We start from the raw sequence: 57,671 nt of genomic DNA, 5'->3' as shown, positions 1-57,671 counted from the left end.
CACGTTTTTAGAAAATGACGCGACATTTTCAATCGGGCCGACCATTTGCTGATACACCTGATCATTTGTCGTCAGCGCGTAGGTTTTATCATCTATAGATGTTTTTTTCGCAGCCGCAACGAATGAGTCAATATATTTGGCATCATCCATATAATAAACGGCTGAGCTGATTTTGTTTTTGTTATCAGACCCTTTTAACGCCGCCGCGGCGGTGTAAGGCGTATAGATTTTATTGTCAGGATTTAAGAATAAAAAATGCTGTGCCTGATCGTCTCCTGATGATGTTGTTTTATAGATTCCCACAATTTTAAGCTTCGTTTTCACAGAATCATCCGCTGCTGAGGAAACGGTAATGGAGCCGCCGACCTTCAGCTTGTTTTGATCTGCCAGCGTTTCATTAATCACGGCGACTTTTGCGTCCGCATCTGTTTTTGTGATGGCGCGGCCGTCAGTGATTTTTGAGCTCCCGCCTGTGAAATCATCAAGCAATGCCGTAGAGAGCACGCCTTCGATCGAGATATCAGCTGAAATCATCTGTCTTCCGCCGCCTTGAAAACGGCCGGCGCCGGAACTGTTATCGGCTGATTCGCCTGAGCTTTTTATCGCATCAAAGCTTTCTGCATTTGCTGACGCTGTCGTGAGGAAGTTGTAATTTTTAACATGCTGTAAAGATGTAAGCTTCTTGGCATCTGAGACGGAAATCGGCGTTGATTCAAACGTCCTCTTTTCACCGTCTTTTTGCTGCTGCGCCATTTGCTTTTGGCGGTCAGCCTGGAGTGTGACGCTCCCGCCGAGCTGCTGCCTTGCCAGTTCGCTTGATTTCTTTGCCGCTGACTGGATCGTAAGACCGGACAGGACAAAAATGCAAATCACTGAAAACACAACCAGCTGCAAAAATGTTTTTCCCTTTTTTGCCTTCATGCTCCAAAAGGCTCTTTTTATAAAGTTCATGTCTGTTCCTCCGTGTGGGTGTCAGATCTTGTAAAACCGGCCTTCTTTAGCACCGGCCATCCGATATGTATATAGTAGGAGAAATGTATGAAAAAAATATGAACAAACTATTTCCGGGTGATGAAATAAAAACTAACAATTGTGAAACCCGAAAACACCCGGGTAAAATGGTGCTATTATAAGAAAAAGCGTGAAGATAAGCGGAGGAACCAATGAAGATATTAATGATAGAAGACAATATAAGCGTATGCACCATGACGGAAATGTTCTTTTTTAAAGAAGGATTTGAAGCCGAATTTGTCCATGACGGAGTGGAAGGCTATCAGCGTTTCACGAAAGAGGACTGGGATTTGGTCATTCTGGACATTATGCTTCCATCCATGGACGGAGTGACGATCTGCCGGAAAATAAGAGAGACGAGCAGTGTGCCGATTATTATGCTGACCGCAAAGGACACGGAGTCTGATCAGGTGATCGGGTTTGAAATGGGGGCGGACGACTATGTCACCAAGCCGTTCAGCCCGCTGACGCTAGTAGCGCGGATTAAAGCGGTGATCAGAAGATACCGGGCGACGGGGCAGGCCGTTAAAAGCGACGACTTGATCGAAACGGCGTGTTTTTCAATCAATAAGAAGACGCGGGAAGTGTTTCTGCACGGAAAACCTGTCGAGAATCTGACGCCGAAGGAATTCGATCTGCTCTTTTATCTCGCACAAAACCCGCGCCAGGTTTTTTCGAGAGAGCAGCTGCTTGAGCAGGTGTGGGGCTATCAATTTTACGGCGATGAACGTACGGTTGATGTTCATATTAAACGGCTGCGCAAAAAACTGTCCAGTGAGGAAAAACCGTTTTTATACACGGTGTGGGGGGTAGGATACAAATTTGATGAGGATTAAATACTTATATCAGCTGCTGTTAAGTCATGTCAGCATTTTGATTTTGGCCTTTTTCATCATCATTTCCCTGTTTTCGCACTTTGTGAAAGATTTTGCGTATCAAAATAAAGTGGATGAGCTGTCATCTTACGCCCAGCAGATCACAAGTGAGCTGAACGGCCGCGATCTTGATCTGCGCCGCCTGTATCCGTATCAGGACATGTTAAAAACGCGCGAGACCAGGTTTATTATTTTCGATGAACATCAGCGGCCTTACTTTTTTCCTGACGATATGCCGCCGCGCGAGAAGCTGAAAAGTAAAGAGTGGCACATGCTGAAGCAAGGGAAAACCGTTCAGATCAGAGCGGAGATGAACCGTTTTAATACAGAAGGTTTAGAAGTATCGCTTGTCGCAAAGCCGCTTTTTATCAACGATCAATTTAAAGGCGCGGTGCTGCTCGTGTCTCCCGTCAGAGGGGTCGAGCAGATGATCAGCCAGGTCAACCGCTATATGTTTTACGCGATCATCAGCACCCTTATCATCACGATTCTGCTGAGCTGGCTTTTATCTAAATTTCACGTCAAGCGGATTCAGACATTGCGGGATGCGACCGGAAAAGTGGCATCCGGTGATTATGATATTTCTCTTAAAAACAGCGGCGGCGATGAAATCGGCATGCTGGCGTCCGATTTCAACATCATGGCCAAAAATCTGAAGCAATCGAGAGAGCAGATTGACCGCCTTGAAAAACGGAGGCGCCAATTTATCGCCGATGTCTCCCATGAGCTGAGAACGCCTTTGACGACCATTAACGGACTTGTGGAGGGGCTTAACAGCAACACCATCCCGGAAAAAGATAAAGAGAAATGCTTCTCGCTGATCAGCGAAGAAACGAAGCGGATGCTCAGGCTCGTGAAAGAAAACCTGGATTATGAAAAAATCAGATCCCAGCAAATCAAACTGGACAAGCTCAGTCTGCCGCTCATCGAGGTGTTTGAAATTATTAAAGAGCATCTCAATCAGCAGGCGGAGGAAAAGCAAAATCAGCTGCGGATTCAAGTGGAGGACGGCGTCAAAGTATTCGCCGATTATGACAGGCTGATCCAGATTCTCGTCAACATCACGAAAAACAGCATTCAATTTACGCAAAAGGGAGACATCACGCTGCGCGGGTATGAAGGCTATAAAGAAACGGTGATTGAAATCGAAGACACCGGGATCGGCATCTCCAAAGAAGAAATTGAGCATATATGGGAGCGGTTTTATAAGGCGGACGTGTCCCGGACGAATACGGCATACGGCGAATACGGACTCGGCCTGTCCATCGTCAGGCAGCTCGTCGAAATGCACAAGGGCACGATAGATATTGACAGCGAAAAAGGAAAAGGCACGACCTTTACAATCCGCCTTCCGCTGAATACGAAAAATGAATCATCTTGAAACCGGCGGTCCCGTCTGGCCGCCGCCTGTTTTAACTCCACTCGGAAAATTGCGCTCTGCCGAAACAAAGTTTGCGTGTTTTTCGGGATGGAAAGAGACGGAAACGTGATAAAATAACTGGTAAACAGGTCTTGGATGGGGAGGGTGAAGGAATGAAGAGCGGGTTAATTCCTTCTTCAGCAGTCGGGCAGAAAATTAACGAGTGGTATCGATACATCAGAACATTCAGCGTGCCGGATGCGGAGATCTTGAAGGCCGAGATCAAACAAGAGCTTGACCATATGGAGCCTGATTCGAACTTAGTGCTTTATTATTCCCTCATGGAATTTCGCCATCAGCTGATGCTGGACTACTTGGAGCCGCTGGAAAAACTGAAGATAGAAGACCAGCCGACCCTGTCGGAAATTCTTGATAACATTGATAACAGCCAGGCCGGCCTCAAAGGGCTTCTCGATTATTACGTCAACTTTTTCAAAGGCATGTTTGAATTTGATAAAAGAGAATTTATCTCAGCGATTACATATTATAAACAAGCTGAGAAAAAACTGGCCTTCGTATCGGACCACGTGGAACGGGCGGAGTTTTATTTTAAAGTGGCCGAAGCTTATTATCATATGAAACAAACGTATTTTTCTTTGATACATATAAAAAACGCTTATGAAATTTACGTAGAGCAGGACACATATAACGTCCGGATCATTCAATGCCATTTTGTATTCGGCGTCAATTTAATGGATGAAAGGCGCTTTGAACAGGCGGCCAAACATTTTCAGCACGCTCTGCAAATGGCCGAAAAAGAACAAAAAGCGCAGCTTGTCGGGAGGGCGCTGTATAACCTCGGACTGTGCTACTACAATCAGGACCGCATCGGCGAAGCGATTCCGTACTTTGAACGGGCGGTCGATACATTTGAATCACAAAGAATCGTCAATTCTCTTCCTCAAGCATATTTTCTAATCACACTCATTTACTTTAAACTCGGAAAAAAAGAAAAAGCGTCGGAATATCACAAGCGGGGATATGAATATGCTAAAGAAACAGACGATCCCGTTTATACGGTAAAATTCGAATGGCTGCAGGCTCTGTATCAGGCGAAACCGGATGAGGAAACAATCAGCGCGTGTTTCCGTTACCTGGAAGATAAAAATTTATACGCCGATATAGAGGATTTAGCACTAGAAGCAGCTAAATATTACTATGAACAAAATTGCTTTAAAATTTCTTCTGACTATTTTCTGAAAGTCGAAGAGGCAAGGAAACAAATACAAAGGAGTGAGGGTTTGTATGAAATTGAAATCTAAATGGTTTGTTATTTGTTTAGCAGCCGCCGCGATTTTTACAGTGACAGGTGCAGGCCAGACAGATCAGGCTGAATTCCATGTAGCTGAAAGAGGAATGACGTGAGGAGAAAATAACCAGAACAAAGGAAAAGACTGCCCGAGAATGTTCTCGGCAGTCTTTTTTGCGCGGCCGGACTTGGACAGCGGCGGAAAACAAAAGAAAACGCCGCAGGTCAAAACCCGCAGCGTCCTCATATAGACGGAGTGATGTTTAGAAACCGCCAACGAAGGCAGTACCTACAATAATCAACAGGATAAATAAAACAACGATCAAAGCGAAAGAGCTGACTCCAGAATATCCTGACATGAGCTTCACCTCCATATTGTCTATACCATACAATATGTAAAAGAAGCTGCTTTGTAAGGGATATTAGTGGACAAGAGAAAAAAGAGGCGGTGTCCTATGAGAGTAAGACTCCGGCGAAAAATTCATCATACAGTGCCCGCACCGCGTGTTTTTCCTGTTCTTCTTTCACTCCGAACATCATGCTGACTTCCGATGACCCTTGATTAATCATCTCGATGTTGACGCCGGCTTCCGACAGTGCTTTGGATGCCCTGGCGGTTGTGCCGACATTATGGCGCATCGCTTCCCCGACGACCATAATCAGCGCCAGATTGTGCCTGACTGTGACTTCATCTGCTTGAAGTTCCTGCTTCAGACGGGTGACGAGCCTGTGTTCCAGTTCTGAGTCCATCTGATTGTGCCGAAGGATGATCGTGATGTCGTCAATGCCGGATGGAACGTGTTCATACGTCAATCCTTCTTCCTCCAAAATGTGAAGGGCTTTGCGGCCGAAACCGATTTCCCGGTTCATTAAATATTTGCTTATGTAAATGCTGCAAAAGCCCGTGTCGCTTGCGATGCCGATGACTGGCCCGTTCGTATTGTCACGGCTGCTGACGACGCGTGTTCCTTTCGCATCCGGATTATTCGTATTCTTAATCTGAACGGGGATGCCGGCCCGAAATGCGGGAATCAGCGCTTCATCATGAAAAACGGAAAATCCGGCATAGGAGAGCTCACGCATTTCCCGATACGTCAGTTCGTTAATTTCTTTCGGATGCCGCACGATTGACGGGTTGACGGAATAGACGGCGTCCACATCAGTAAAGTTTTCGTACAGGTCGGCTTTTAAGCCGCTGGCGAGAATGGAGCCGGTAATATCAGAACCGCTCCGGGAAAACGTCACAATCTCATGCTCCTTCGTGTAACCGAAAAATCCCGGAAAAATGATCAAGCCTTCACGGTTTCTCAGACGGTACAAATGACCATAAGACTCGGGGAGCACCTGCGCGCTTCCGGGTTCATTCGTCACAAACAGCCCCGCTTCTTTCGGACTTACGTATTCCGCTTTCACGCCCTGCCGTCGGAAGTAGGCTGCGATCAGCTTCGCGTTGTTGTCCTCGCCGCTCGCCTTCACCGCATCCATATATTGTTCGGGATTGGTTTTACAGCTGTTTAAAAGAGCGAATAGGTCACTGCGGATTCTTTCTATAATAGAGAAATCCAGGTTCAGCTCACGCGCGATGGCGGCGTACCGTTCAATGACCGTTTCGGCAAGCTCGGGCGCTGCACCTTTTTGCAAATAATGCTCCGCACAGCGGATTAACAGATCCGTCACCTTTGTATCGTCCGAGAAGCGTTTTCCCGGTGCCGATACGACGACGGCTTTCCGCGCGGGATCAGCCGTCACGATTTGAAACACTTTCTCAAGCTGGGCTCCTGACGCAAGAGAGCTGCCTCCGAATTTTACAACTTTCATGATTTACATCCCCTAATATTTAAATTTTCTCACAAATTTAATTTTTATTATCTCTCTTTCAAACATGTAAATCAAGGATTTTTTCTACGTGGGGAGAACATTTGTATTTTCATGGAGGAATTTTGCCGCTGTTTGTCAGATTTGTTTCCCTCAAGCGTGTCATCATGTGCAAAAAATGATAAGCAGCCAAATGTAGGTTATAGAAAATCCTGCAAATTCTTGATAGACTGATTGTAAGACAATTTAGTGTACGGCCCGCGGATGACCGCTTTTGAAAGCAAAACTGTATTGACTGCGCTTGGAAAGATGATAAGATTATAATTGTCGTTGATAATGATAATCATTACGAGTGGGATATATGGGAGTTGTTTGGCAATCAGTCATACCGTTTGTGATGGGTGCAGGGAGGCAGCATGAAGCTACGTTACTTACTTTTGCTACTGGCGGTTTTGGCGTGTACTTCTATATTTATCGGTGTAGAAGATTTGTCGCCGCTGGATATTTTTCATTTAAATAAAGAACAGGCAGGTACATTGTTTGACAGCCGGCTGCCGCGTTTGGTGAGCATTATCATCGCCGGCATGAGCCTGAGCATCTGCGGATTAATCATGCAGCAGATCAGCCGGAATAAATTTGTATCGCCGACGACTGCGGGAACGATGGACTGGGCAAGGCTCGGAATTTTGATTTCATTAATGCTTTTTACGTCAGCGAGTCCGCTTGTGAAAATGTCTATCGCTTTCGTTTTCGCGTTGGCGGGGAATTTCCTTTTCATGAAAATCCTCGAGAGAATCAAGTTCAATGATGCGATTTTTATTCCTCTCGTCGGTTTAATGCTTGGGAATATTGTCAGCTCAATCGCCACGTTTATCGCATATAAATACGATCTGATCCAAAACCTGTCATCATGGCTGCAGGGAGATTTCTCACTGGTCGTCAAAGGCCGGTATGAGCTTTTATATCTGAGTATCCCGCTGGTGATCATCGCTTATGTGTATGCGGATAAATTTACGGTGGCGGGAATGGGAGAGAGCTTTTCCGTCAATCTCGGCCTGAAATACAAACGCGTCGTTAATATCGGTCTGATTATCGTGTCGCTCATCGCTTCACTGGTGATCCTGACCGTCGGGATGCTGCCGTTTCTCGGTTTGATCATTCCCAATATGGTGTCGATTTACAAAGGGGACAACCTGAGGAGCAGCCTGCCTCACACCGCTCTGCTGGGCGCTGTTTTTGTGCTGTTTTGCGACATTTTGGGAAGAGTGATTATCTTCCCGTACGAAATTTCCATCGGCCTGATGGTCGGTGTTATCGGCAGCGGCATCTTCCTGTATATGCTGTTAAGGAGAAAAGCATATGAGTCATAATAAAAAAATTACGCTGCTGGCGGCGCTCGCCATGATATGTATCGGATTCTTCCTGTTCTACGGACTGGGCAATTGGGAATACTCCCTGCCGAGACGATGCTTCAAAGTGCTTGCCATGATGCTCACCGGAGGAGCGATCGCGTTTTCGACGGTCATCTTCCAGACGATTACAAATAACCGCATACTGACACCGGGCATTTTAGGCCTCGATTCCCTGTATATGCTCATTCAGACCGTCATCGTGTTCCTGTTCGGTTCAATGAATATCGTCATGATGAACAAAAATCTTAATTTCGTCATCTCCGTCGGGCTGATGGTGCTCTTGTCACTCGTTTTGTATCAGCTCATGTTTAAAGGCGAGGGGCGGAACGTGTTTTTCCTTCTGCTTGTCGGCGTCGTGTTCGGCACGCTGTTCAACAGTCTGTCATCCTTTATGCAGATGCTGATTGATCCGAATGAGTTCCAGGTTGTTCAGGACAAAATGTTTGCCAGCTTTAACAATATCAACACCGATCTTTTATGGTTTGCCGGTGCTGTCTTTCTTCTGACGGGCATTTATGTCTGGCGGTTCACGCGGTTTTTTGACGTGCTGTCGCTCGGCAGGGAGCACGCCGTCAACCTGGGGATTGATTACGATAAGCTTGTGAAACAGATGCTCATTGTCGTCGCCATTCTTGTGTCTGTCTCTACGGCTCTTGTCGGACCGATTATGTTTTTAGGACTGCTTGTCGTCAATCTGGCGAGAGAGTTTTTAAAAACCTACAGGCACACGTATTTAATCGCAGGTTCTGTCCTGATCAGCATCGTCGCGCTCGTCGGGGGCCAGTTCGTCGTGGAGAAAGTGTTCACGTTTTCCACGACGCTGAGCGTCATCATTAATTTTGCCGGCGGGATTTATTTTATCTATCTGCTGTTAAAGGAGAATAAATCATGGTAGAGGTCAAAAATGTAAGCAAACAATACGGAGGGAAAACCGTCCTTGAGAAAACGTCTCTATCCATTCAAAAGGGCAGGCTCACCTCATTTATCGGTCCGAACGGCGCGGGAAAAAGCACGCTGCTGTCTATCATGAGCCGGCTGATTAAGACGGATTCCGGGGAAATCACGGTCGACGGGCAAGAGATCGGGGCCTGTAAAAGCAACGATCTGGCAAAAAAAATCAGCATCCTGAAGCAGACGAACCAAATCAATATCAGGCTGACGATTAAAGACCTGGTCAGCTTCGGCAGATTTCCGTATTCCCAGGGGAAACTGACGGATGAAGATTGGGTGCATATCAACCAGGCACTCAGTTATATGAAGCTGGATGACTTAAAGGATAAATATCTCGATCAGCTCAGCGGGGGCCAGTGCCAGAGGGCGTTTATCGCGATGATCATCGCTCAGGATACGGACTATATTTTTCTCGATGAGCCGCTGAACAATTTAGATATGAAGCATTCCGTTGAAATGATGAAGCTGTTGAAGCGGCTTGTGGAAGACTTCGGAAAAACGGTCGTCGTAGTGATTCACGATATCAACTTCGCATCCGTATATTCAGACCATATCGTCGCACTGAAAAACGGCCGGATCGTCAAAGAAGGGCCTGCGGAGGAGATCATTGAAACCTCCGTGCTTGAAGATATTTATGATATGACCATCCCGATTCAAGAGATTGACAGTCAGCGGATCGGTGTGTACTTTTCTTAAAAACCAGATGAGGTGAAAATTATGAAAAAATTCGCGCTGCTATTCATCGCGCTCGTTACGATTTTTGTTGTTTCTGCATGCGGAAACGGGGACAAAACATCAGGCAAATCAAAAGAAACAATCACAATCAAAGATGACCTGAACAAAGAAGGCGTCAAAGTGCCGAAGAATCCGAAAAAAGTCGTCGTATTCAACTTCGGAATGCTGGACACGATGGATGAACTCGGTTTACAGGATCATGTGGCGGGACTTCCGAAACAAAACCTTCCAAAATACTTATCTTCATATAAAAGTGATAAATACGCCAATACAGGCGGTTTAAAAGAACCGGATTTTGAAAAAGTCGCGGATATTGATCCGGATTTAATCATTATCGCCCACAGACAATCTGATTCTTTTAAAGAGTTCTCAAAAATCGCGCCGACGATTTATCTTGATGATGACTATACAAACTACGTTGACAGATTCAAGCACAACACCGAAGTGATCGGCAAAATCTTTAACAAAGAAAATGAAGTGAAAGATAAGCTTGCGAAAATTGACAAATCCATTGCGGATCTGAAGAAAAAGACAAGCAGCACGGATAAAAACGGGTTAGTGGTGATGGCGAACGACGGCAAAATCAGCGCGTTCGGATCTAAATCAAGATACGGCTTCATTCATGATGTGTTCGGCGTCAAACCGGCTGACAAAAACATCGAAGCCTCATTGCACGGACAAAGCATTTCCTATGAATATATCGCCAAAACAAACCCTGATTACATGTTTGTCGTTGACCGCGGAACAGCGATCGGCACAAAATCTTCAACAAAACAAGTGGTTGAAAATGATTATGTAAAATCGGTGAAAGCCGTGAAGAACAACCATGTTGTCTACCTTGATTCAGCTACATGGTATTTATCAGGAGGCGGCCTGGAATCCATGGCGCAAATGGTGAAAGAAGTTAAAGACGGAATCGAGAAGTAAAAAAAGAACCCGGTCACATACGTGATCGGGTTCTTTTTGGTTTACCGCGTAACGGCCTGCTGCTGCTCGGGCTGACGCGGTTTTTTCTTCAATATAAAAGATAGGAGGAAGCCGGCCAGCGCGATGCAGGCGGCTACGACAAATGCCGCATTCATGCCGTGCAGGGCGGCGTTTGCCGGAGTTGTCGCATTTGCGTGCGCGGCCTGGCTGCTCATCACGGAAACTAGCAGCGCCGTACCGATAGAACCGCCGACTTGGCGGACGGTATTGTTCATGGCTGTGCCGTGCGGAATTAAGTGGCGCGGCAGGGCGTTGATACCCGCTGTCGTCACCGGCATCATAATCATGGCTGTTCCCAAAAGCCGCGCGGTATAAACGACGACAATCCAAATGAGAGACGTCGAGTCCGTCAGATTCATAAACGGCAGGGACGTGAGCAGGATGATGAAGAATCCGGTCATCGCAAGGCCCTTTCCGCCGATTTTGTCAAACACCCGGCCGATAAACGGAGACATCATCCCCATCACAATCGCGCCCGGCAAAAGCATTAATCCGGTATCAAACGCGGATACGCCCCGGACTTTTTGCGTGTAAAGCGGGAGAATGGTTTCCGTTCCGATCAGCAGCGCGAAAACAAGCGTTCCGAGCAGGGTGGTCAGGCTGAAAATCCCGAAAGAAAACACGCGGAATTCCAGCATCGGTTTTTTGAGCTTCATCTGTCTTGCGATAAAGAAAATCAGCGCGACCGCTCCGACAAGCAGCGAAGTCAGCACTTCAGCACTGGCCCACCCTGATGAACCGGCGCTTGAGAAGCCGTAAAGCAGACCGCCGAATCCGAGGGTCGATAAGACCACGGATAAAATATCAATCTGTGTTTCTCGTAATGTCGTGACGTTTTTCATCAGAATAATCGCTAAAAGCAAATCGATGACTGCGATCGGGAAGATGATATAAAACAAAGACCGCCAAGAGAATGCTTCGACCGCCCATCCGGAAAGCGTCGGGCCGATCGCCGGCGCGAACGAAATAACCAAGCCGACCATACCCATGGCGCGGCCGCGCTTTTCCATCGGGAAAATCGTGAGAAATACCGTCTGCATGAGCGGCAGCATAATTCCGGCACCGGCCGCCTGGATAATCCGGGCCGTCAAGAGCACCGGAAAGTTCGGTGCGAATGCGCCGACAATGGTGCCCGCCGTGAAAATACTCATGGCGGAAATCAAGAGGGTGCGGCTTGTGAATTTCTCTATTAAAAACGCGGTAATCGGAATCAAAATCCCGTTCGTCAGCATAAACGATGTTGTCAGCCATTGCGCTTTGTTGGCGTCTATATTGAAGTCATTCATAATGTGCGGCAGCGCCGTGATGAGCAGTGTCTGGTTCAAAATGGCGACGAACGCTCCCGCCAAAAGAATCCCGACAATGACAGAGCGGTTGTATGGTGCAGTTTCAATACTCTTATTCAAGCTGATTCCTTCTTTCTTTATAGTTTGAGCAATGTTTTAACGGCTGCAAGCGGCTGGTGCAGCGGTCCGGCCTGCTCCAAATAACCGATGAGCGCTTTGATGAGAAAATCCCGCGGCTGTTTGTCCGCTGATTCTTTCTCCAGCATAGCCGCCGCGGAAGCGAGTCCTGCGGCGTCATATTTTTCCTCCGGAAGGGCTGAGACCGCTTCTTTCAGTTCCTTCAGGCTTTCAGCCAGCAATACGGTTTTGTCTTTCGGCTCAAATGAGGAAGCGGAGGCGATATAAAGGTCAATCATCTCCTGAGGCAATGCGGTTTCGGTTGTCCTGTTTTCGACGATGAGATTGAGATGGCGGATGATAAACTCCGTGAGCGGCTCCAGGGCGAGCGGTTCTTTTTCCAGCTTAATCAGCGTGATGCATTCTCTCAGGAGCCCCTGCAGGACGATCACCAGCTCCCATACATAAGGAATAATGTCTTCGCCGTACGTCTGAATCAGTGAATCGCGATGCCAGCAGATAAAGGTGGAGCGGGCCCTGTGAATATGCCGTTTTACCCGCTCATTAATGGAAGAGGGGCTTCCGTACATCAGCATATTAAAAAACTGCTGATTGCGCCTGAAGCCTTCAAGCTCAGCCATCAGTTTTTTGGCAAACCGTTCCTCAGGGGAGAGGCTTGTTTCTTCATTCAATAATGAAGCGGCGGCTACCATCTGTTTCTGGTTAAAGTCGAGCAGCTCCAACAGCAGGTCTTCCTTTGATTCAAACAGCTTATATAAAGATGCTTTGGAGACTTTGCACTCCTCTGCGATCGCCTGCATCGAAACCGACGAAAAGCTTTTCCTGGAAAAAAGCTTTCTTGCCGCCAGCAGAATATCCGTTTTCTTATCATTCATAAGCCCAGATTCCTTCTTTCGTCACAATAGAAAACCCATCGGTTCACAGAAAACCAATGAGTATATGATGAAAATATTAACAAAAATTTTTACACAGTGTCAACGCTTTTGTTTGAGAAATAGAAAAAACCTGCCGGAGTGTTCCGGCAGGCTGATCCGCTTATTTATCCGTCTTAAACCCTTGTTTTTCAAGCATTTCACGAATGTGAGGATAATAAAGCTGCTTATAGTAGGAGGTGATGCCTTGTGACCAGTTTCTCGTTTCCTGTCCGTCGGTGCGTTTTTTCATGTATTCGGACATCTGCTTGTCATAGGCCTCGATATGTGTTCTTAAATCTTCTTCTTGATACGTTTCATGATGCAGAACGGCTGCTTGCGGCAGACGAGGTTTTTTCGCGGAGCGGTCTGCCGGATGGCCGATGACGAGACCGGAAACCGGGAAAACGTATTTCGGAAGTTTCAGCAATTCAATGAGTTCGTCCGGCTTGCCGCGCACGGCGCCGATCGGCACAGTGCCGAGTCCCATTGATTCAGCCGCAGCCGTTGCCGTACCCAGCGCAATCCCGACATCTACGGCTCCGACTAAGACGGACTCTAAACCGTTCGTGATCTCAAGCGGTGTATCATTATACTCTTCAAGCGCAATTTTGGCGCGGTTAAAATCAGCGCAGAATAAAAGGAAAACCGGCGCTTGCTCAATCCACGGCTGGCCGCCAGCCAATTCGGATATTTTTTTCTTCCGCTCCTTATCTTTCACCGCAATAACGGTAAATTGCTGGCCGTTAATGGAAGTCGGCGCTGCCTGAGCGGCTTGGATGATAAGATCCAGCTGTTCATCCGATACAGGTTCATCTGTGTAGCTGCGGATGGAACGGTGGTCTGTTAATAATTGAAGGACTTCGTTCATGTCATTCATCCTTTCGTTACTCTGACAGTTCTGTGCGGACGACGTCAAGCGGCGCACTCAGCACTTCTTTTGCTTTTGCCACGAATCCTTGGAAATGGTCAGTTGCGTTGTGGAATTTCATCGCTTCTTCATCTTTCCATTGCTCAAGCATAACGAATGTATTTTCCTCACCGACTTTTTCGAAAAGATCGTATTGCACATTTCCTTCTTCCGCGCGTGAATGCTGAACAAGTGATTGTGCTTCTCCTAAAAATTCCTCGCGTTTATCCGCTTTTACTTTCATGTAAGCCTGTAAGACGATCATTGTTATTCCTCCTGATTGGGTTTATTTGTTATAGTTCGAATATCATCGAACTAACTGTAACATGTTTCGCTGCGAATGGTAAAGGAAAAACCCTCACCGCCTAAATTGTCACCCGCCGATGATCTGTGTTACATTTGACTCATGAACATTCCAAACCATCCTGAAACCGAACGCTTACAGCTGACAAAGGTTCTTCATGCTCTGAGTGATCCGCTCCGCTTAGAGCTGGTCAAACAATTGGCGGAAACAACAGAAAAAACGTGCGGAACCTGCGCTGATGTCCGGGTCGCTAAATCAACGCTGTCCCATCACTTCAAAGTGCTGCGGGAAGCGGGGGTCGCCCAAGTACGTATAGACGGGAAGCACCGTTATTATTCCCTGCGCAAAGATGATTTACAAGCGGCGTTTCCCGGCCTGCTGGAGGCGATTTTGCAGACAGAGCCGGACCGCTGGTAAATAAGTCCCCGAATTCCGGGGGTTTTTTTATGCGCCGAAAACCGCCCGGTAAAGCCTGAGGACGCCTTCTTGAATATCGCTCTCCTTCAGGCGGGCGAACCCCAGAATGAGCTGCGGCTTATTTGAATCGCCTCCCGCTTTCAGACGGAACCGGCTCATCGCAAACAGATCGAGCTGTTCTGCATCCGCCCGTGCCAAAATCTCTTTTTCTGAACAGGCGCAGTCAAACTCAGTGACAAAATGAAGCCCCGCATTGGCGCCCTTTACACTGATTCTTCCTCCGAATGTTTCTTCCAAAGCCGAAATGAGGCATTCCCGCATGTTCTTATAATGCTGCTTCATCTTTTTAATATGTTTCTGATATTCACCTGATTCGATAAATTCTTTCAGCGCCAGCTGGGCAAGCGTGCTGCACGTATGCAGGTCATACGTTCTCTCTTTGAACGTCCGCAAAAGCCCGGGCGGCAGAACCATATAGCTGATGCGCAGACCTGGGAAAAGGGATTTTGAAAAGGTCCCCATGTAGATGACATTTTGAAACCGGTCAAGGCTTTGAAGCGCCGGTATCGTATCGGCGTCATATTTAAATTCACTGTCATAATCATCTTCAATGATGAAGCGGCCGTTCTGTTCGGCGGCCCAGTTTAAAAGCTGAATCCGCCGGGAAGCGGGCATGATCACGCCTGAGGGGAATTGATGGGAAGGCGTGGTGATCAATACAGAGGGCCGGCGTTTTTCGATTTCGTCCATGGACATGCCTTTTTCATCAAGGCTGATCGTCGCAACCTTTTTCCCGAGGTTTTGCAGCAGCCGGTACATTCTCATATATCCCGGATTCTCCATGGCGTACAGCGCGTCTTTTGGCATCAGTTCCGTCAGCAGCTGCACTAGCATTTGCGTGCCCGCCCCGAGCACGATTTGTTCCGGGCGGCATGTAACGCCCCTTGTCAGAGAAATAAGCCGCGAAATTGTTGCCCTCACTTCATATAAGCCTTGCGGATGGACGAGTTCACCGAGCGTATGAAATGAATGGGCGGCTGCTTTCTGCTCACAGCGGAACCAGCTTTTCAGGGGAAAATGCGCCGTATCCACGCTCATATGAGAAAACGAAATCCAGCCGCTTTTATCCGTCTCCCGCTCTTTTAAATCTTCAGGCAATGAGAGCGAAGGCGTTTCTTCATGATCAAACGTTTCAATTTCCTCCACGAAAAAGCCTTTTCTTTCAACCGCATATAAATAACCTTCCGAAAGCAGCTGCTGATAAGCTGAATTCACTGAATTTACGCTGACCTTCAGCGTCTCGGCAAGCTCCCGTTTAGACGGCACCTTTGTATGAGGCATCAGGCTGCGCTTTAAAACGGCCGCTTTTATGTGCTGATAGATCTGCTGATAGATATAATCCGCCGTTTCCGAATGATCAATGGAAATCGTCAGCATCCAGACCATGCCCCTTTCTGATACCATGGATAAATTGATTTTGGTACTTTTCATCATACCAAAAAGAAGTCAGAATGATAAGAAAACAATGCAGGGGGATGGAATCTATGAGTCGAACAGCATCATCGGAAGTGACAACTGCCCAGTGGCAGCAAAAACGGGATCAATTCGTTTCCAAGGGGGTCGGCAACGGAAACCGCAGCATGGCGGTAAAAGGGGAAGGGGCGCTTTTGTACGATTTGGACGGCAGTCGATTCATTGATTTTGCCGGAGCGATCGGAACGCTGAATGTCGGCCATTCCCATCCGAAAGTGGTGGAGGCCGTGAAGAAACAGGCGGAGGATCTGATTCACCCGGGATTTAACGTCATGATGTATCCGTCTTATATTGAGCTGGCCGAAAAACTTTGCGCCCTTGCGCCGGGAGATCATGCGAAAAAAGCGATTTTTCTCAATTCGGGGGCGGAAGCGGTGGAAAACGCCGTGAAAATCGCCAGAAAATATACGAAGCGCCAGGCTGTCGTGTCATTTACAAGAGGGTTCCACGGCCGCACGAACATGACGATGAGCATGACGAGCAAGGTGAAGCCTTATAAATTCGGTTTCGGCCCGTTTGCCTCAGAGGTGTATCAGGCGCCGTTTCCTTATTATTATCAAAAGCCGGCCGGCATGAGCGACGAGCAGTATGACGACTTTATCATCAGCGCTTTTGAGGATTTCTTTATCGCCGCAGTTGCACCGGAAACCGTCGCCTGTGTCGTCATGGAGCCGGTTCAGGGAGAGGGCGGCTTCATCATTCCGTCAAAACGTTTCGTGCAGCACGTCGCCGCTTTTTGTAAAAAACACGGCATCGTTTTTGTAGCGGATGAGATTCAGACCGGTTTTGCCAGAACGGGAACGTATTTTGCGATTGAACATTTCGGGGCCGTTCCTGATTTGATCACCGTTTCCAAATCACTTGCGGCCGGATTGCCGCTGAGCGGCGTCATCGGCCGGGCGGAAATGCTTGATGCCGCCGCGCCAGGGGAACTCGGGGGCACATATGCGGGAAGCCCGCTCGGCTGTGCGGCTGCGCTTGCGGTCTTGGATATTATTGAAGAAGAAGGGCTGAATCAGCGTTCCGAGGAGATCGGCCGGATCATCGAGCATCAAGCGCTCGAGTGGAAAAAAGAGCATACCTGCATCGGAGAAGTGCGCAGACTCGGCGCGATGGCGGCCATCGAAATTGTCAAAGATCCGGACACGCGGGAACCGGACAAAGCAAAAGCCGCGGCGATCGCCAAAACGGCGAACGAGAACGGACTGCTGCTGCTGACGGCCGGCATTAACGGCAACATTATCAGATTCCTGACGCCGCTTGTCGTGACGGATGAGCAGCTCAAAGAAGGCCTTTCCATTATCGAAGCAGCTCTGTGAGTTCAATTATTGGAATGCCGGCGGATGTGTCTGCTATCATGAAAGTGTGAGATACATCAACTAGCATTCAATGGCTTTACTATAGCAGAGAAAGGAATGTTCAATATGCCAGAACAATTAACAGTGTACAACCCGGCAACGGGAGAGGCGATCGAAAGCATCCCCCAGCAGACGGCCGAAGATGTTGAAAAAGCGATTGAACGTTCACATCAAGCGTTTCAATCATGGTCCAAAACATCAGCGGGAGAACGTGCCTCACTGCTGAGAAAATGGTATGAGCTGATTGTTGAAAATAAAGAAGAACTTGCGGAATTAATTACGAAAGAAAACGGCAAACCGTACGAAGAAGCGGTCGGAGAAGTTTTATACGGCGCCGGCTATATTGAATGGTTCGCCGAAGAAGCAAAACGGATTTACGGCAGAACAGTACCTGCGCCGACAACGGGCAAACGGATTGTCGTCACCCGTCAGGCGGTCGGCCCGGTAGCCGCGATCACGCCGTGGAATTTCCCGAATGCGATGATTACAAGAAAAGCCGCGCCCGCTTTGGCGGCAGGCTGTACGTTCATCATCAAACCGGCGGAGGATACGCCGCTTTCCGCTTACGCCCTTGCGCGTCTCGCATATGAAGCGGGAATTCCGAAGGACGTGCTGCAAGTGGTGATCGGTGACGGAGCGGAAATCGGAAACGTCTTCACCAGCAGCCCGAAAATCCGCAAAATTACCTTTACCGGCTCAACGCCTGTCGGCAAAATCCTGATGAAAAACAGCGCCGACACCGTAAAACATATGTCAATGGAGCTTGGCGGACATGCGCCGCTGATCGTGGATGAAGACGCTGATCTTGATCTGGCGGTAGCCCAAACAATGGCCTCTAAATTCAGAAATGCCGGCCAAACCTGCGTCTGTGCGAACCGGCTGATCGTACACGAATCCGTAAAAGACGAGTTTGCGAAAAAACTGAGTGAAGAAGCTGCGAAACTCAAAGTCGGAAACGGTCTTGAAAAAGGCGTAAACGTCGGCCCTGTCATCAACAAAAAAGGCTTCGATAAAATCGTCGGCCAAATTAATGACGCCGTGGAAAAAGGCGCAAAAGTGCTGACGGGCGGAACGTATGACCAAAACGATGAAAAAGGATGCTATTTCGTGACACCGACCGTGCTGTCAAATGTAGATACATCCATGAACATCATGCATGAAGAAACATTCGGCCCGGTTGCGCCGATCGTTACGTTCTCAGATATTGATGAAGCGATCAAGCTTGCGAACGATACGCCGTTCGGGCTTGCGGCTTATTTCTTCACAGAAAACTACCGCCGCGGCATCTATATTTCTGAACAGCTTGAATACGGCATCATCGGCTGGAATGACGGCGGTCCGTCCGCGGTTCAAGCGCCGTTCGGAGGAATGAAAGAAAGCGGCATCGGCCGTGAAGGCGGTACGGAAGGCATTGAGCCGTACCTGGAAACCAAATACATGTCTATCGGACTTTAATGAGCCGAAAAGTAAGCCCCGCTTCTAAGCGGGGCTGTTTTTATTGAGCAGTCTGCCGGTGAATATCGCCGGCAGGCTTTTTTGATCTTGCGGGAATAATCGGTTCGATTCCAGACAAAATAACAGCAAATACGATTGAAAGAAGGTCGCCATCATGGATATATTACTGGCTCTTCTCCCGGCTTTATTTTGGGGGAGCATCGTGTTATTTAACGTCAAATTAGGCGGCGGGCCTTACAGCCAGACGCTGGGAACGACAATCGGGGCGCTCATCGTTTCGTTTGTGTTGTATCTGTTTGTCCACCCGGTGCTGTCTGGGCGCATTTTTATTGTCGGCATCATCTCGGGGCTTTTTTGGTCGCTCGGCCAAAGCAATCAGCTTAAAAGCATACAGCTGATGGGCGTTTCAAAAACGATGCCGATATCAACGGGAATGCAGCTCGTCTCGACTTCTTTGTTCGGTGTGATCGTATTCAAAGAATGGTCAACCCCGATCGCGATTACGCTGGGTATTCTCGCCCTTATTTTTATCATCATCGGGATTGTGCTCACATCTTTAGAAGATAAAAAGGGGCGGGCGGACGGAGAACCGGGAAACTTAAAAAAAGGCATTGTCATCCTGCTGATCTCCACGCTCGGTTATTTGGTCTATGTCGTTGTGGCCCGGCTGTTCGGCGTATCCGGATGGTCAGCGCTCCTGCCGCAGGCGATCGGGATGGTCATCGGCGGACTGCTCCTGACGTACAAGCATAAACCGTTTAATAAGTACGCCCTCAAGAACATTCTGCCGGGAATCATCTGGGCGCTCGGGAATATGTTTCTGTTCATCTCACAGCCGCGCGTCGGAGTTGCGACAAGTTTTTCCCTCTCTCAAATGGGGATCGTCATCAGCACGCTCGGCGGAATCTTCATTCTCCGTGAGAGCAAAACGAAGCGTCAGCTGGTCGCCATTGCCATCGGGATTATCCTGATCATTGTGGCCGCGGTATTCTTAGGCGTTGCGAAATCAAATTCATAACAAATGCAGGAGGTTTGAACATGTACACGGATTTAAAAGGAAAAGTCGTTGCCATTACGGGAGCTTCATCAGGATTAGGAAAAGCGATGGCGATCCGCTTCGGACAGGAGCAGGCGAAAGTCGTGGTTAACTACTATAGTAATGAAAAAGACGCCCAAACCGTTAAAGAAGAGATTCAAAAAGCGGGAGGCGAAGCGGTCATCATTCAAGGCGACGTCACAAAAGAAGAAGATGTCAAAAACATCGTGCAGACCGCGGTGAAGGAATTCGGCACATTGGATGTCATGATCAATAACGCCGGTATGGAAAATCCGGTTCAGTCGCATGAAATGCCGCTCAAAGACTGGAACAAAGTCATTAATACCAATCTGACCGGCGCTTTCTTAGGAAGCCGCGAAGCCATTAAATATTACGTAGAGAATGATATTCAAGGAAACGTCATTAACATGTCAAGCGTACATGAAATGATTCCATGGCCTCTGTTTGTTCACTACGCGGCGAGTAAAGGCGGCATCAAATTGATGACGGAAACGCTGGCGCTGGAGTACGCGCCGAAGCGCATCCGTGTCAACAACATCGGGCCGGGAGCCATCAATACGCCGATCAACGCGGAAAAATTTGCGGATCCCGTTCAGAAAAAAGATGTGGAAAGCATGATTCCGATGGGATATATCGGTGAGCCGGAAGAAATCGCGGCTGTCGCCGTCTGGCTTGCTTCAAAGGAATCAAGCTACGTAACCGGCATTACGCTGTTTGCTGACGGGGGAATGACCAAATATCCGTCATTCCAGGCAGGCCGCGGATAAGAAAAAAAGCGATCGCAGGCTCTTTAGAGCCGGATCGCTTTTTGCTTACGCGCGTTTTTTCTTTACAAGCGCCGCGATGGAAAGGATAATCGCCGCAGCTGACAGAACGATGGCTGCAATATCAAGCGCTGATACGCCGGATTTGCTTTCTACGTTTGACTGTTCAGCTCCGTGCGCATCCGTCACGCTGGCCGATTTCGTGATTTTCGTAATCGAGTGAGGCGTGTCGGCTTTCTCATCACCCGTCCATTCTACAATGCTGCCGTCTTTGTAATATTGGTAAGCGTCCCAAGCGGCATCTCCGCTCTTTTCAGGATTTTTCGCAACGAACGTGAACTGCTGGAATTGGCCGGGCTGAATGCCGCCGTCTTTTGCTTCCCAAGTGACGGAGACCGCTTTGTCATCATGTTTGGATACGGATGTTTTCCAGCCCGGAATCGGCTGATACTGCTGAAATTCAACGCCGGCGGGCATTTTCAGCACGACTTTCGTTGTCGGCTCATTCTTTTCCACAGGCACTTTCATCGTGTAGGTTTCCCAGGAACCGGCCGCGGATTCCGCGGGTTTGACTGAGACGTGGGCGCTTGCTGTCGCCGTAAAACCGACGAGTGACAGGGTCACGGCGGATATGAATAATAAAGCCTTTTTTTTCAACATGAGATACACTCCTTAGTTTGTCGTTGAGAATATTTGGTTGATTTCATTAAAATCGTTTGTCAGCCCGTGGACTTTGATCTTCCAGTTTCCCTTTTCGGTGATGGACAGGTTGGCGGCTTCGAATGTGCCTTCCTTCGTCTTCTTCAAATCAAAGGTGCTTTCATGCTGTTTGCCGCTGAAGCCCGTCTGGTAAACAGTGACCGTAAATTGCTGAATGTCTTTTACCAAGCTGCCGTTGTGATCGGTGACAATGACTTGAAATTCATTTTTACCCGGCTGGTTCGGCGTAATGTGCAAGGACAGGGTTTCCCCGTTTCCGATCGTTTCTGAGCCGTTAAAAGGCAATGGCGCAGGCGGCGGCGGGCTGGGCAGGCTTGTGAAGACGGCGGTTGTAAATAATACCGCGATGCCTAGTGCCCATTCGGCCTTTATCGTTGCGCTGATGCTCCTTTTTCTGCTGAACTTCGTCATCCATACGTGAACGGCGCCGAGCACAAGCATGATAACAAACAGTCCGATTTTCAAAAGGAGCGTCTTACCGTAAGCGGTGTGAAAGAGTGAATCAAACGTGCGGATAATGAAAAATCCGTTCAGCACACCTGAAAATAACAGCACACCGACAGAGGCGAACGCCCAAGGAGAAAACCGTCTGACCGTTTCCCAAGCGATGGTTTTATCGGGTTTTCTCCACTCTGATGAAAGCAGCAGCACAAGCGCGGCGATACCGCCCATCCATACAGACGCGGCCGATAAATGGAGAAAGTCCATCGCGATGCCGACCGCTTTTTCGTCGATAACCGCCGCATGCCCGGCGAATGCTTTTGCCAAAAGCGAAGCGAAGAAGAACAACAGCGGCGCCGTCCAGTACGCAAATGACCGGAATGCTTTCTTCTTCAACAGCGGGATCATGGACAGGGCGAGCAGGATAAATAAGCTGATCTGGATCATCCAGACGTACCCGCCTGCCGTTTTCAGAAGCGTTTCTTTTACATAGTCCGGCTGGAACGCGGCGCTCCAAGCGCCGCCCGCGTTTTCTTTCGTCTGGATCGGGAGCTGGCAGATAAGCGCGAGCCCCGTTACACATAAAGAAATCACGAGCAGCTTTACAGTTCGTTTTGCTTTTGATGAATCTTTATTATTTCTGTACCAAAACAGATGGAAAAAAGCCGTGCCGATAAACAGGGAGAGAGCGGTGTACAAAATACCGCGGTCGATGGCCGCTTCGGGATGAAGCGCCGCTTGCGATGATGTCTGCTCCTGAAGTTCTCCGCCGGCTTTTCCGATACTGAAAGGGATGACGCCGGATACCGGATGTCCGTCGGCCGATACCGCGTTCCATTCCGCTCTGTAAATATCATGCGGCAGATTTTTTTTCAATGCCGCGGTCATGATGCGGGCATCATTTTTTTGAATCACTGTTTTGCCCGCGTCGACCCGTTCGCCGGATGAATTATAGACCTTAATGGAGTGGAAGCCTTCTTCAATCTGTTCATTAAACTCAATTTCAATCTGCTTCGGCGCTTGTTTTAATTCACTGTTCTCACCCGGATTTGAGTTTGTGATGTAGGCGTGGGCGAAGCTTGTTTTCGGAATCAAAACAAGGAACAGCAAAAAGATGAGCCAGCGTTTGTTCTGTCTCATGGATGATGACACCGCCTTCCGGTTGGTTGTTGTTATGTCTTGCTGCAGGTGCATCCCTTCTGCCTGTCGTGTAAGATGATGTCCGCCGCCTCGTCAAAGGTGCAAATGATCCCGCCGAATCCTTTTTGAAACCGTTCTGCGTAATCAAGCGTTGAGAAGGGAATCGCCTGAGGTCGGCAGCAGTGAAGGTCAATATCGGCATGGACTAAAAAGTATGCGGAAGCGGCCGTCAGCGTCGTCTGGAGAAGAAAATCTTTACAAATGACGTGGGACACTTCTTCCTTTTTATCCTCATACCGCAAAATCGCGCAATGAATGCAGCACATCTGCTCAACGGCTTGTGAAACGGTAATAAGCTGAACAGAATACGAATGCTGAATCGGCCGCAGGCAATAGCCGCATTGATTGGCGCTTCGTTCTGAAACGGGAGGGAGCGTAATGCCGCCGGGTGTCCGGATAATCCGGTTTGCATCCGCCAGCTGATTGACGTCTCTGTACACGGTCATCTCGGAGACGCCGAATCTCTCGCTTATGTCAGAGATTTTCAGCGCGCCCTCTTCTTTCAGCCATTCAAGCAAGGTTTGCTGTCTGTGAATCGGAAGCAATTCTGCATCCTCCTTTTTATGATGTGAATGAGTGATGAACCTCCCTCTAAGAGTAGATGTTTTCACAAATGCACACAAGAGCCTGATGATAAAATATGTGAAAAAATGTTGAACAATCACAAATGTAAAAGACGTAGTCAGACTCTGTTATAATAGAAGAGTTGAATGGAGGAATAAACATGAAAGAAACGACCTGCCCGAACTGCGGCAAGCCGATTACAGGCGACATGGTCAGATCATCCATGATCCCGTGCCAGTTTCAGTGCGGGCATTGCCATGTGAAATTGCGTGAATATAAAGTATCAGCTCCGATTATGGCTGCGGCCATTGCGATCACGGTGCTTTTGATTTATCTTGTGCAGATGGCCAGAACCGCCGTCATGCCGATGTTTCCGGCAGCGCGGTATGTGCCGGCCGCCATTTTCGCGCTCGTATGTGCGTATCCGGTGTTTATTGTCAGTGAGCGGCTCATTGCCAAACTCGTCGTCACAAAAGGACACATTATATACAGAAAGCGGTAAGACACCTTTGATGAGGTGTCTTTTTTTTGTTAAGGAGTTGTCACAGTCTCTGTGCCAAACTCCTCTTTACTTTTCATTGAATGGGGATTGTAAGCGTTTTATGATGAAGACACAGGGGAGAGAGAAACCCCGTGTCTTATTTATTTTCATCTGAAGGCAAGCAAACAGGGAGGGAATGAACATGCAGCAAGAACAGCAAGCTGGCATGAAAGTGAAGATACAGCGGTTCGGCAGTTATTTAAGCGGTATGATCATGCCGAATATCGGCGCATTTATCGCATGGGGAATTATCACCGCGCTGTTTATTCCTGCGGGATGGTTTCCGAATCCGCAGCTGAATACATTGGTAAGCCCGATGATTACGTATCTACTGCCGCTTTTAATCGCATATACGGGCGGAAAAATGATTTACGATCACCGCGGGGGAGTCGTCGGAGCGACGGCCGCCATCGGAGTCATTGTCGGAGCGGACATTCCGATGTTCTTAGGGGCAATGATTATGGGGCCTTTGGGCGGTTATCTCATTAAACAATTAGACCGTGTGTTTAAAGATAAAGTCAGACAGGGTTTTGAAATGCTGATCAACAACTTCACGGCGGGAATTATCGGAGCTGTGCTGACGATTATCGCATTTTATGCGATCGGCCCGGTCGTCCTGTCTCTTAACAAATTGCTGGCGGCAGGTGTGGAAGTCATTGTCCACGCGAATTTGCTGCCGATTGCAAGCGTTTTCGTAGAACCGGCGAAAGTTCTGTTCCTGAATAACGCGATCAACCACGGCATTTTAAGTCCGATCGGAATCGAGCAGGCCGCCAAAGCGGGTAAATCCATTCTGTTCTTAGTGGAAGCGAACCCCGGGCCGGGACTCGGTATTTTACTGGCATATATGTTCTTTGGGAAAGGCTCTTCAAGATCGACGGCTCCGGGAGCGGCGATCATTCATTTCTTCGGGGGGATTCATGAAATCTATTTCCCTTACATTTTAATGAAACCGATGCTGATCCTCGCGGCGATCGCCGGGGGAGCGAGCGGACTGCTTACATTCTCGATCTTTAACGCGGGTCTTGTCGCCGCATCATCTCCGGGAAGCATCATCGCCATTTTGGCGCTGACGCCGAAAGGAAGCTATCTCGGCGTGCTGGCGGGCGTCATCGTTGCCGCGGCCGTATCGTTTATCGTCTCGGCGCTTATTCTGAAATCGTCTAAAGCGGGCGAAGAAGATTTGACAGCCGCGGCGGAAAAAATGCAGGAAATGAAAGGCAGGAAAAGCGAAGCTGCGGCCGCGTTGGCGGACAAAGAGGAAGAGCCGGAAAACAGCGCCGCTGATATTTCCGCCGACCAAGTCAGCCGCATTATCTTCGCGTGTGACGCGGGTATGGGATCGAGCGCAATGGGCGCCTCCATTTTAAGAAACAAAGTGAAAAAAGCAGACCTGGATATTGATGTGACAAATACGTCGATCAATAATCTTCCGAATGACGCGGATATCGTCATTACGCATAAGGACCTGACTGACCGCGCGAAAGCGAAGCTGCCGCAGGCGGTGCACATTTCGGTTGATAATTTCTTGAACAGCCCGAAATACGATGAACTGATTGAAAAGCTTAAAAACTAATCAACAGAAAGAGGGATCTTCATCATGGAAGTATTGGCTAAAGCGAACATCAAACTGAACCAGACGGTGAACTCAAAAGAGGATGCCATCCGCCTCGCGGGACAGACATTGATTGATAACGGCTACGTGAAGAACGGCTATGTGGAAAAAATGTTCGAACGTGAAGAAACATCATCCACGTTTATGGGGAATTTCATCGCGATCCCGCACGGCACGGAAGATGCGAAGGATGAGGTGCTTCATTCAGGCATTTCCGTCATCCAGATTCCGGACGGTGTGGAATACGGTGAAGGCAATACGGCAAAGGTCGTTTTCGGTATCGCCGGAAAAAACAATGAACACTTAGACATCCTGTCAAACATCGCCATCATCTGCTCAGAGGAAGAAAACATCGAACGGCTGATCAGTGCAAAGACGGAAGAAGAACTGGCCGCTATTTTCAGCGAGGTGAACTGACATGATTGCCCTTCATTTCGGAGCGGGAAACATCGGGCGGGGCTTTATCGGCGCCCTGCTCCATCATTCCGGCTATGAGGTAGTTTTCGCTGATGTGAATGAAACGATGGTCAGCCTTCTCAATGAAAAGAAGGAATATACCGTGGAGCTTGCCGACGGCGGCCGGCAGACAGAAATCATCGGCCCCGTTTCAGCCATCAACAGCGCGGTGCAAGAACAAGAGCTGTACAGGCTGATCAATGAAGCGGCGATCATTACGACGGCGGTGGGCCCGAACGTTCTCAGACTCATCGCCCCGTCCATCGCGGAAGGGCTGAAGCGCAGAACGTCCTCTGAGCCTCTCAATATCATTGCCTGTGAAAATATGATCGGCGGCAGCAGTTTTCTGAAAAAAGCAGTTTTCGGACATTTGACGGAAGCGGAGCGGGAACTCGTGAACCGGACGGTCGGCTTCCCGGATTCTGCGGTGGATCGGATCGTGCCGATTCAGCACCATGAAGATCCGCTGAAAGTATCTGTAGAACCGTTTTTTGAATGGGTCATAGACAGAACCGGCTTTGCCGGCGGCCAGCCGGTACTGGAAGGCGCGTTGTTTACGGATGATCTTACACCTTTCATCGAGAGAAAGCTGTTTACCGTCAATACCGGTCATGCCGTTACGGCGTACGTCGGCTATCAGCGCGGATTAAAAACCGTCAAAGAGGCCATCGGCCATCCGGAAATCCGGCGTGTCGTGTACGATGCACTTTCAGAAACGGGCGAGTACTTAGTGAAAGCGTACGGCTTTAAGCAAGCCGAACACGAGCAGTACATGAAGAAAATCATCGGCCGCTTTGAAAATGAATACATCACGGATGATGTGACGAGGGTTGCCAGATCACCGCTCAGAAAACTCGGAGCGAATGACAGATTAGTAGGGCCGGCCAAAAAAATAAAAGAACCGAACGCGCTGGCAGAAGGCATCGCCGCCGCCCTGCGCTTTGACTATCAGGATGATCCGGAAGCAGTTGAGCTGCAAAAGCTTATCGCGGAAAAAGGCACGAGCGGCGTTCTTCAAGACATTTGCGGTATTCAGCCGCATGAGCCGCTGCACGGCATCGTGCTCAAAAAGCTCAATCAATAAAAATGAACCCGCGTCGGGGGACGCGGGTTTTTTCTTGCGTTATAATGAGAGAGAAGGGAGGCTGCGTGATGAATCAGAAGCTATTGCCCCATCGTTTTCCGTTTCTTTTGATGGACGGCACGACGAACAGTGAAGCCGGAAAATGGGCGGCTGCTTACAAAAACATCAGTGAAAATGACTGGTTTATAACTGAATCCCAAAGAGAGATGCCATTTTCGCTCGTCGTTGAAGCAATGGCCCAAACGGCGGCTTGCGCGGGAATTACCGGCGGTGACGGCCTCGGTCTCTTATCCGCGGTGAAGAAAGCGGAAAGGTTAGGTGCCGCTTTGCCGGGAGACCGTCTGGATCTTTTTTTTGAGGTCACGCGAATCAGACGCGGTTTTGTGTTCGGCCGGGCGAAAGCGTCCGTTGCCGGGAAGCCTGTGGCGGAAGCTGAGCTCAGCATATTTATCCAGCCATCGTAAAAAAAGCCGCCTCCAGCGGCGGCTTTCGGACAAGCCTGTTATTTTGTATCATAATCTCTTTCACTTTGTGAATTGTCCCTTTGGTCATGTTTGTGTTTTTCGTCATTGGCGTTTTCCTTCAGCTCTTCCAGCGGAATCGGATCGGTTAAATCATGATGTTCAGGATTTTCATTCGGTTTGTTCTTTTGTTTTCTTTCTTTCATCCTCCATCACCTCAATATTTCTTTTCCTCAACGTTCTCCCCGCCAAACGCAGGAAGCGGTTTTTTGTTCCTGTGGGTCATATGTATTAAAATAGAGACGACTACATTATAAAAAGTGAGGTACATATATGCCGATACAAAGAGAAGACGCAGATATTAAACTGATCGCGATTGATATGGACGGAACCCTGCTCAATGACGAGCAGCTCATCCCGGAGGAAAACCGGCGGGCGATCAAGGAAGCGGAGGCGAAAGGAATTCACGTCGTCATCAGCACAGGACGCACGCTGATGACCTGCCGCGAACTGGCTGAGTCTCTCGAGCTGTCATCCTTTTTAATCACGGCAAACGGCAGCGAAATCTGGGATTCCGACTTTGAGCTGGTTGAGCGCAAGCTTCTTCATACCGATCATATTCAAAAATTATGGGATCTGAGGAATAAGCACAACACGAATTTCTGGGCCTCTACCGTCGATAGAGTGTGGAGAGGGGAATTCCCGGAAACGATTACGGATCATCAGTGGCTCAAGTTCGGATTCGAAATCGAGGATGACGAAGTGCGGAATGAGGTGCTGAAAGAGCTCAAGGAATACAAGGAGCTCGAGATCACAAACTCCAGTCCGATCAACATCGAAGTCAATGCCCTCGGTATCAACAAAGCGGCTGCGCTGGCGAAGGTATCGGAAAAACTCGGCTTCACGATGGAAAATGTGATGGCCATGGGTGACAGTCTGAATGACATTGCCATGATTGAAAAAGCGGGTGTCGGCGTCGCCATGGGGAATGCGCAGGACATTGTGAAAGAAACAGCTGACTGGGTGACTGATGTCAACACGGAAAACGGGGTCGCCAAAGCGATCCGCCACTGGGTGTTATAATAGAAAAAAGAGAGAGTCTCAGTATGAGGCTCTCTTTTTTTGTTTTGTCAGATTTGTGACTAGGTCCATGGTAGGTTTTCTGACAAAAGGATGTTCAAACCTGTCAGAAATAAATATAATGAAGAGAAATCCAACAATTCGGAATAGTCATTCCGAATAGCGGAATGATAATCATATAAAACGTTTACAATACAGGAGGGGTCTTATGTTTCAGATTGACATCAATTGTGATTTAGGAGAGAGTTTCGGTGCTTATAAAATCGGGCTGGATGAAGAGATTTTGGATTATGTGACATCTGCAAACATCGCCTGCGGCTTTCATGCGGGTGATCCCAGCGTGATGCGCAAAACGGTTGCGCTTGCGGCGGAAAAAGGCGTGAAAATCGGCGCTCATCCCGGGCTGTTCGATCTGCAGGGATTCGGGCGGCGGCAGATCGCGATTACACCCGAGGAAGCGTATGATCTGACGCTGTACCAAATCGGCGCGCTGTCAGGGTTTTTAAAAGCAGAAGGTGTCGAGATGCAGCATGTGAAGCCGCACGGCGCTTTATATAATATGGCCGCCGTCAATCCCGGCCTGTCAGAAGCCATCGCTCAGGCGGTCTGTCATTTTGATCCCGGGCTTATTCTTTTCGGGCTTTCCGGAAGCGAGCTGATTAAAGCGGGAGATCGAATCGGACTGAGGACGGCAAGCGAAGTGTTTGCGGACCGCACCTATCAGGAAGACGGCACGCTGACGCCGCGTTCAGAGCCGGATGCGCTGATTCAGGATGACAAAAAAGCGGTCGGTCAAGTGATTCAAATGGTGAAAGACAGCACGGTGACATCACGTAAGGGACAAGCTGTAAGCCTGAAAGCGGACACGGTCTGCATTCACGGAGACGGAGCCCACGCCCTCACATTCGCAAAAACAATCAAAAAAGAATTAAAAGCGGCAGACATTCAAATCAGCGCACTTTCAAAAGACTGAGCAGCAGAGGGAGGAAGACAGCATGGAGCAAAAGAAAAAAACAGCCGGAAAGGCTTCCGGCAAATGGTCGCTTCTTTTAGGCGCGACATTTTTGATGGCGACATCATCAATCGGGCCCGGCTTTCTGACGCAAACGGCCACGTTTACCAATACATTGGCGGCAAGCTTCGGCTTTATCATTTTAATTTCTATTATTTTGGACATTTTCGCGCAAACCAATGTATGGCGGATTATCGCGGTTTCCGGAAAGCGCGGCCAAGAGATTGCCAATATGGTGCTTCCGGGCGCCGGTTATGCCATTGCTTTTCTGGTCGTGCTCGGCGGACTTGCGTTTAATATCGGAAACATCGGCGGCGCGGGTCTCGGTCTTCAAGTATTATTCGGGATCAAACCGGAGATCGGCGCTTTAATCAGCGCAGCGGTCGCGGTGCTGATTTTTGTCATAAAGGAAGCCGGAAAAGTCATGGACCGTTTTATGCAGATCGCCGGAATCGTCATGATCGTATTGACTGTGTATGTTGCCGTAACGACGGCTCCGCCGGTCGGACACGCCGTTGTGAAAACTTTTATGCCTGATCATATCAGTGTGCTGGCGATCGTGACGCTTGTCGGCGGCACGGTCGGCGGATACATTACATTTGCCGGCGGCCACCGTTTGCTTGATTCAGGCATCCAAGGGAAGGAAGTCCTCCCTCAGGTTACGAAAAGCTCCATCACAGGCGTTCTGATTACATCGATTATGCGGATTGCCCTGTTTCTCGCCGTGCTCGGCGTCGTCTCAAAGGGCCTGAGCATTGATCCTGATAATCCGGCGGCTTCTGTATTCCGGCTTGCGGCGGGAAATGTAGGCTATAAAATTTTCGGCGTCATCATGTGGTCTGCCGCTATCACGTCTGTCATCGGCGCCGCCTATACATCGGTATCATTTTTCAAATCATTTTCAACAAAAATCGAAAAGCACTCACATGGCGTCATTATCGGTTTTATCATCGTATCCACTCTTATTTTTGTTACGATCGGCCAGCCTGCCAAAATTCTGGTCGCGGTCGGTTCGCTTAACGGCTTAATTCTGCCGCTTGCATTAGCGATGATACTGTTGGGCGCTTATAAGAAAAAAATCGTCGGCGATTACAAGCATCCGGTCTGGCTCACGATTGCAGGGGCGATCGTAGTGGTTGTCATGGCGGTTATGGGCATCTATACATTATTCACGCAGATGCCGCAGCTATGGAGCTGATGATATGAAAAACCATATGAGTGACATGAGCCCCGAAGAAGTCAGACAGCTGATCAGGAAGGGGCAGATGACCGGGCCGACGGCGGGGATGGCCGCTTCTTACGCACAAGCCAATCTCGTCGTTTTGCAAAAGGATCTTGCCTTTGATTTTCTCTTATTCTGCCAGCGCAATCAAAAGCCTTGTCCGGTGCTTGATGTGACGGATGCGGGTTCACCCGTTCCGGCAATAGCTGCGCCGGGAGCTGATATCCGGACGGACTTTCCGAAATACAGGATTTATCGGCATGGCGTGCTTACTGAAGAGGTAACGGATATTACGCCGTATTGGAAGGATGATTATGTCGGGTTTTTAATCGGCTGCAGTTTTTCATTCGAGCAGGCCCTTATTAATCAGCACATTCCAATCAGGCACATCGATGAGGGTGTGAATGTCCCCATGTATAAAACAGACATTGACTGTGTTCCCGCCGGCCCGTTTTCTGGAAAGATGGTCGTCAGCATGAGACCGATTCCGGAAAGGCTTGCAGTCCGCGCGGCGCAGGTCACGTCACGTTTTCCCGCCGTGCACGGCGCCCCCGTCCGCATCGGAAATCCGCAAAGCATCGGTATCAGCGATTTGCATCAGCCGGATTTCGGAGATGCCGTAACGGTGCGGGAAGGCGAAGTTCCCGTATTCTGGGCTTGCGGCGTTACGCCCCAGGCGGTGATCATGGAAGCAAAGCCTGACATCGTAATAACACATTCACCGGGGCACATGCTGATCACCGATATACGAAATGAATCGCTTGCTGTCCTGTAAGTGAGAAAGAATACAACGAGGTGATGACAATGATGCAGTATAGCGGAAATACAGCGCTTGATATACAGCCGTACGGTGATTCCGCCGTTATCATCCGCTTTGGCGGGCACATCAGCGAAGAGGTCAACAGCTGGGTGCATGCGGCGGCAGCCTGTATGGAAGAACGGCCGTTTCCGGGCTTCGTTGAATGTATTCCGGCATTCACAAGCTTAACGATCTTTTATGATGTGTATGCCGTCTCAAACATAAAAAAAGGCGTCTCTCCTTTTGCCCTGGTCAAGAAAGAAGTGACAGAACGTCTCAGCCATATAATGACCGGCCGCAAAGAAGAGCGCCGGGTGATGGAAATCCCCGTTTGCTACGGCGGTGATTTCGGTCCCGATTTAGAAGAGGTCGCTGAGATGAACGATCTGACCCCGGAAGACGTCATCCGCATTCATACTGAAGGCGAATATCTCGTTTATATGCTCGGATTTGCGCCGGGATTTCCGTTTTTAGGAGGAATGTCTGAGCGGATCAGAGCGCCGAGAAAGGCGTCGCCAAGGCCGTCCATCCCGGCCGGTTCAGTAGGAATCGCGGGAATGCAGACCGGTGTGTATCCGATATCCACTCCCGGCGGCTGGCAGCTGATCGGCAGCACCCCGCTCCGTCTTTTCAGGCCGGAAGAACATCCGCCGAGTCTTTTGAGAGCGGGCGATACGGTGAAATTCGTCCGGATCACGGCAGAGGAGTACAGCCGCATCAAGGAGGGAGCCGAATGAGTATGAAAGTGGTAAAGCCCGGTCTCTTGACGACGGTTCAGGACACGGGGCGGACGGGATATCAGAAATACGGTGTGCTGGGAAGCGGCGCAATGGATACGATCTCACTGCGCATCGCCAATCTTCTTGCCGGAAATCAAGAAAAAGAGGCGGGACTGGAAATTACGCTCATGGGGCCCGGGCCTTCCTTTGAATTTTCAGAACCTGCGGTTATTGCCGTCACGGGAGCTGATTTCGCCCTTCATATTAATGGGGAGCCCGCCCCTCTATGGAAACCGGTTTTGATAAAGGAAAACAGCGTCGTCTCATTCGGGCCGTGCAAGATGGGGAGCCGCGCTTATCTCGCCGTCGCGGGGGGATTTGACGTGCCCGCCGTCATGGAAAGCAAAAGCACGTATGTCAGAGCGGGGATCGGCGGTTTTTGCGGAAGAGCGCTGCAAAAAGATGATGAGCTGCCGCTCGGCCGTATGACGCCATGTTCGGAATCAATCGCGTACCGTCTGAGCGATTCTTTCGGACAGCATGGTTTCTCAGCGCCTGATTGGTCTGTCAGCAGCAGAGGATTTCTGCCGCTGAAAAAAAATCCGGTCATACGAGTGCTTGAAGGCGCTCAATTTCACGCTTTTACAGAAGAAGCAAAATTGCGTTTTCATCAAGAGTCATATACGGTCACGCCTCAATCCGACCGAATGGGCTACCGGCTGAAGGGCGCTCCGCTTGAATTGCGGGAGCCGCTGGAGATGGTATCTGAGGCCGTGACGTTCGGAACAGTGCAGGTGCCGCCGGACGGCAATCCGATTATTCTGCTGGCTGACAGACAGACGACGGGGGGCTATCCGCGGATGGCGCATATCATATCCGCTGATCTTCCTCTCGTCGCCCAAACGATGCCGGGGGAACATATCACGTTCCGGGCCGTTTCTCTGGAGGAAGCGGAAATGCTGCTTTTAGAGAAGGAACAGCAGCTGAAGGAGCTGAAAGCAAGGCTCAAAATGGAATGGCTGATCTGACAAAGGGGCTAAAGATCATGGAAAACAAAAACAAAACCGTCATCAAATCAATGGAACTGCTTCATTTATTTCTGACTGAACCGAGCCTGAGCTTAAATGAGCTGGTTTCTCTATCGGAAATGCCGAAGACCTCGGTTCACCGGATGGCAAGCTCGCTGGAGGAAACGGGATTTCTCACCCGGGCAGCGGACGGCCGTTATCAGCTTGGTCTGATCTTTTTACAATTCGGCCAGCTCGTCTCTGAACGTCTGGACATCAGGAAAATAGCCAAACCGATTATGGAAGAGCTGTGCGGCGAAGTGGATGAGGCCGTTCAGCTGATCATGAGGGACGGAGATGAAGCCATTTACGTCGAAAAAATTGAAGGCACTCAAACCGTCCGCCTGTATACGGCAATCGGCCGCCGGTCGCCGCTGTACGCGGGAGCGTGCGCCAGAAGCATTCTATCGTTTCTGCCAAAAGAGGAGATTGACACATACATTCAGAAGACAAAGCTTGCCGCAATCGCCTCAGGCACGATGACGGATCGGGCTGAACTGCTCCACTCCATTGAAAGATCCTTACAATCAGGTTATACGATCAGCTATTCGGAATTAGAAGATTACACGGCGGCGATCGGGGCGCCGATTTTCAATCACGAAGGTAAGGTGGCTGCCGGAATCAGCATCGCCGGCTTCGAAGCCCGTTTTTCAGAGGACAGGCTGCCGTATTTAACCGAAAAGGTCAAAACCGCCGCACAGCATATTTCTGAGAAATTGGGTTATTGACCGAGCCAATTTTTCTTCACTCGCGTACATTACAATATCGATAGTAACGAGTGGAGGAAAGTAAATGGGACTTGTTTATACGGCGCTGGGGGATTCTTTGACGACGGGGAGGGGATCCGGGCCGTTTTCCGCCGGTTTTGTCCAGCGGTTCGGGCGTATGATGGCAGAAGATTTACAGACAAGAACTGACGTATCCATCTTTGCCAAATCAGGCCTTGAGACGGGAGAAATTCTCGGGCTTATGTCCTTGCCGTACATTCAGAGGCGGATTCAGGCTGCTGATATGATTACGATTACAGGCTGCGGCAACGATTTGATCGATTCGGTTCAGGCATATCAGCAAACATCGGACGCTTCGGTGTTCACCAGCGTGTCCAGTCACTGCCATGAGAACTTTGAAAAGATGATTGCCAAGATCGCTGCCTTAAAAGGGCCGCACCCGTCTCCTTATGAGATCCGCGTCTTCAATTTATACAATCCTTTCCCGGGCATCTCCATTGCAGAAAAATGGATATCCTCTTATAATGCGCACCTCAGCACACTCGCATCGGCGCCGCACGTCAAAATTGCGGACGTCCACAGCGCTTTCAAAGGAAAAATGAATGAATATCTCTCTCATGACCGCGTACACCCCAACAGCAAGGGGTACGAAGTCATGGCATGCGTCCTGCGGGGGCTCGGATACGGAAGCCTCGCCCGCTCATAACCGCGCGCTCCTTTTTATCGGGAGCGCGCTTTTCGTGCTCCTTAAAACAAACTTAAAATTGTCCGACTTTCGTTCTATCCGCGCAAAAAATACGCTAGAATAATGGGGGATAAAGACAGAAATAGAATTGTGTTCAAAAAATGATAACAGAAAGGATGGATTGCTTTGCTGCGCGCCTTAAAACTGTCACTCGCGATGCTGATTATTATACTTGCGGCCGCCGCATTTACGTATGCGGAACATACCTCTGTCATACAGCCGGTTATGCTCGTGTTTCTCGGTGCGGTCATGTTCATTCAGGGGCTGGAGGAAAAACGGAAAGAAAACGACGGTTCCGGGAAATTCAATATCTATACCGCCGTTTTTGTATGGTCGATCTCCTTAATCGGTTTTACGCTTCACGCGATTTGAGTCTGATAGATCCTGAAAATGCTCCACAACGGGAAATGGTGAATAAAAACGGTGCAGTAAGGCTTTCCATTCCTGATATTCCGGCGATCCGCGAAAGCCTTTTGTATGATCTTCCAATGTCTCCCATTCCACAAGCAGCAAATATTTATGCGTCTTTTCCATACATTTGGACAAGGAATGGGACAGATAACCTTTCATGCCCGCGATAATCGGCTCCGCCCGGCGGAATGCCTCTTCGAATTCCCCCTCAAGACCTTCTTTTACATACAGCATGGCTGCTTCTCTGATCATCTGAAATTCCCCCTTTTTTTAATAGATACATTGTATAAGAATATTGCCCGTGACGGCAGGAAAAACAAAAAAATTTTAAACAATATGAGAAAAAAATCCTTGCCAGCCTGATTTGGTTTAGGAGAAAATAACAGTTGGAAGGCAGGGGAATAGACAGTGAAAAAAGGGTTATACCTATTACTTTTACTCGCAGGAATCATAGGTTTGATCGGCTGCTCGAAAACGGAATCGGCCGAAGACAGAATGAAAGATTTCGTAAAAGACTGGAACGGCGGTCATTACGATAAGATGTACCAAAGCCTCACCCAGGATGAAAAGAAAAAACGATCCAAAAAGGATTTTGTAAAGCGATATGAAACCATTTATGAACAAGCAGGGGTCAAAAATCTGAAAGTCACTGCCGAGAAACAGGACGAAGACGACAAGAAAAAAGATGACCTCCAGCACATCGATTATAAAGTCAGCATGGATACAAAAGCAGGGAAGGTCGCTTTTGAAAACACGGCCGTCCTGAAAAAAGAAAAAACAGACGATGGAGAATCATGGAACATCGACTGGAATCCTTCTTTTATTTTCAAACAGCTTTCCGATGACAAAACCGTGCAGATCGCAAATGAAGAACCGAAGCGCGGACAAATTTACGACAAAGACGGAAAAGGTCTCGCCGTGAATACCGAGGTGCCGGAAATCGGCATTATCCCTGGAAAACTCGGCAAGGATAAAGACAGCGTGATCAAAAAACTGTCTGAAAAACTGGACCTTTCTGAAGACGATATCAAAAGCAAACTGAACCAGGGCTGGGTAAAAGACGACTCCTATGTCCCGCTTCAAAAAATCAGACCGGATGATGAAAGCAAGGTCAAAAGCCTGCTCGCATTAGACGGCGTGACGAAAACGAAAGTCAGCTCCCGCTACTATCCGTACGGCGAAAAAGCGGCCCATCTGACCGGTTATATTAAAACCATCACAGCGGAGCAGCTGAAAAAAGCGAAAGACGGCCAATACAGCGATACTTCCAAAATCGGCATCGCCGGCCTTGAGAATGTATATGAAGACAAGCTGCGCGGCACGACCGGCTGGAAAATTTACGTCCCGCAAACAGGTGAGGTCATTGCTGAAAAGAAAGCCGAAAGCGGGCAGGATATTCATGTAACGATTGACATGAAAACGCAGACGAAGCTGTATGATTCTATGAAAGATGACAGCGGAGCGGCAGTCGCCCTCGAACCGCAAACGGGAGAGACACTCGCGCTCGTCAGCGCACCGTCTTATGACCCGAATGGCTTTCTTTTCGGCTGGAGCGGAAAAGAGTGGAAAAAGCTGAATGAAGATAAAAACAATCCGTTTTCAGCGAAATTCAACAAACTTTATGCGCCGGGATCAACGATTAAACCGATTGCCGCGGCAGTCGGCCTGACAAACGGCACATTGAAAGCGTCAGAAAAGAAAAAAATCACCGGAAAAGAGTGGCAGAAAGATTCGAGCTGGGGCGGTTACCATGTCACACGCGTATCAGAGCGCCTGAATGAAGTGGATCTCGAAAACGCGCTGATCACATCAGACAACATCTACTTTGCGCAAAATGCCATAGATGCCGGAGCGGACGCGTTTACAAAAGGATTAAAAACATTTGGCTTTGATGAAGAGATTCCGTACCAATTTCCGATTGAAAAGTCTTCAATCGCTAACGGCAAGCTTGATTCCGAGATCCTTCTCGGAGATACGGGCTACGGCCAGGGGCAGATGCTGATGTCTCCGCTGCACTTAGCGGCTGACTATACCGCATTTGTAACAGACGGAAATCTCGTCAAACCGACATTGATCAAAGACGGAGAAAAAACACCGCAAATCTGGCATAAGCAAGTGGTATCGAAAGCCAATGCCGAAGAAATCACAAAAGGGCTGAGAGGCGTCGTTGAAGATCCGCGCGGCTCTGCATATCAGCCGGCCGTAAGCGGCATTACCGTAGCCGGGAAAACCGGTACAGCCGAGCTGAAAACGTCTAAAGAAGATAAAGACGGCAAAGAAAACGGCTGGTTTGTCGGTTACGATTATAAAAAGAAAGACCTCTTGATCGCGATGATGATTCAAGACGTCAAAAAACGCGGCGGAAGCCATTACGTCGTTGAAAAAGCGAAAAAGCAGTTTCAGAATCATTAAATGACGATTTTTGCGGGCTGAAAGGAAAATCGGCCGCCGAAGCAGAATGAAACAGCATGGGCAATTCCTGAAAACAGAGATACAAGAGGCTCTAAGAAAAAGGGGGATCTCACATGCAGCGCATTCAATTGGCTGAAGACCTGGAATTTTCAAGAGTGATACACGGGCTTTGGCGTCTGAACGAATGGAATGTTTCAGACGGAGAGCTGCTGAATTTGATTGAATGGTGTATCAGCCAAGGCATCACCACCTTCGACCATGCCGATATATACGGCGGTTATACGTGTGAAAAGCTCTTCGGCGGCGCTTTGTCCCTTTCGCCTTCAATAAGGGAGCGAATCGAAATCGTCACAAAATGCGGGATTGTCATTGAATCACCGGAACGGCCCGGAAACAAGTCGCATCATTATAATACGTCGAAGTCTCACATTTTAGCGTCGGCGGAGGAGTCGCTCTTGAATCTGAATACGGATTATCTGGATGTGCTGCTCATTCACAGACCGGACCCGCTTATGGACCCGGAGGCGGTGGCTGAAGCGTTTCATGCGCTGAAAAGCTCGGGAAAGGTCAGATATTTCGGGGTGTCGAACTTTAAAGCGCACCAGTACAGAATGCTCGAATCCTATTTGGATGATCCGCTCATCACAAACCAAATTGAAATCTCGGCGTACGAGCTGGAAAATATTCATGACGGCACGCTGGATTTCTGTCAGGAAAAACGCATTCCGCCGATGGCGTGGTCACCGCTTGCGGGCGGGAGCGTCTTTACCGGACAATCAGATAAGGACGTCCGTATCCGTGCCGCGCTTCGTTCCGTACAGGAAGAAATCGGCGCCGCTTCCATTGACGAAGTCATGTACGCATGGCTGTTCACCCACCCGGCAGACATCATGCCGATTGTCGGCAGCGGAAAAGAGAACCGCATTTCCGCCGCGGTGCGTGCATCCGCGTACAAACTCAGCCATGATCAGTGGTTCCGGATTTATACCGGTGTCCAAGGCTGCGATATTCCATAAACAGAACAAACGCCCGGAAGCTATCTTCCGGGCGTTTGTTTATGTGGTGTGCAATGTCTAAAAACAAGTAAGGTCACTTTGAAGTATAGCCGTGCGGATCAAGAGTAACAAGCGTCATGGCATATTATCTGACACATTTTTCTTTTTCAATACTGTCACACGGCCCAGTGCCAAATTGCCATTTGAAAATGGTTGAATAATCATTGAAAGCGTTTTATATTATAGCTTACACCACTTTCCCCGGCAGCACTCCCCATATGCCATACTTCTCACAACTAGAAAATCTGGAGGCGCGTTTCATGTATATGACAGCGAGAGAACAAAAATTAATGAAACATCTATTACTGCAGAACCGGTACGAGACAGTGCATGAACTGGCGGAAGCTTTACAAGTCAGCACAAGAACCGTTCACCGCGAGTTGAAAACAATCAAACCGATGATGGAATCATTCGGTCTGGCACTTGATAAACAGCCTGGCAAAGGACTGAAAGCGGTAGGAAACCCGGAGGACAAACAAAAACTCCTGTCAGACCTGTCCTATGAACAGCATGAATACAGCGCTGAGGAGCGGAAACTTTTAATTCTATGTTCACTATTAGAGTCTCAAGAGCCGATCAAGCTCTACAGTCTGGCGAACGAACTGCAAGTAACAAACGCGACGATCAGCTATGACCTGGATGAGCTGGAGACTTGGATTGCGCCCTTCGGCTTGACGCTGATCCGAAAAAGGGGCTTCGGCATTCAGCTGACGGGGCCGGAAAATGCGAAACGGAAAATCGTCGGCAATCTCATCGTCAACCGCCTTGATATTCAAAGCTTTTTGGAAGCGGTTGAATTGAATATTAAAGGAAAACCGAACGATGCTGAAAAAATGTTCGGCGTCGTAAATAAAGCGGAACTTTTGAAAATGGACCGGCTCTTAATTCAGCTCAAGGAAAAAATCGCGATCGCCTTATCTGACAGCTCATACATGGCGCTTGCGGTTCATTTAACCTTTGCGATGGACCGGATCAGGCTCGGAGAAACCATCACGATGGAGGCTTCGGAACTAAAAGCGCTGCAGCAGACGAAGGAGTACGGCTCTGCGCTGGAAATGGCAAAAGAGCTTGAAAAAGCGTTCGGCGTTTCAATTCCGGAAGCTGAGATCGGATATATCACCATTCATTTGCGGAGCGCCAACCGCAAATACAAAACGGAATTCAAACCGGAAGACATAGAGGTTGAAACGGCCTTGCAAACGAAGCAGCTGATCGGCTTCATTTCTGAAAAAATTAAAATTGATCTGACGGAAAACGGTTCTTTATACGACGGTTTAATCGCCCATCTAGAGCCTGCGATCAACCGGGTAAAAGAAAATATCGACATGTACAACCCGATGACCGAGCAAATTAAACGCGACTACTTTCTGCTGTACATGGCCGTAGAAGAAGGAATGGAAAAATTCTTTCCGGGGCTTCTTTTCTCTGATAATGAGATCGCTTTCATCGTTCTTCACTTCGGCTCCGCTTTGGAAATCAAACGGGAAGAAGCGAAGATCAAAGCGCTGATCGTCTGTTCAAGCGGCATCGGGTCGTCCAAAATGCTCGCATCCAGGCTGAAAAAAGAGCTTCCGGAAATCCGTTCCTTTGATATGTCTTCCCTCATCGAACTGAAGGATCGAGACATCACCGCGTATGACATGATCGTATCCACCGTTCCGATCCCGTATGAAAACATTGATTACGTCATGGTCAGTCCGCTTTTAAACGAAGAAGACGCTGATCAGGTCAAGCAGTACATCAAAAGAAAAATTCCGCTGATTCTTGACAAAAAAAGAAACGGTAAAAGAGAAGAGAAGCAGCCGGAGACGCCTGATATGCTGGAAGCGGCCGGCCGTATGGCGCATTACGCGGCGGTTATCCAAAGCGTGCTGCGGAACTTTTCGGTCAAATCCATTGATTCAAACACGGCGTATGAACTGTTTTTGAACCGTATGTTTGACATGCTGGAGCAAGAAGGATTGGTTCATAATGCCCAAAAAACCGCACAGCGCCTTGCTGAGCGTGAACGACAGGGCGGACTCGGCATTCCGGGAACGGCGATGGCCCTGTACCATCTCAAAAATGAAGAAATTGTCACGCCTTTTTTCAAAATTTATGATTTGACAGCTCCATGCAGTGTCAAAGGCATGGACGGAAATTCCCTGACCGTCGACCGCGCTTTGGTGATGATGGCGCCGGCTGATATGCCCGCTGAAGGGTCGGAAATACTAAGTGCGGTCAGCTCGGCCATCATCGAGTCCGAAGACAGTATAAAAGCCTTCCAGACTGAGGATGAGGCCGATTTATACAAACGTTTAAACAAGCTGTTTTATCATTTCATTCAGGAGAAAGGACAGCGGTAAACAGGAAGCGCACACCTCATGTGGGGTGTGTTTTTTTGTGCATGTATGAGGGTAAGGGGAAGGGAAGAAACTAAAAACACGGGACTATTGTATCATTCACTGATGGAATAGTTCTAAAACAAAATAGTTTTACAAGTTATATTTTTTGGTTTAAAATGGGTTGCGTGAGAAAGAAAATCTGACAGAGTTTTTTTGTGATTTATCATTATGGGAGATGAAAATATGGAGACATTACAGCATCTGATTCTGCATGACATTTCAAATAGCGAAGAGATTGAAGCTGTAAAAAGCGGTGCGCATACCCTGACCTACGCTGAATATCGAAAACGAATCAACCAGCTTGCACAAGCGCTTCTTGATAAAGGAATAAAAAAAGGCGACAGAGTGGCGATGCTTTGCAAAAACGGCCACGCGGCATCCATTGTCATGTTTGCGGCACTCGAAATCGGCGCGGTAGTTGTGCCGGTCAGCTGGCAATTAACACCTTACGAAATGAAAGGCATTTTAGCAGCCTGTGAACCGAAAGCTGTTTTTTACAGCACTGAATTTAAAGAGATTATGGAAGAAGTGCTTCCTGCGCTGGTATCTTCTCTTAAACTGAAGGTCGAGACCGGAACAGCTGCGGAGACAACGCCTCAGTTTGACGCTTTATTGACAGGCTCCGGTGAGACACCGGATGTCGAAACGGTGTCTGAAAACGATACGGCATTGCTGATGTTTACCTCAGGTACAACCGGCAATCCGAAACGCTGCATGATCACTCACGGCGGCATATACAACTACGTCAACGCGACATTGGCATACACGGGGAGAATGCAGCATGTCCGCTTCTTAGCATGCCATCCGAATTACCATACGAGCGCGATTATCTGCCAGATGGTCGGCACGATGAGCGGAACGACATTCATTATGACAGACAATCAGGACCCTGTGGAAAACCTGAAGCTCATCGAAAAAGAAAAAATTCAAACCATCATGGCGCTGCCAGTCTATTTCACATACCTGCTGAAAGCATGGGAAACGCACCAGACTGACATGTCTTCTATCGTTTATATGATGACGGGAGGCACAAAGGTGCCAAGCAGCCTGATCCAGCAGTATCTCGACATCGGTATTCCGCTCATGCACGGATACGGAAGCACGGAAGCGTGGGGCATCAGCTCTTGGAATCCGCAAATGGGAATGGATAAAGCCGCTTCCGCGGGTAAACCGATGGAAGAAGTGGATGTCCGCGTTGTAGATCCGGAAACAGGTGAAGTCCTTCCGCAAGGCTCAATCGGAGAAGTCGTTGTGACAAGTCCGTTTTTATTCAAAGGCTACGAAGGTAACGAAGAAGCGACACGAAAAGTGCTGAAAGACGGCTGGTTCCATACCGGCGATTCCGGATATGTGGATGAAGACGGATTTATCTTTATCACCGGACGTTATAAAGATGTCATCATCTACGGCGGCGACAATATTTATCCCGACCAGATTGAAGAGGTCATTCAGCAAGTGCCGGGCATTCTCGAAACGGCGGTTGTCGGTATCCCTGATCCGCTTTACGGTGAAAAGCCGAAAGCGTTCATCGTGACAAACGGCAGAGAAGACCTGACAGAAGAAGAAGTGACCCGATTCCTTCAAGAACGTCTTGCCGCCTTTAAAATTCCGGAAATTGAGTTCGTCAGCGAACTTCCGAAAAACAACCTTGGAAAAGTGAGAAAAGACGTGCTCCGCAAACAAGCGGTACGTTCATAATTGAAAACAAAAACCCGGCTGCCAGCCGGGTTTTTTTCTTGCGTTCCATGTGAAACATTTTTCTCCGAAAACGTTTTGAACTGTCTCAATCATGTTTATCCGGAGAACTGCCGAGGTAGACAAGAAATATGAGATCGAACAAGAAGGAGGAACTTGACATGGAAAACTATCCGAAGGAATTCCCAGCGGAATCACAAAACCGCCAGCCGGGCATTGAGAACGAAATGAATCCGACGCCTGTTTATGAATACAAAGAATATAAAGGCGCTGATAAATTAAAAGGGAAAACCGCACTTATCACAGGGGGCGACAGCGGTATCGGACGCGCCGTAGCGGTTGCTTACGCGAAGGAAGGCGCAAATGTCGCGATCGTCTATTTTGATGAACACGGTGATGCGGAAGATACAAAAAAACGAGTGGAAGAAGAAGGCGTAAAATGTCTGTTAATCCCCGGCGATGTCGGTGAGGAAGACTTTTGCAATGAAGCGGTTGAAAAAACGGTTGAAGAATTCGGGCGTCTTGATATTCTCGTGAATAACGCCGCGGAACAGCATCCGAAAGAAAGCATTAAAGACATCACAAGCGAGCAGCTTCACAGAACTTTTAAAACAAACTTTTACTCACAATTTTATTTGACTAAAAAAGCGATTGATTACATGAAGCCGGGCAGCGCGATCATCAATACGACATCCATTAATCCTTACACAGGCAATCCGCAGCTGATTGACTACACGGCTACGAAAGGCGCGATTAACGGTTTTACGAGATCCATGGCGCAAGCGCTCGTCAACGACGGTATCCGTGTCAACGCCGTGGCGCCGGGGCCGATCTGGACACCGCTTATTCCGGCGACATTCTCAGAAGAAACAGTCGCTTCCTTCGGTCAGACTACGCCGATGGGCCGGGCAGGCCAGCCTGTTGAACATGTCGGCTGCTATGTTCTCTTGGCCTCAGACGAATCATCTTATATGACTGGACAGACGCTGCATGTCAACGGCGGCAAATTTGTAACCACATAAGGGGGCTGAAGCATGACGATATCGAAACATGATGTGAATGCATACTATCAAAAAGCGGGAATCGTTCTGACTGATAATGAAGTCGAAGACATTCAAATCATGGATTACGGCTTAGGCAAGCTTGAGGAAACCGGGCTTCAGCTGTTTATTTACGTGAATACCGACCGCTACTGTTCGAAAGAATTGGTGCTCTTCCCGCGGCAGACGTGTCCGGAACACCGCCATCCGCCGGTCGGCGGCGAGAAGGGAAAACAAGAGACATTCCGCTGCCGCTGGGGGAAGGTGTATCTCTACGTGGAAGGCGAAAAGACAGAGAACCCAAGCGTCCTCCCGCCGGAAGAAGACAAGGAATACTACACCGTCTGGCATGAGATTGTGCTTGAGCCGGGCGGACAATACACCATTCCGCCGGATACGAAGCATTGGTTTCAAGCGGGAGAAGAAGGGGCGGTCGTCACGGAAATGTCATCGACAAGCACGGATGATCACGATGTTTTCACCGACCCGCGCATTTAAGGATGAGGCTGCACGCCTCATCTTTTTTTGTATGGAAAAAAATGAATTTACCTGTATAATGGCTAATAAAGGAAAGAAGGTGTGATCGTGTTTTCCTGTCAAATCCGGGAACATCTGACGATCAGATTGCTTGCCAAAGAAGATACGGACGAATTGTATTCTGTTATGAAGCGAAATCAAAACCATCTCAGCGAATGGCTCAGCTGGGCGGAAGAACTGGCTGATATCGATACGTACCGCGATGTGATCATCCCCGAATGGCGCTATAAATACGCGGAAGAGAATGGGTTTGACGCCGGAATTTTTGTGAAGGGCCGGTTTTGCGGCATGATCAGCATCCATAATGTCGATCCAGCCAATCAAAAAGCAGAGATCGGCTACTGGCTGGATCGAGAGCATGAAGGATTCGGCATTATCACCGCAAGCTGCCGGGCGGTCATCACCCATGCATTTCAGGATCTCGGGCTGAACCGCATTATGATCAGCGCGGCTGAAAAAAACACGAAAAGCAGGGCGGTGGCGGAGCGGCTCGGGTTTCAGAAAGAAGGACTGACGAGAGAAGGCATTTTCGTACAGGGCGCCTATCATGACACGGTGAACTACAGCATGCTGAAGCGGGAATGGAGCGAAGATCGGCAGAAGAGCACATTTCTTGGTTTAAATGTCTCCCCAATGTGGAAAAGTAAAAGCGGAGACGTTAAAAAGGAGTGATTCTTCATGAATCAAAATGAAATCAAAGAAAAAGTGCTTGAAGTACTGGATCATCATAAAGTCGGTTCGCTTGCGACGGTAGAGCAAGGCAAACCGCATTCACGCTACATGACATTTTTCCATGACGGCTTAACGATTTACACGCCGACGAGCAAAGACACTCATAAAGCGGAAGAAATTGAAAACAATCCGAATGTTCATATTCTGTTAGGGTATGACTGTGAAGGATTCGGAGACGCTTATGTGGAAGTGGCCGGAACCGCCAAACTGAACAACTCAGCCGATTTAAAAGAAAAGCTGTGGGATCCGAAACTGGAACGCTGGTTTGACGGAAAAGACGATCCGAACCTGGTGATTCTTGAAATTGAACCGAAGCAGATCAAGCTCATGAACGCGGGTGAAAAAACGCCGGCCGAGCTGGAACTTTAATAAATCATTTGATTATTCAGGGGCAATCTGTTATACTTAATTGCTAAGTGACAACATGCAAATAAAAAAGAAAGTAAACTTCTTTTTTCTGTTTTGATATAGAAGCTTCAGGCTTCAACGGACAGCTTGAAAAAAAGCTGAGCTTATTCTTTTCCTTCTGACATTCGCCCCTAACGAAGAGATGGAAAAAAGACTTTTTGTTTTACAATTCACACCGGCGCGGCTTCGGAGCCGCAGTGACGATTGAGAGGTAGGGCTTTCGTTGTCTTGTGTTCAAGAACTTCCATGGTGTTTACTTTCGAAGAATGATTCTGTCGGAACTGTTAATACGAATCACCCGCGGGCTAAGGCGGGCAACCATATATTATTTATTTGCGTAAGAAAAGAATAAGACAAAACCGCGCCGGACATCCGGGCGGTTTTTTTATGTAAACGGCCGAAACCTCGCCGCAGTCTGCAGAGTCTAATCAGTAGAAAAGATTTGGAGGAATCATACATTGCACGTTATTACTTCACAAGTACTGTTTATCTTCTGTTTTCTGTTGCTGATACATTCGATTGAAACGCTTGCCTATGCAACACGGCTTTCCGGCGCGAGAGTCGGTTTTATCGCGTCCGCGCTGTCATTATTTAATGTCATGGTCATCGTGTCTCGCATGTCAAACATGGTTCAGCAGCCGTTTACCGGACATCTGATTGATGCCGCCGGATCAAACGCCCTGTCTCTTGTGGGCGCCCAGTTTCGATTTTTAATATTCGGCTCCACGGTCGGAACGATGCTCGGCATCTGTCTTTTGCCGACATTCGTCGCGTTATTCTCCAGGGCGATTATACACTTGGCGGACGGAGGAGGCTCCGTCATGCAGGTATTTAAAAAAGGATTTTCACTGAACGGGCTGAAGCATGCGCGTTCTTATATCAGACTGCCGTCAGTCTCCTATTTAAAAGGGCTTCAATTCCGAATGATTCCGAAACGCTTGTTTGTCATTAATATGGTCATTACGTCTATTTACACGATCGGCGTTCTGTCCGCTCTGTACGCCGGCCTTCTGGCGCCTGAGCACAGCACGACCGCCGTGATGGCATCAGGCTTAATCAACGGAGTTGCGACTATGCTGCTGGCTGTGTTTGTTGACCCGAAAGTATCCGTACTGGCAGACGATGTGGCGAAGGGCAAGCGCAGCTACGTCTCCTTAAAATGGACATCATTGACGATGGTCACATCAAGGGTGGCGGGCACGCTTCTCGCCCAGCTCGTATTCATCCCCGGCGCTTATTATATCGCCTGGGTGACGAAATGGATGTAACGCATGAAAAAAGCTCCTCTGCAGAAGAGGAGCTTTTTTATTGATAATTTCTCAGGCCGCGATCATAAATAAAATTACCGAACGGAATAAAGGCCGCGATAAAACCGGCGGCTGACCATTTCACATGCCATTTGACAGTAAACGCCGCATACGCCAGCACCGCCAGATAAATGATAAACAAACCGCCGTGAATGGAACCGGCAATGGTGACGGCGAGCGGATGATGAGCCCAATACTTCAGCGGCATCGCGATAAACAGCAGCACCAAAAGCGACATTCCTTCAATAAACCCCATCGTGCGAAGTCTGCCGATCGGCGTGTGTAACATACAGCTCCCTCCTGTCGGACATCTTTTTTCCTCTATACTATAAGCAAAGGGCAGTCCTAATATGACCATTTCGCGTCTGTTCCTGAAAAAACCTTCATGATTTCAGCCTGTTGTTCTTGTCATTTTTCGGATTTCTCTTGATAATATAGCCAAAAGGGTAAGGAAGGACTACAGTCATGAAACTAGATAATGTTGATCTGAGCATCATTAAAGAGCTGCAGCGGGACAGCCGCCTGTCCATGCGGGAACTGGGCAGAAAAATCAAATTGTCAGCTCCGTCCGTCACAGAGCGTGTCAGACAGCTTGAATCCTTCGGCGTCATTAAGCGCTATACATTGGACATTGATCAAAAAAAGATCGGGCTTCCTGTTTCCTGCATTGTCGAAGCGACGGTGAAAAACGGAAAATACGATCAATTTAAAACCTACATTCAATCCATTCCCAACATTGAATTTTGTTTTCGGGTCGCCGGGGCGGCGTGTTATATGCTGAAGATGAACGCGGACAGCCTGGAAACGATCGAACACTTCATCAACCGCACCTCTCCGTATGCCCAAACCGTGACCCATGTCATTTTCTCAGAAATTGACACAAAAAACGTCCTCGATTAGAGAGAGCGTGAGGAAGTCTGTTATAATAACAGGATGATTGTGAAAGAAAGAGAAGTGAAAAGCATGTCAAAAACAGTTGTATTAGCTGAAAAACCTTCAGTCGGCCGGGACTTGGCCCGCGTTCTGAAGTGTCATAAAAAAGGAAACGGATATCTTGAAGGCGACCGCTACATCGTCACATGGGCGCTCGGGCATCTGGTAACGCTCGCTGACCCTGAAGGATACGGCAAAGAATTTCAATCATGGCGGCTTGAGGATCTGCCGATTATTCCGGAGCCTTTGAAGCTCGTCGTCATTAAAAAAACAGGAAAACAGTTCAATGCGGTCAAAGCTCAGCTTGTCCGAAAAGACGTCAGCCAGATCGTAATCGCTACAGACGCAGGACGGGAAGGGGAGCTTGTGGCCCGCTGGATTATCGAAAAGGCAAACGTCCGCAAACCGATTAAGCGGCTGTGGATTTCCTCTGTGACGGATAAGGCGATTAAAGAAGGATTCCAGAAGCTCCGCAGCGGCAAAGAGTACGAAAACCTGTATCATTCCGCCGTTGCCAGAGCGGAAGCGGATTGGATCGTCGGCATCAACGCGACCCGCGCCCTGACGACGAAATTTAACGCGCAGCTGTCATGCGGACGCGTCCAGACTCCGACATTGGCGATGATCGCCAAGCGTGAAGCGGACATTCAGGCGTTCAAACCCGTTCCTTATTACGGTCTCCGTGCGGCGGCTGATCAGATGACGCTGACATGGCAGGATAAAAAAACAAAGCAGACAAGAACATTCGATCAGACGGTGACCGGCCGTTTGGCAAAAGATCTCCAAGGAAAGCCGGCGGTCATTTCAGAATTGAAAAAAACGGCGAAGAAAAGCTTCGCTCCCGGTCTTTATGACTTGACGGAATTGCAGCGGGACGCTCATAAGCGCTTCGGTTTCTCCGCAAAAGAGACGCTGTCCGTGCTTCAAAAGCTGTATGAACAGCATAAGCTTGTCACTTACCCGCGGACGGATTCCAGATTCCTTTCCGCAGACATCGTGCCGACTTTAAAAGACCGTTTAAACGGCATGGAAGTTAAGCCGTACGCACAGTACGTCAATCAAATACTGAAGCGGGGCGTCAAAGCGCATAAAGGATTCGTCAATGATGCGAAAGTATCGGATCACCATGCCATCATTCCGACAGAGGAGCCGCTGATCCTTTCAAGCCTCAGCGACAAAGAACGAAAGCTTTACGACCTGATTGCCAAACGTTTTCTCGCCGTGTTAATGCCGGCGTTCGAATACGAAGAAACAAAGGTCACAGCCGATATCGGCGGCGAAACATTTACCGCAAAAGGGAAAACGGTTCAATCGCCTGGCTGGAAAGCCGTGTATGATATGTACGAGGATGACGACGATCATGAGGAAGACAAAGACCAGACGCTCCCGGATCTTCAGCAGGGTCAGCGCCTCACTGTCTCATCATTGAAAGAAACGAGCGGACAGACGAAACCGCCGGCGCGCTTTAATGAAGGCACGCTGTTATCCGCGATGGAGAACCCAAGCGCCTTTATGCAGGGAGAAGAGAAGAACCTTGTGAAAACATTGGGTGAAACCGGCGGACTCGGAACAGTCGCCACCCGCGCTGATATCATTGAAAAACTGTTCAACAGTTTCTTGATCGAGAAAAAAGAAAAAGATATTTTCATTACGTCAAAAGGGAAGCAGCTCTTACAGCTCGTCCCGGAAGATTTAAAATCACCGGCATTAACCGCTGAGTGGGAGCAAAAGCTCTCCGCCATCGCAGCGGGCAAACTGAAATCCGCCGTCTTCATTAAAGACATGAAAACATATGCGGGCAAAACGGTGAAGGAAATAAAAAACAGCAGCCAGACTTTCAGACATGACAACATTTCAGGCACCGCCTGCCCTGATTGCGGCAAAATGATGCTTAAAGTCAACGGCAAACGCGGCACGATGCTCGTATGTCAGGATCGTGAGTGCGGCAGCCGGAAAACGCTGGCAAGAAAAACAAACGCCCGCTGTCCGAACTGTCATAAGAAAATGGAGCTTCGCGGCCAGGGCGAAGGCCAAACCTTCGCATGTGTATGCGGCCACCGGGAGAAACTGTCCGTCTTTGAAAAGCGCAAGGCGAAAGATAAATCCGGACGCGCATCCAAGCGGGACATCAACTCTTATATGAAAAGCCAAAACAAAGAGGAGCCGATGAACAACGCGCTGGCAGAACAGCTGAAAAAACTCGGCCTGGATAAATAGATCAGAGAAAGGCAGCATTTGTAAAGAAATGCTGCCTTTTGTTGTGTTTTTAACTGTAATGGGAATACGATCCAGACGAAGAGGGAAAAGGTGAGCAGACGGCGCTCCCATTTAAAATTTCCCAATGTGAAAAAATGCTAGTATTCTTTTATCGTTTCCTATATAGTAAAAATACTTTGTGAAAAAATAAGATACGGGTCTAAAAAAGGATTTATAAAATAGGAGGATGGACTGTGAAGCAATTCGTTTTTCGTCTGATGATCCTTTTGATTTCGATCGTTCTGACGGCGGGGTGCGCGGAGGCCGGCACTGAAAAACAGGCGGCGGCCGAACCGTCCGGGCCGCTTCAGCCCGCAGAGCATTTTATTTATCATAAATTGATGAACGGGCGGGGGATGATCCGGACGAACATAACCGGTGAGCCGGAATATTTATCAGAGTCTCTCGGACTATGGATGGCATTTTTGCTGAACAGGAAAGATGAACGGCAGTTTCAAGCGCAATATCAGCTTCTCACCGATTCGTTTCTGACGAAAAATGAGCTCGTGTCGTGGAAGATTGACGGGAATAAAGCGAGCGGCACCAATGCCTTAATTGACGATTTCAGAATCATGAACTGTCTGAATGAGGCCGGAACCCTATGGGGAAACAGTGAATACGGGAAAACAGCGGTGCAGATCGGGAAGGCGCTGGAAAAATACAATACGAATGACGGGTATTTTACGGATTATTATGATGCCGCTTCAAATGCCGCGTCAAAGACCGTGACGTTGTCCTATGTCGATCCCGGCGCCTTACAGATGCTCAGAGAAAAGGGGATTATCGAGGAGAAAACGGAAAACCGGAACCTCGATGTTCTCAATCTTGCGCCCCTGAAAAATGGTTTTTTGCCGAAATCGTTCAATACCGAAACTAAGGAATACAAATATGACAGCGAAGTCAATGTCATCGACCAGCTGTACGCCGCCGTGAATCTGAAGCGGGGCGATGGCAAAGCCGCTGTGCTGTCGAAATGGATGATAAAGGAATTTAAGACGCGCGGACAGCTGTACGGACGATACAGCGCAGACACGAAGGAGCCGGCGGTTCAATACGAATCACCGTCCGTTTACGCCCTGGCCGTTCTTTTTTTAGCAGAACAAAAAGCTGATCCGGCTGTCATCAAGCCGCTTTATGAAAGAATGACTTCATTTGAAACACTGGACACGCTGAAACCTGATTACGGCGGCTATATGAGCGGGGGCGATACACATTCTTTCGATAACCTGCTGCCGCTTCTGGCTGAAAGGAAATTGTTTAATGAAAATATCATTCAATGAATCACAAAAACTGTGCAGCTACACAGCAGTTATGCTGGTGCTGCTGTCTTTTTTTATTTACTATGCGTCTCAGCAATCCGCAGGGCTTTTGATAACCTGCATCACATTGCTTGTCACGGGAGCCGGCATATGGTTCGGGGCAATCTACGCGCTCGTCATCACCTTACTCGTCTTATTTGTTCTCGGCAGCCTGCTCCTGTGGTTTCAGACCGGGAGCTTTATGGCGTCTGCCGTTGCCGAAAGTCTGCAGGTGCTGGTCATTTGGGGGATTGCGCTGCTGCTCTTTTCTTACATAGCGGGAAGGATTCACGAGTTGGCGAAGGGGCTTGAGCGCTCAGTGAAACAGCTGCGTGAAGAGATTACGAGCTTTGTCGCCGTCGACAGGGTGACCGGCTTTGACAACCATCTGCGGATGAAGCTGGAGCTTTCTGAGGAGATCAAGCGGGCGGAACGCTACGGCAATTCCTTCGTCTTTTTGCTGCTGCACATGCATTATTTCAAGGAATTCAAATCCCTCTACGGAGAAAAAGAGACCGACCGCCTGCTGGCATTTATCAGCCGCCAAATCCGGTCAAGCGTTCGGGAAACAGACAAAAAATTCAGGCCGTCCGCCGAACGGTTCGGCATCGTGCTGACCCATACGCCAGAAGAACACATGCCGGCCGTTCTGGCGAAGCTGAAAAAGGAATTGGATACGTACCGGCTGCAAAACGGTAAATACGTCTCCATCACCTTCCGTGTATGTTACTTGGCGTACCGAAAGGATTTACAAACGGCCGAGCAATTTTTAAATGAACTGGAAAACGAGATGATGATGAATGAACTCTAAATGGATACGTCTCTTACTCTCGGCGCTCTTCATGATTTCGTCGGTTTATGTTCCCCTTACGGCGGAAGCAAAAGACAAAAAGGACGGCATTCTCATTATTTATACAAGCACGGACGGCAAAGAAACCGCTGAGGTCAAAATGCTTGATCTGACCGCGGGCCATTTCTCATCCGCCGTCACCGTGAAAAGCGACGGAGACATCACAGCCGCGGACCTCAAAAAGAATCAGCGGGTCATCTATTACGGCGTCACGAAAAAAAAGCTCAGCACATCATTCGTGTCTCTGATCAGCAGCATGCCGCAGCAGCTTATCAGCATCGGCTATAACGCCGGACAGTTCCGCCAATTTGCGGGTTTGTCCCTGACAGAGAAAGAAACGGTATACCGCATTTACGGCAAAGAAGAAAAAACAGACATGCCGCTTGAAAAAGGGATGTCCGTGCTCGGCGTATCGGGAGTAAAAGGAAAGTCCCTTTATACATACCGGTCCGGTGACGGCAGCACCCGCCCTTTTATGTGGAAAACGGCGCGCTCTGACTATTATTTCGGTGTGACGAGCCTGTTAAATGATTCGTTTCTGACGGCGAAAGCGCTGCGCAACGCATTCGGAGAATCAGCGGGCGGCACCCTCCTTTATTTACGGCTTGAAGACATCAGTCCGATGTCAGATGAAACATTGCTTTACGAAGCGGGCGCTTACCTGCATAAAAGACACATTCCGTTTATTCTGGCGGTCATTCCGGTCTATCTCAATCCGGAAAACGGAGAAAAAGTATACTTGGCGGACAAGCCGAAAATGGTCAGCGTCCTGAAAAAACTTCAGCAAATGGGCGGCAGCATCATTATTCACGGCTACACGCACGCATACCGATACAGCGAAACGGGAGAAGGCTTTGAATTTTGGGATGCCAAAGCGGATCAGCCGATCACGTCAGAAAATGCGGATGATACTCCGATCAAGCTTGAAAAGGAACAGGATTTTCCGAATGAAAAAGCGTACCGGGCGTATGTGAAGCCTTTCCGTGAAAAAGAAAACATCTACACGAGAACGAAGCTGGAGCAGGCGATTGACGATCTGACAGAGCTCGGCCTTTACCCGCTGTCATTCGAAGCGCCGCACTATACGATGTCTGAAGAAGGCTATAAAATCGCATCTTCTTATTTCTCCAGCATTTTCGGACAAGTGCAGCTCAGCGGCACGACGTGGAAAACCTCGGGCGCCCCTCCGTTCGTCTCAAAGCCGGCTATGCTGGACGGGATGACGCTGTACCCGGAAACAATCGGTTATGCCGATAACTCAAAGGAAAATCCGCTCGGAGATATGGAGAATCATATTTCGCAGATGATTGATTTCGGCGGCGGAGTGGCGGGCGGTTTCTACCATCCGTATCTCGGCATGAAGTACCTCCCCGAGCTCGTCAATCAGATGGAGCGGATTCCCGGCGGCGAGTGGCTCGATCTGAAGAAAACGAAGCAAACGGTAACGTCGGACAGCGTCAGGATCAAGACGGACGGAGACGGAACCATTCATGTGGAAAACAAGATTCATCCGATAACGGCCTTTTTCAATCACCATCAGCAGACGCCTCTGGAAAAAGCGCTTTGGATTCTCTCCGGCGTGGTGTTATTGTTTATCATCATGTTCGCCTGCTACGTTCTTTATTTGCGCGCCACATTAAAAAAACGAATCTTTAAGGAGAGAAGAAGCCTTGAGTAACATTCTGTTTTTTATCTCATTAAGTTTAATATGGGTGATGCTTCTCTATCACATGTTTCTGATGCAGGGCGGATTCAGGCATTATATGACCTACGAACGGAACATTCCGAAATGGCGCGCAAAGATGGGGGAGCTCCCGAAGGTCAGCGTGCTCATTCCCGCGCATAATGAGGAGGTCGTCATCAGGCAGACGCTGAAGGCGATGGTGAACCTGTATTATCCGAAAGACAGGCTTGAGATCATCGTCGTTAATGATAATTCCTCCGACCGGACGGGAGACATCGTCAATGAATTTTCCCGTCAGTATGACTTCATTAAAATGGTCATTACAAAGCCCCCGAACGCCGGAAAAGGAAAATCTTCGGCGCTGAACTCAGGGTTCGCGGAATCGAACGGAGACGTGATCTGCGTGTATGATGCGGACAACACGCCGGAAAAAATGGCGGTGTACTACCTGGTTCTCGGTCTGATGAATGATGAGAAAGCGGGAGCGGTTGTCGGGAAATTCCGTGTCATCAACGCGGCCAAAACGATCCTGACGAAGTTTATCAATATTGAAACCATCTGCTTTCAGTGGATGGCGCAGGGCGGCAGATGGAAATGGTTCAAAATCGCCACCATCCCGGGAACGAACTTCGCGATCAGGCGGAGCATTATCGAACAGCTCGGCGGCTGGGATGATAAGGCGCTGGCGGAGGATACCGAGCTGACCATCCGCGTGTATAATCTCGGCTATCATATCCGCTTTTTCCCGGCGGCTGTGACATGGGAGCAGGAGCCTGAGACATGGAAGGTGTGGTGGCGTCAGCGGACAAGATGGGCGCGCGGCAACCAATACGTTGTTCTCAAGTTTTTATCCCAATTTTTTAAGCTGAAACGCAAGCGGATCATCTTCGATCTGTTTTATTTCTTTTTTACGTATTTTTTGTTTTTCTTCGGTGTGATCATGTCAAACACGATTTTTATCATCAATCTTTTTTACGACCTGCATCTGGCAGTCGGGTTTTTGGCGATGATTTTGTGGATACTGGCCTTTTTCCTGTTTATGACTGAGGTCATGATTACTTTAAGCATTGAAAAAACAGAAATGAACAAACAAAACTTCTTTATCGTATTTCTGATGTACTTTACATACTCCCAGGCTTGGATCGTGCTCGTCATCTGGTCATTATTCACAGAGATCAAGCACCGCTTGTTCAAGCAGGAAGTCAAGTGGTACAAAACGGAGCGATACAATCAAAATAAAAGCGGGTGACCTTTTTGAAAAAAGCGATCATATTGATAACTGGCCTTTTGCTATTGATGTCTAACGGGCAGGCGGCCGCGGCCCGGGAACTGAAAACGGACGGTTCCGCCCTCGGAACAAGCGCCGGCGCAAAAGAGCAGCAGGCGCTGACTGGCGATCTGATGACACTGTACGGGGCGAAAGACAGCGCAGAGCTGACCTATCAGATTCCTGCGGGAGCTTCGAATGCGGATCAGTCGCTTCTGATTGATTACGAGGCGTCAAACTTATTAATTGCCCCGTCTTCTTTAACCATCGCCATTGATGATGAACCCGTCAAATCCATAAAGCTTGACGGCAGTTCCAAGCGGAAAACGGTGAAGCTCAATCTCAGCAAAAGCCAATCCGCCCAAGGCTATCACAATGTATCATTACGATTTTACGGCGTATTAAAAGAGGGCGTCTGCGTCAGGCAGGATACGTCAGGCAACTGGATAAAAATTTATCCGGACAGCCGCCTTGTGCTTTCAGAAGCAAGCAAGTCAAAGGGAGCGGATCTCGGCCATTTCCCGTATCCGTTTGCCCAATCAGGCAATACGGGTGAAGAAACCGATATTATCCTTCCTGACAAACCGACCTCGGCGGAAGCTGAAGCCGCAGTCAAAACAGAAGCATTTCTGAAAACGGCAGACAGCAGGCTGAAGGTATCTTATGTAAAAGAATCCGACGCCGGCAAAATCAGCAATCCGTCAATTGTCATCGGCGCTGATCAGCATTGGAACGGGAAAATAAACGAGCTTTTCGAACGGGGGAACATCAAAGCGGAAGACAACAAACTTCTTCTCGCTGAACGGGTTCTGACATCAGGGAACAAACGGCAGCCCGTCCTGTTTGTCACGGCGCAATCAGACAAAACGCTGGCGGATAAAATCCGCGTCATCACAGACAGCGCTTATTCAAGCCAGCTGGGCGGAGATACTTTGACAATCGGCCGCCTTCAGCCCGCTGCGGAAAAGACAGGCAATAAACTGACACTAGAGGACTTCGGCGCGGGAAATGTAACGGTCGGATCAAACAAAACGGCGTCAGAGCACTTCTTTTACCCTGCGGCGGCCGCTGTTGATAAAGACGGTAAGGTCAAGCTTTCACTTACATTAAAGACGTCGGAATCGATCCGGACGAAGGCGGATTCAGCAAATGACGCCGAGAGAGCGGAGCTGAACGTCACGGTCAACGGACAGCCGAATGCGGTGCGTCTTGATGATCTCGGCAATAAAGATAAAGACGGCTTTTACCACGTCTCCATCCCGATTGATCCGAAGCTTTTGCGAAGCAGCAGGTACATTGATCTGCAATTTGTCACATCAGGTTTGAAACATAACAATCCGTGTATCGACCGTGACGAAAACAAATGGGTCTATATTGATAAAAGCAGCACGCTGACGTATCCGGTAAGCGATGCGGCGCAGAAAGCTGATTTCGGGCAATGGCCGCTCCCGTTTGCGGGCGGCGGGAAAGAGAAAACAGTGATCGTCATCCCGGATGACGTAAACATGCAGACACTGAAAGAGCTTTCTCTGGTGGCGGATTCATTCGGAAACGGCTTTACCGTAAAGACGGCATCAGACATGAAGGAAGCGGATGCCAAAGGCCGGAATGTTGTGTTTATCGGAGGCCTGCCGCAAATCCCGCTTTTAAAGTCAAACGCCTCTAAGCTTCTCGTGCCGTCAGACCGCAGCGGCGCGTACGATGTTTCTTCGTTTCAGATGCTGAATGAGACGACGAAACAAGTCGCGTTTACCCAGGAATCACCTTGGGACTCCGGCCGGAGCATCGCTGTTTTTGCTCCGTTATCAGGAAGCGGCGCGTCTGTCACAAAAGAGCTGATCAGCTTTTTAGACAGCACAAGCGATGCCGCAACCGTCATTAACGAAACAGCCGGCCGGCAGCTGTTTTCGAATCATCAGCAAATCAAGTCCGATGACAGCAGTCCGGCGGCTGATACGAAGAGCCGGTCCGCAGCACTGAACGTTACGTATATTGCTGTTTTCGCGGCGCTTATGATCATTGCGGCCGGTCTGATCTGGCTGACGGCAAGAAGGAAAAAAAGAAAAGCGGATCATGAAAAAAGCGAAGAGTAATGAAGGAAAAAGAGGCCGTTAACAGGCCTCTTTTTTTGTATTTTTATTTCCATTTTTGGCGGTGATTTTTTTATTTTTGAAACAGCATAAAAGCCCCTTTACAACTGAACGGGACGGGAGTATGATCTCTTTTATAATCTATATCGCTTAATCTGTAATCAGAGCGGGGGAACCAATTTGCGGCGCGTGATGCCGCTTGGGGTGAATCCTTTTTCAGGTAGGGCCAACTCTCATCAGCCCGAATCCGACAGCTAACCTCGTAAGCGT

General features: G+C 48.7%; 57 protein-coding genes and 1 riboswitch (2 of these 58 running past the window's edge). Of the genes, 43 read left to right on the top strand and 14 right to left on the bottom strand.

Annotated elements, in window-relative coordinates; translation table 11 throughout:
- Positions 1-951, bottom strand: the 5' portion of a protein-coding gene (locus D5S11_RS14835; RefSeq protein ID WP_108725166.1) for an ABC transporter permease. The gene continues 462 nt to the left of window position 1, outside the view; only the first 951 of its 1,413 coding nucleotides appear in the window; it begins with the start codon at positions 949-951; the stop codon falls past the left edge of the window.
- Positions 952-1,163: 212 nt separating this feature from the next.
- Here D5S11_RS14835 and yclJ point away from each other — a divergent pair, with 212 nt between their 5' ends.
- From yclJ to phrC, 4 genes are all read left to right on the top strand, one after another.
- Positions 1,164-1,847: a two-component system response regulator YclJ gene (gene yclJ, locus D5S11_RS14830; RefSeq protein WP_042634825.1), complete on the top strand. Its 684-nt coding sequence runs from the start codon at positions 1,164-1,166 to the stop codon at positions 1,845-1,847.
- Positions 1,834-3,267, top strand: a complete 1,434-nt coding sequence (gene yclK, locus D5S11_RS14825) for a two-component system sensor histidine kinase YclK (RefSeq protein ID WP_162183162.1) — start codon at positions 1,834-1,836, stop codon at positions 3,265-3,267. The genes yclJ and yclK overlap by 14 nt, the downstream gene beginning before the upstream one ends.
- Before the next feature lie 152 nt (positions 3,268-3,419).
- Complete coding sequence (locus D5S11_RS14820; RefSeq protein WP_007410270.1) at positions 3,420-4,568, top strand: Rap family tetratricopeptide repeat protein; 1,149 nt, start codon at positions 3,420-3,422, stop codon at positions 4,566-4,568.
- Positions 4,552-4,671, top strand: a complete 120-nt coding sequence (gene phrC, locus D5S11_RS14815) for a phosphatase RapC inhibitor PhrC (RefSeq protein ID WP_003156334.1) — start codon at positions 4,552-4,554, stop codon at positions 4,669-4,671. Before D5S11_RS14820 ends, phrC begins: the two co-directional genes overlap by 17 nt.
- 147 nt (positions 4,672-4,818) lie before the next feature.
- Here the strand turns inward: phrC and D5S11_RS14810 are convergent, their stop codons facing one another.
- Both D5S11_RS14810 and D5S11_RS14805 read right to left on the bottom strand, forming a co-directional pair.
- The gene (locus D5S11_RS14810) at positions 4,819-4,929 is read right to left on the bottom strand and encodes a YjcZ family sporulation protein (RefSeq protein ID WP_369878517.1); all 111 of its coding nucleotides are present in this window, start codon (positions 4,927-4,929) and stop codon (positions 4,819-4,821) included.
- A 79-nt stretch (positions 4,930-5,008) separates the two neighbouring features.
- Entirely contained in the window at positions 5,009-6,373 is a 1,365-nt protein-coding gene (locus D5S11_RS14805) for an aspartate kinase (RefSeq protein WP_020955323.1), read from the bottom strand.
- A 413-nt stretch (positions 6,374-6,786) separates the two neighbouring features.
- Here D5S11_RS14805 and D5S11_RS14800 point away from each other — a divergent pair, with 413 nt between their 5' ends.
- Genes D5S11_RS14800 through D5S11_RS14785 form a run of 4 tightly spaced genes read left to right on the top strand, consistent with a single transcriptional unit; the run spans position 6,787 to position 10,395 of the window.
- Positions 6,787-7,740 carry an ABC transporter permease gene (locus D5S11_RS14800; RefSeq protein ID WP_015239156.1) on the top strand — a complete coding sequence of 318 codons (954 nt, stop codon included), beginning with the start codon at positions 6,787-6,789 and terminating at the stop codon, positions 7,738-7,740.
- Positions 7,730-8,677 (top strand): iron chelate uptake ABC transporter family permease subunit, encoded by a 948-nt coding sequence (locus tag D5S11_RS14795; RefSeq protein ID WP_014416905.1) that lies wholly within the window; start codon positions 7,730-7,732, stop codon positions 8,675-8,677. The genes D5S11_RS14800 and D5S11_RS14795 overlap by 11 nt, the downstream gene beginning before the upstream one ends.
- On the top strand, positions 8,671-9,429 hold the full coding sequence (locus tag D5S11_RS14790; RefSeq protein WP_003156330.1) for an iron ABC transporter ATP-binding protein: 759 nt from the start codon (positions 8,671-8,673) through the stop codon (positions 9,427-9,429). The genes D5S11_RS14795 and D5S11_RS14790 overlap by 7 nt, the downstream gene beginning before the upstream one ends.
- A gap of 21 nt (positions 9,430-9,450) precedes the next feature.
- Positions 9,451-10,395, top strand: a complete 945-nt coding sequence (locus D5S11_RS14785) for a siderophore ABC transporter substrate-binding protein (RefSeq protein WP_025284230.1) — start codon at positions 9,451-9,453, stop codon at positions 10,393-10,395.
- Positions 10,396-10,436: 41 nt separating this feature from the next.
- On the opposite strand, the gene D5S11_RS14780 is transcribed toward D5S11_RS14785, so the two are convergent.
- From D5S11_RS14780 to D5S11_RS14765, 4 genes are all read right to left on the bottom strand, one after another.
- Positions 10,437-11,861 carry an MDR family MFS transporter gene (locus tag D5S11_RS14780; protein ID WP_085341730.1) on the bottom strand — a complete coding sequence of 475 codons (1,425 nt, stop codon included), beginning with the start codon at positions 11,859-11,861 and terminating at the stop codon, positions 10,437-10,439.
- 17 nt (positions 11,862-11,878) lie between these two features.
- Positions 11,879-12,754 (bottom strand): TetR/AcrR family transcriptional regulator, encoded by an 876-nt coding sequence (locus D5S11_RS14775; protein ID WP_053104583.1) that lies wholly within the window; start codon positions 12,752-12,754, stop codon positions 11,879-11,881.
- Positions 12,755-12,914: 160 nt separating this feature from the next.
- Positions 12,915-13,661, bottom strand: a complete 747-nt coding sequence (gene nfsA / locus D5S11_RS14770; RefSeq protein ID WP_061581764.1) for an oxygen-insensitive NADPH nitroreductase — start codon at positions 13,659-13,661, stop codon at positions 12,915-12,917.
- A gap of 16 nt (positions 13,662-13,677) precedes the next feature.
- Entirely contained in the window at positions 13,678-13,965 is a 288-nt protein-coding gene (locus D5S11_RS14765) for a putative quinol monooxygenase (protein WP_003156323.1), read from the bottom strand.
- A 141-nt stretch (positions 13,966-14,106) separates the two neighbouring features.
- Here D5S11_RS14765 and D5S11_RS14760 point away from each other — a divergent pair, with 141 nt between their 5' ends.
- A complete protein-coding gene (locus tag D5S11_RS14760; RefSeq protein WP_032866940.1) occupies positions 14,107-14,421 on the top strand; it encodes an ArsR/SmtB family transcription factor in 315 nt (104 codons plus the stop codon).
- Positions 14,422-14,448: 27 nt separating this feature from the next.
- On the opposite strand, the gene gabR is transcribed toward D5S11_RS14760, so the two are convergent.
- On the bottom strand, positions 14,449-15,858 hold the full coding sequence (gabR, locus tag D5S11_RS14755; protein WP_108725165.1) for a MocR-like transcriptional regulator GabR: 1,410 nt from the start codon (positions 15,856-15,858) through the stop codon (positions 14,449-14,451).
- Positions 15,859-15,965: 107 nt separating this feature from the next.
- On the opposite strand from gabR, the gene gabT reads away from it, so the two are divergent.
- From gabT to gdh, 4 genes are all read left to right on the top strand, one after another.
- Positions 15,966-17,273: a 4-aminobutyrate--2-oxoglutarate transaminase gene (gene gabT / locus D5S11_RS14750; RefSeq protein WP_108725164.1), complete on the top strand. Its 1,308-nt coding sequence runs from the start codon at positions 15,966-15,968 to the stop codon at positions 17,271-17,273.
- Between the two features lie 105 nt (positions 17,274-17,378).
- Positions 17,379-18,767 carry a succinate-semialdehyde dehydrogenase gene (gabD, locus tag D5S11_RS14745; RefSeq protein WP_007410282.1) on the top strand — a complete coding sequence of 463 codons (1,389 nt, stop codon included), beginning with the start codon at positions 17,379-17,381 and terminating at the stop codon, positions 18,765-18,767.
- Between the two features lie 154 nt (positions 18,768-18,921).
- Positions 18,922-19,785, top strand: a complete 864-nt coding sequence (locus tag D5S11_RS14740; protein ID WP_003156317.1) for a RhaT/GlcU family sugar-proton symporter — start codon at positions 18,922-18,924, stop codon at positions 19,783-19,785.
- 20 nt (positions 19,786-19,805) lie between these two features.
- A complete protein-coding gene (gdh, locus tag D5S11_RS14735; RefSeq protein WP_007410286.1) occupies positions 19,806-20,591 on the top strand; it encodes a glucose 1-dehydrogenase in 786 nt (261 codons plus the stop codon).
- A 45-nt stretch (positions 20,592-20,636) separates the two neighbouring features.
- Here gdh and D5S11_RS14730 read toward each other — a convergent pair whose 3' ends face one another.
- The 3 genes from D5S11_RS14730 to D5S11_RS14720 are packed head-to-tail and all read right to left on the bottom strand — an operon-like array spanning position 20,637 to position 23,494.
- Positions 20,637-21,248 carry a YcnI family copper-binding membrane protein gene (locus D5S11_RS14730; RefSeq protein ID WP_039062620.1) on the bottom strand — a complete coding sequence of 204 codons (612 nt, stop codon included), beginning with the start codon at positions 21,246-21,248 and terminating at the stop codon, positions 20,637-20,639.
- Positions 21,249-21,260: 12 nt separating this feature from the next.
- A complete protein-coding gene (locus D5S11_RS14725; RefSeq protein WP_047935222.1) occupies positions 21,261-22,889 on the bottom strand; it encodes a copper resistance CopC/CopD family protein in 1,629 nt (542 codons plus the stop codon).
- Between the two features lie 32 nt (positions 22,890-22,921).
- Positions 22,922-23,494, bottom strand: a complete 573-nt coding sequence (locus tag D5S11_RS14720) for a DeoR family transcriptional regulator (RefSeq protein ID WP_007410289.1) — start codon at positions 23,492-23,494, stop codon at positions 22,922-22,924.
- Positions 23,495-23,673: 179 nt separating this feature from the next.
- Between D5S11_RS14720 and D5S11_RS14715 the strand changes: the two genes are divergently transcribed.
- The 5 genes from D5S11_RS14715 (at position 23,674) to D5S11_RS14695 (ending at position 27,673) form a co-directional block, all read left to right on the top strand.
- The gene (locus tag D5S11_RS14715; RefSeq protein WP_003156306.1) at positions 23,674-24,015 is read left to right on the top strand and encodes a hypothetical protein; all 342 of its coding nucleotides are present in this window, start codon (positions 23,674-23,676) and stop codon (positions 24,013-24,015) included.
- Positions 24,016-24,190: 175 nt separating this feature from the next.
- A complete protein-coding gene (locus tag D5S11_RS14710; protein WP_014720723.1) occupies positions 24,191-25,630 on the top strand; it encodes a PTS mannitol transporter subunit IIBC in 1,440 nt (479 codons plus the stop codon).
- Between the two features lie 24 nt (positions 25,631-25,654).
- On the top strand, positions 25,655-26,086 hold the full coding sequence (locus tag D5S11_RS14705) for a PTS mannitol transporter subunit IIA (protein ID WP_012116817.1): 432 nt from the start codon (positions 25,655-25,657) through the stop codon (positions 26,084-26,086).
- A gap of 1 nt (position 26,087) precedes the next feature.
- Positions 26,088-27,209: a mannitol-1-phosphate 5-dehydrogenase gene (locus D5S11_RS14700; RefSeq protein WP_007410292.1), complete on the top strand. Its 1,122-nt coding sequence runs from the start codon at positions 26,088-26,090 to the stop codon at positions 27,207-27,209.
- A 68-nt stretch (positions 27,210-27,277) separates the two neighbouring features.
- The gene (locus D5S11_RS14695; protein WP_032866926.1) at positions 27,278-27,673 is read left to right on the top strand and encodes a 3-hydroxyacyl-ACP dehydratase FabZ family protein; all 396 of its coding nucleotides are present in this window, start codon (positions 27,278-27,280) and stop codon (positions 27,671-27,673) included.
- A gap of 38 nt (positions 27,674-27,711) precedes the next feature.
- Here the strand turns inward: D5S11_RS14695 and D5S11_RS14690 are convergent, their stop codons facing one another.
- On the bottom strand, positions 27,712-27,876 hold the full coding sequence (locus D5S11_RS14690) for a hypothetical protein (protein WP_003156294.1): 165 nt from the start codon (positions 27,874-27,876) through the stop codon (positions 27,712-27,714).
- A gap of 127 nt (positions 27,877-28,003) precedes the next feature.
- On the opposite strand from D5S11_RS14690, the gene D5S11_RS14685 reads away from it, so the two are divergent.
- The 9 genes from D5S11_RS14685 (at position 28,004) to D5S11_RS14645 (ending at position 35,414) form a co-directional block, all read left to right on the top strand.
- Complete coding sequence (locus D5S11_RS14685) at positions 28,004-28,753, top strand: Cof-type HAD-IIB family hydrolase (RefSeq protein WP_007410293.1); 750 nt, start codon at positions 28,004-28,006, stop codon at positions 28,751-28,753.
- Positions 28,754-28,958: 205 nt separating this feature from the next.
- Positions 28,959-29,723, top strand: coding sequence for a 5-oxoprolinase subunit PxpA (locus tag D5S11_RS14680; protein WP_007410294.1), 765 nt, complete (start codon positions 28,959-28,961; stop codon positions 29,721-29,723).
- A 22-nt stretch (positions 29,724-29,745) separates the two neighbouring features.
- Positions 29,746-30,960, top strand: coding sequence for an NRAMP family divalent metal transporter (locus D5S11_RS14675; protein ID WP_032866924.1), 1,215 nt, complete (start codon positions 29,746-29,748; stop codon positions 30,958-30,960).
- A 4-nt stretch (positions 30,961-30,964) separates the two neighbouring features.
- Positions 30,965-31,759 (top strand): putative hydro-lyase, encoded by a 795-nt coding sequence (locus D5S11_RS14670; RefSeq protein WP_007410296.1) that lies wholly within the window; start codon positions 30,965-30,967, stop codon positions 31,757-31,759.
- A 29-nt stretch (positions 31,760-31,788) separates the two neighbouring features.
- The gene (pxpB, locus tag D5S11_RS14665; protein WP_032866921.1) at positions 31,789-32,520 is read left to right on the top strand and encodes a 5-oxoprolinase subunit PxpB; all 732 of its coding nucleotides are present in this window, start codon (positions 31,789-31,791) and stop codon (positions 32,518-32,520) included.
- 2 nt (positions 32,521-32,522) lie between these two features.
- On the top strand, positions 32,523-33,530 hold the full coding sequence (locus D5S11_RS14660) for a 5-oxoprolinase subunit C family protein (RefSeq protein ID WP_108725307.1): 1,008 nt from the start codon (positions 32,523-32,525) through the stop codon (positions 33,528-33,530).
- Between the two features lie 17 nt (positions 33,531-33,547).
- Positions 33,548-34,297, top strand: a complete 750-nt coding sequence (locus tag D5S11_RS14655) for an IclR family transcriptional regulator (RefSeq protein ID WP_076425692.1) — start codon at positions 33,548-33,550, stop codon at positions 34,295-34,297.
- A 64-nt stretch (positions 34,298-34,361) separates the two neighbouring features.
- Complete coding sequence (gene lipC / locus D5S11_RS14650) at positions 34,362-35,003, top strand: spore germination lipase LipC (RefSeq protein ID WP_007609458.1); 642 nt, start codon at positions 34,362-34,364, stop codon at positions 35,001-35,003.
- A gap of 195 nt (positions 35,004-35,198) precedes the next feature.
- Positions 35,199-35,414 carry a YczI family protein gene (locus tag D5S11_RS14645; protein ID WP_369719110.1) on the top strand — a complete coding sequence of 72 codons (216 nt, stop codon included), beginning with the start codon at positions 35,199-35,201 and terminating at the stop codon, positions 35,412-35,414.
- Here D5S11_RS14645 and D5S11_RS14640 read toward each other — a convergent pair.
- Positions 35,385-35,705 carry an antibiotic biosynthesis monooxygenase family protein gene (locus tag D5S11_RS14640; RefSeq protein ID WP_108725163.1) on the bottom strand — a complete coding sequence of 107 codons (321 nt, stop codon included), beginning with the start codon at positions 35,703-35,705 and terminating at the stop codon, positions 35,385-35,387. The two genes, D5S11_RS14645 and D5S11_RS14640, sit on opposite strands and share 30 nt — an antisense overlap.
- 156 nt (positions 35,706-35,861) lie before the next feature.
- Between D5S11_RS14640 and D5S11_RS14635 the strand changes: the two genes are divergently transcribed.
- From D5S11_RS14635 to D5S11_RS14595, 9 genes are all read left to right on the top strand, one after another.
- Positions 35,862-37,865, top strand: coding sequence for a penicillin-binding transpeptidase domain-containing protein (locus D5S11_RS14635; RefSeq protein ID WP_108725162.1), 2,004 nt, complete (start codon positions 35,862-35,864; stop codon positions 37,863-37,865).
- A gap of 113 nt (positions 37,866-37,978) precedes the next feature.
- The gene (locus D5S11_RS14630) at positions 37,979-38,881 is read left to right on the top strand and encodes an aldo/keto reductase (RefSeq protein WP_100001214.1); all 903 of its coding nucleotides are present in this window, start codon (positions 37,979-37,981) and stop codon (positions 38,879-38,881) included.
- A gap of 299 nt (positions 38,882-39,180) precedes the next feature.
- Positions 39,181-41,265 (top strand): BglG family transcription antiterminator, encoded by a 2,085-nt coding sequence (locus D5S11_RS14625; protein WP_108725161.1) that lies wholly within the window; start codon positions 39,181-39,183, stop codon positions 41,263-41,265.
- A 222-nt stretch (positions 41,266-41,487) separates the two neighbouring features.
- Positions 41,488-43,002: a class I adenylate-forming enzyme family protein gene (locus D5S11_RS14620; protein ID WP_032870788.1), complete on the top strand. Its 1,515-nt coding sequence runs from the start codon at positions 41,488-41,490 to the stop codon at positions 43,000-43,002.
- 158 nt (positions 43,003-43,160) lie between these two features.
- On the top strand, positions 43,161-44,021 hold the full coding sequence (locus D5S11_RS14615; protein ID WP_032866911.1) for an SDR family oxidoreductase: 861 nt from the start codon (positions 43,161-43,163) through the stop codon (positions 44,019-44,021).
- Positions 44,022-44,033: 12 nt separating this feature from the next.
- On the top strand, positions 44,034-44,537 hold the full coding sequence (locus D5S11_RS14610; RefSeq protein WP_039062631.1) for a D-lyxose/D-mannose family sugar isomerase: 504 nt from the start codon (positions 44,034-44,036) through the stop codon (positions 44,535-44,537).
- Positions 44,538-44,624: 87 nt separating this feature from the next.
- Entirely contained in the window at positions 44,625-45,248 is a 624-nt protein-coding gene (locus D5S11_RS14605; RefSeq protein WP_007410309.1) for a GNAT family N-acetyltransferase, read from the top strand.
- 6 nt (positions 45,249-45,254) lie between these two features.
- Positions 45,255-45,677: a pyridoxamine 5'-phosphate oxidase family protein gene (locus D5S11_RS14600; RefSeq protein ID WP_003156270.1), complete on the top strand. Its 423-nt coding sequence runs from the start codon at positions 45,255-45,257 to the stop codon at positions 45,675-45,677.
- Between the two features lie 497 nt (positions 45,678-46,174).
- On the top strand, positions 46,175-46,984 hold the full coding sequence (locus tag D5S11_RS14595; protein WP_012116831.1) for a lipid II flippase Amj: 810 nt from the start codon (positions 46,175-46,177) through the stop codon (positions 46,982-46,984).
- A 37-nt stretch (positions 46,985-47,021) separates the two neighbouring features.
- Here the strand turns inward: D5S11_RS14595 and D5S11_RS14590 are convergent, their stop codons facing one another.
- Complete coding sequence (locus D5S11_RS14590) at positions 47,022-47,312, bottom strand: DUF3817 domain-containing protein (RefSeq protein ID WP_003156265.1); 291 nt, start codon at positions 47,310-47,312, stop codon at positions 47,022-47,024.
- 176 nt (positions 47,313-47,488) lie between these two features.
- On the opposite strand from D5S11_RS14590, the gene lrpC reads away from it, so the two are divergent.
- From lrpC to D5S11_RS14555, 7 genes are all read left to right on the top strand, one after another.
- On the top strand, positions 47,489-47,923 hold the full coding sequence (gene lrpC / locus D5S11_RS14585) for a transcriptional regulator LrpC (protein ID WP_007410180.1): 435 nt from the start codon (positions 47,489-47,491) through the stop codon (positions 47,921-47,923).
- A 63-nt stretch (positions 47,924-47,986) separates the two neighbouring features.
- Positions 47,987-50,173, top strand: a complete 2,187-nt coding sequence (locus D5S11_RS14580; RefSeq protein WP_003156261.1) for a DNA topoisomerase III — start codon at positions 47,987-47,989, stop codon at positions 50,171-50,173.
- Positions 50,174-50,406: 233 nt separating this feature from the next.
- On the top strand, positions 50,407-51,492 hold the full coding sequence (locus D5S11_RS14575) for a lipoprotein YdaJ (RefSeq protein ID WP_072588801.1): 1,086 nt from the start codon (positions 50,407-50,409) through the stop codon (positions 51,490-51,492).
- Entirely contained in the window at positions 51,473-52,321 is an 849-nt protein-coding gene (locus tag D5S11_RS14570) for a diguanylate cyclase domain-containing protein (RefSeq protein WP_012116834.1), read from the top strand. The genes D5S11_RS14575 and D5S11_RS14570 overlap by 20 nt, the downstream gene beginning before the upstream one ends.
- Complete coding sequence (locus tag D5S11_RS14565; protein WP_108725160.1) at positions 52,311-54,038, top strand: DUF2334 domain-containing protein; 1,728 nt, start codon at positions 52,311-52,313, stop codon at positions 54,036-54,038. The genes D5S11_RS14570 and D5S11_RS14565 overlap by 11 nt, the downstream gene beginning before the upstream one ends.
- Positions 54,031-55,293 carry a glycosyltransferase family 2 protein gene (locus D5S11_RS14560; protein WP_015239174.1) on the top strand — a complete coding sequence of 421 codons (1,263 nt, stop codon included), beginning with the start codon at positions 54,031-54,033 and terminating at the stop codon, positions 55,291-55,293. The genes D5S11_RS14565 and D5S11_RS14560 overlap by 8 nt, the downstream gene beginning before the upstream one ends.
- A 5-nt stretch (positions 55,294-55,298) precedes the next feature.
- Positions 55,299-57,404, top strand: a complete 2,106-nt coding sequence (locus tag D5S11_RS14555) for a cellulose biosynthesis cyclic di-GMP-binding regulatory protein BcsB (protein WP_108725159.1) — start codon at positions 55,299-55,301, stop codon at positions 57,402-57,404.
- Between the two features lie 134 nt (positions 57,405-57,538).
- A riboswitch (cyclic di-AMP (ydaO/yuaA leader) is annotated at positions 57,539-57,671 on the top strand; it runs 14 nt beyond the window's last position.

This window comes from Bacillus sp. L75 (genome assembly GCF_003676355.1).
In the GTDB taxonomy this organism is placed as follows: Bacteria; Bacillota; Bacilli; order Bacillales; family Bacillaceae; genus Bacillus; species Bacillus velezensis.
This window is presented reverse-complemented; position numbering and strand designations above follow the sequence as displayed.

Excerpts from the sequence above, each read along its gene's own strand:
- D5S11_RS14820 (WP_007410270.1), top strand. The coding sequence starts at position 3,420 with ATGAAGAGCGGGTTAATTCCTTCTTCAGCAGTCGGGCAGAAAATTAAC.
- D5S11_RS14625 (WP_108725161.1), top strand. The coding sequence starts at position 39,181 with ATGTATATGACAGCGAGAGAACAAAAATTAATGAAACATCTATTACTG.
- D5S11_RS14700 (WP_007410292.1), top strand. The coding sequence starts at position 26,088 with ATGATTGCCCTTCATTTCGGAGCGGGAAACATCGGGCGGGGCTTTATC.
- D5S11_RS14740 (WP_003156317.1), top strand. The coding sequence starts at position 18,922 with ATGGATATATTACTGGCTCTTCTCCCGGCTTTATTTTGGGGGAGCATC.
- D5S11_RS14630 (WP_100001214.1), top strand. The coding sequence starts at position 37,979 with ATGCAGCGCATTCAATTGGCTGAAGACCTGGAATTTTCAAGAGTGATA.
- pxpB (WP_032866921.1), top strand. The coding sequence starts at position 31,789 with ATGATGCAGTATAGCGGAAATACAGCGCTTGATATACAGCCGTACGGT.
- phrC (WP_003156334.1), top strand. The coding sequence starts at position 4,552 with ATGAAATTGAAATCTAAATGGTTTGTTATTTGTTTAGCAGCCGCCGCG.
- D5S11_RS14715 (WP_003156306.1), top strand. The coding sequence starts at position 23,674 with ATGAAAGAAACGACCTGCCCGAACTGCGGCAAGCCGATTACAGGCGAC.
- D5S11_RS14615 (WP_032866911.1), top strand. The coding sequence starts at position 43,161 with ATGGAAAACTATCCGAAGGAATTCCCAGCGGAATCACAAAACCGCCAG.
- D5S11_RS14660 (WP_108725307.1), top strand. The coding sequence starts at position 32,523 with ATGAAAGTGGTAAAGCCCGGTCTCTTGACGACGGTTCAGGACACGGGG.
- D5S11_RS14730 (WP_039062620.1), bottom strand. The coding sequence starts at position 21,248 with ATGTTGAAAAAAAAGGCTTTATTATTCATATCCGCCGTGACCCTGTCA.
- D5S11_RS14795 (WP_014416905.1), top strand. The coding sequence starts at position 7,730 with ATGAGTCATAATAAAAAAATTACGCTGCTGGCGGCGCTCGCCATGATA.
- nfsA (WP_061581764.1), bottom strand. The coding sequence starts at position 13,661 with ATGAACGAAGTCCTTCAATTATTAACAGACCACCGTTCCATCCGCAGC.
- gdh (WP_007410286.1), top strand. The coding sequence starts at position 19,806 with ATGTACACGGATTTAAAAGGAAAAGTCGTTGCCATTACGGGAGCTTCA.
- D5S11_RS14620 (WP_032870788.1), top strand. The coding sequence starts at position 41,488 with ATGGAGACATTACAGCATCTGATTCTGCATGACATTTCAAATAGCGAA.
- D5S11_RS14805 (WP_020955323.1), bottom strand. The coding sequence starts at position 6,373 with ATGAAAGTTGTAAAATTCGGAGGCAGCTCTCTTGCGTCAGGAGCCCAG.
- D5S11_RS14570 (WP_012116834.1), top strand. The coding sequence starts at position 51,473 with ATGAAAATATCATTCAATGAATCACAAAAACTGTGCAGCTACACAGCA.
- D5S11_RS14655 (WP_076425692.1), top strand. The coding sequence starts at position 33,548 with ATGGAAAACAAAAACAAAACCGTCATCAAATCAATGGAACTGCTTCAT.
- D5S11_RS14810 (WP_369878517.1), bottom strand. The coding sequence starts at position 4,929 with ATGGAGGTGAAGCTCATGTCAGGATATTCTGGAGTCAGCTCTTTCGCT.
- D5S11_RS14725 (WP_047935222.1), bottom strand. The coding sequence starts at position 22,889 with ATGAGACAGAACAAACGCTGGCTCATCTTTTTGCTGTTCCTTGTTTTG.
- D5S11_RS14705 (WP_012116817.1), top strand. The coding sequence starts at position 25,655 with ATGGAAGTATTGGCTAAAGCGAACATCAAACTGAACCAGACGGTGAAC.
- gabR (WP_108725165.1), bottom strand. The coding sequence starts at position 15,858 with ATGCTGACGATTTCCATTGATCATTCGGAAACGGCGGATTATATCTAT.
- D5S11_RS14645 (WP_369719110.1), top strand. The coding sequence starts at position 35,199 with ATGCTGATTATTATACTTGCGGCCGCCGCATTTACGTATGCGGAACAT.
- lrpC (WP_007410180.1), top strand. The coding sequence starts at position 47,489 with ATGAAACTAGATAATGTTGATCTGAGCATCATTAAAGAGCTGCAGCGG.
- yclJ (WP_042634825.1), top strand. The coding sequence starts at position 1,164 with ATGAAGATATTAATGATAGAAGACAATATAAGCGTATGCACCATGACG.
- D5S11_RS14790 (WP_003156330.1), top strand. The coding sequence starts at position 8,671 with ATGGTAGAGGTCAAAAATGTAAGCAAACAATACGGAGGGAAAACCGTC.
- D5S11_RS14765 (WP_003156323.1), bottom strand. The coding sequence starts at position 13,965 with ATGATCGTCTTACAGGCTTACATGAAAGTAAAAGCGGATAAACGCGAG.
- D5S11_RS14670 (WP_007410296.1), top strand. The coding sequence starts at position 30,965 with ATGAAAAACCATATGAGTGACATGAGCCCCGAAGAAGTCAGACAGCTG.
- D5S11_RS14760 (WP_032866940.1), top strand. The coding sequence starts at position 14,107 with ATGAACATTCCAAACCATCCTGAAACCGAACGCTTACAGCTGACAAAG.
- D5S11_RS14775 (WP_053104583.1), bottom strand. The coding sequence starts at position 12,754 with ATGAATGATAAGAAAACGGATATTCTGCTGGCGGCAAGAAAGCTTTTT.
- D5S11_RS14600 (WP_003156270.1), top strand. The coding sequence starts at position 45,255 with ATGAATCAAAATGAAATCAAAGAAAAAGTGCTTGAAGTACTGGATCAT.
- D5S11_RS14685 (WP_007410293.1), top strand. The coding sequence starts at position 28,004 with ATGCCGATACAAAGAGAAGACGCAGATATTAAACTGATCGCGATTGAT.
- D5S11_RS14610 (WP_039062631.1), top strand. The coding sequence starts at position 44,034 with ATGACGATATCGAAACATGATGTGAATGCATACTATCAAAAAGCGGGA.
- D5S11_RS14675 (WP_032866924.1), top strand. The coding sequence starts at position 29,746 with ATGGAGCAAAAGAAAAAAACAGCCGGAAAGGCTTCCGGCAAATGGTCG.
- D5S11_RS14640 (WP_108725163.1), bottom strand. The coding sequence starts at position 35,705 with ATGATCAGAGAAGCAGCCATGCTGTATGTAAAAGAAGGTCTTGAGGGG.
- gabT (WP_108725164.1), top strand. The coding sequence starts at position 15,966 with ATGAGTCGAACAGCATCATCGGAAGTGACAACTGCCCAGTGGCAGCAA.
- D5S11_RS14710 (WP_014720723.1), top strand. The coding sequence starts at position 24,191 with ATGAACATGCAGCAAGAACAGCAAGCTGGCATGAAAGTGAAGATACAG.
- D5S11_RS14690 (WP_003156294.1), bottom strand. The coding sequence starts at position 27,876 with ATGAAAGAAAGAAAACAAAAGAACAAACCGAATGAAAATCCTGAACAT.
- gabD (WP_007410282.1), top strand. The coding sequence starts at position 17,379 with ATGCCAGAACAATTAACAGTGTACAACCCGGCAACGGGAGAGGCGATC.
- D5S11_RS14680 (WP_007410294.1), top strand. The coding sequence starts at position 28,959 with ATGTTTCAGATTGACATCAATTGTGATTTAGGAGAGAGTTTCGGTGCT.
- D5S11_RS14580 (WP_003156261.1), top strand. The coding sequence starts at position 47,987 with ATGTCAAAAACAGTTGTATTAGCTGAAAAACCTTCAGTCGGCCGGGAC.
- D5S11_RS14590 (WP_003156265.1), bottom strand. The coding sequence starts at position 47,312 with ATGTTACACACGCCGATCGGCAGACTTCGCACGATGGGGTTTATTGAA.
- D5S11_RS14785 (WP_025284230.1), top strand. The coding sequence starts at position 9,451 with ATGAAAAAATTCGCGCTGCTATTCATCGCGCTCGTTACGATTTTTGTT.
- D5S11_RS14565 (WP_108725160.1), top strand. The coding sequence starts at position 52,311 with ATGAACTCTAAATGGATACGTCTCTTACTCTCGGCGCTCTTCATGATT.
- D5S11_RS14800 (WP_015239156.1), top strand. The coding sequence starts at position 6,787 with ATGAAGCTACGTTACTTACTTTTGCTACTGGCGGTTTTGGCGTGTACT.
- D5S11_RS14695 (WP_032866926.1), top strand. The coding sequence starts at position 27,278 with ATGAATCAGAAGCTATTGCCCCATCGTTTTCCGTTTCTTTTGATGGAC.
- lipC (WP_007609458.1), top strand. The coding sequence starts at position 34,362 with ATGGGACTTGTTTATACGGCGCTGGGGGATTCTTTGACGACGGGGAGG.